Origin of the sequence: Pseudomonas helleri, assembly GCF_001043025.1 — a bacterium.
Taxonomy (GTDB): Bacteria; Pseudomonadota; Gammaproteobacteria; order Pseudomonadales; family Pseudomonadaceae; genus Aquipseudomonas; species Aquipseudomonas helleri.
Genome location: NZ_JYLD01000007.1, coordinates 170,047 through 227,065 on the forward strand (window position 1 = coordinate 170,047; position 57,019 = coordinate 227,065).

The 57,019-nt window shown below is 59.1% G+C and carries 51 protein-coding genes (1 of these 51 cut by a window edge); 22 read left to right on the forward strand and 29 right to left on the reverse strand.

Annotated elements, in window-relative coordinates; genetic code table 11:
• Positions 1–110: the final stretch of a hypothetical protein gene (locus TU84_RS13340; protein WP_048369637.1), read on the forward strand. Its footprint begins 112 nt before the window's first position; only the last 110 of its 222 coding nucleotides appear in the window; the start codon falls outside the window, past its left edge; the stop codon is at positions 108–110.
• A gap of 111 nt (positions 111–221) precedes the next feature.
• Here TU84_RS13340 and TU84_RS13345 read toward each other — a convergent pair whose 3' ends face one another.
• From TU84_RS13345 to TU84_RS13375, 7 genes are all read right to left on the reverse strand, one after another.
• A complete protein-coding gene (locus tag TU84_RS13345) occupies positions 222–1,316 on the reverse strand; it encodes a DUF1513 domain-containing protein (protein WP_048369640.1) in 1,095 nt (364 codons plus the stop codon).
• 14 nt (positions 1,317–1,330) lie between these two features.
• Positions 1,331–2,395, reverse strand: a complete 1,065-nt coding sequence (locus TU84_RS13350; RefSeq protein ID WP_048369642.1) for an imelysin family protein — start codon at positions 2,393–2,395, stop codon at positions 1,331–1,333.
• 26 nt (positions 2,396–2,421) lie between these two features.
• A complete protein-coding gene (locus TU84_RS13355) occupies positions 2,422–3,843 on the reverse strand; it encodes a di-heme oxidoreductase family protein (protein ID WP_048369644.1) in 1,422 nt (473 codons plus the stop codon).
• 970 nt (positions 3,844–4,813) lie between these two features.
• Positions 4,814–6,160: an imelysin family protein gene (locus TU84_RS13360; protein ID WP_048369646.1), complete on the reverse strand. Its 1,347-nt coding sequence runs from the start codon at positions 6,158–6,160 to the stop codon at positions 4,814–4,816.
• A gap of 174 nt (positions 6,161–6,334) precedes the next feature.
• The gene (locus TU84_RS13365) at positions 6,335–8,386 is read right to left on the reverse strand and encodes a putative bifunctional diguanylate cyclase/phosphodiesterase (protein ID WP_048369648.1); all 2,052 of its coding nucleotides are present in this window, start codon (positions 8,384–8,386) and stop codon (positions 6,335–6,337) included.
• Between the two features lie 244 nt (positions 8,387–8,630).
• Positions 8,631–9,227: a superoxide dismutase gene (locus tag TU84_RS13370; protein WP_048369650.1), complete on the reverse strand. Its 597-nt coding sequence runs from the start codon at positions 9,225–9,227 to the stop codon at positions 8,631–8,633.
• Positions 9,228–9,441: 214 nt separating this feature from the next.
• Positions 9,442–10,044: a LysE/ArgO family amino acid transporter gene (locus TU84_RS13375; RefSeq protein WP_048369652.1), complete on the reverse strand. Its 603-nt coding sequence runs from the start codon at positions 10,042–10,044 to the stop codon at positions 9,442–9,444.
• Between the two features lie 109 nt (positions 10,045–10,153).
• On the opposite strand from TU84_RS13375, the gene TU84_RS13380 reads away from it, so the two are divergent.
• The 3 genes from TU84_RS13380 to TU84_RS13390 all read left to right on the forward strand — a co-directional run bounded on the left by TU84_RS13380 (position 10,154) and on the right by TU84_RS13390 (position 12,999).
• Complete coding sequence (locus TU84_RS13380; protein ID WP_048369653.1) at positions 10,154–11,047, forward strand: LysR family transcriptional regulator ArgP; 894 nt, start codon at positions 10,154–10,156, stop codon at positions 11,045–11,047.
• Between the two features lie 52 nt (positions 11,048–11,099).
• Positions 11,100–12,095 carry an NAD-dependent epimerase/dehydratase family protein gene (locus tag TU84_RS13385; RefSeq protein WP_048369655.1) on the forward strand — a complete coding sequence of 332 codons (996 nt, stop codon included), beginning with the start codon at positions 11,100–11,102 and terminating at the stop codon, positions 12,093–12,095.
• A gap of 82 nt (positions 12,096–12,177) precedes the next feature.
• Positions 12,178–12,999, forward strand: coding sequence for a hypothetical protein (locus TU84_RS13390; RefSeq protein WP_048369657.1), 822 nt, complete (start codon positions 12,178–12,180; stop codon positions 12,997–12,999).
• Between the two features lie 90 nt (positions 13,000–13,089).
• On the opposite strand, the gene TU84_RS13395 is transcribed toward TU84_RS13390, so the two are convergent.
• Positions 13,090–14,607: an MDR family MFS transporter gene (locus TU84_RS13395; protein WP_048369659.1), complete on the reverse strand. Its 1,518-nt coding sequence runs from the start codon at positions 14,605–14,607 to the stop codon at positions 13,090–13,092.
• 61 nt (positions 14,608–14,668) lie between these two features.
• Entirely contained in the window at positions 14,669–15,853 is a 1,185-nt protein-coding gene (pobA, locus tag TU84_RS13400; RefSeq protein ID WP_048369661.1) for a 4-hydroxybenzoate 3-monooxygenase, read from the reverse strand.
• 284 nt (positions 15,854–16,137) lie between these two features.
• Here pobA and TU84_RS13405 point away from each other — a divergent pair, with 284 nt between their 5' ends.
• On the forward strand, positions 16,138–17,022 hold the full coding sequence (locus tag TU84_RS13405; protein WP_048369663.1) for a helix-turn-helix domain-containing protein: 885 nt from the start codon (positions 16,138–16,140) through the stop codon (positions 17,020–17,022).
• A gap of 12 nt (positions 17,023–17,034) precedes the next feature.
• Here the strand turns inward: TU84_RS13405 and TU84_RS26060 are convergent, their stop codons facing one another.
• Both TU84_RS26060 and TU84_RS13410 read right to left on the reverse strand, forming a co-directional pair.
• Positions 17,035–17,199 carry a hypothetical protein gene (locus TU84_RS26060; protein WP_153391866.1) on the reverse strand — a complete coding sequence of 55 codons (165 nt, stop codon included), beginning with the start codon at positions 17,197–17,199 and terminating at the stop codon, positions 17,035–17,037.
• A 99-nt stretch (positions 17,200–17,298) separates the two neighbouring features.
• On the reverse strand, positions 17,299–18,204 hold the full coding sequence (locus tag TU84_RS13410; RefSeq protein WP_048369664.1) for a LysR family transcriptional regulator: 906 nt from the start codon (positions 18,202–18,204) through the stop codon (positions 17,299–17,301).
• A gap of 105 nt (positions 18,205–18,309) precedes the next feature.
• Between TU84_RS13410 and TU84_RS13415 the strand changes: the two genes are divergently transcribed.
• Both TU84_RS13415 and TU84_RS13420 read left to right on the forward strand, forming a co-directional pair.
• On the forward strand, positions 18,310–19,194 hold the full coding sequence (locus TU84_RS13415; RefSeq protein ID WP_048369666.1) for an MBL fold metallo-hydrolase: 885 nt from the start codon (positions 18,310–18,312) through the stop codon (positions 19,192–19,194).
• Between the two features lie 43 nt (positions 19,195–19,237).
• Positions 19,238–19,855: an NAD(P)-dependent oxidoreductase gene (locus TU84_RS13420; protein ID WP_048369669.1), complete on the forward strand. Its 618-nt coding sequence runs from the start codon at positions 19,238–19,240 to the stop codon at positions 19,853–19,855.
• 106 nt (positions 19,856–19,961) lie between these two features.
• On the opposite strand, the gene TU84_RS13425 is transcribed toward TU84_RS13420, so the two are convergent.
• Entirely contained in the window at positions 19,962–20,846 is an 885-nt protein-coding gene (locus TU84_RS13425) for a LysR substrate-binding domain-containing protein (RefSeq protein ID WP_048369875.1), read from the reverse strand.
• A gap of 115 nt (positions 20,847–20,961) precedes the next feature.
• On the opposite strand from TU84_RS13425, the gene TU84_RS13430 reads away from it, so the two are divergent.
• Entirely contained in the window at positions 20,962–22,599 is a 1,638-nt protein-coding gene (locus TU84_RS13430) for a 5-guanidino-2-oxopentanoate decarboxylase (RefSeq protein ID WP_048369671.1), read from the forward strand.
• On the opposite strand, the gene TU84_RS13435 is transcribed toward TU84_RS13430, so the two are convergent.
• A complete protein-coding gene (locus TU84_RS13435) occupies positions 22,594–23,523 on the reverse strand; it encodes an AraC family transcriptional regulator (RefSeq protein WP_048369673.1) in 930 nt (309 codons plus the stop codon). The two genes, TU84_RS13430 and TU84_RS13435, sit on opposite strands and share 6 nt — an antisense overlap.
• A gap of 319 nt (positions 23,524–23,842) precedes the next feature.
• Between TU84_RS13435 and TU84_RS13440 the strand changes: the two genes are divergently transcribed.
• Positions 23,843–24,172 carry a putative quinol monooxygenase gene (locus tag TU84_RS13440; protein ID WP_048369675.1) on the forward strand — a complete coding sequence of 110 codons (330 nt, stop codon included), beginning with the start codon at positions 23,843–23,845 and terminating at the stop codon, positions 24,170–24,172.
• Between the two features lie 42 nt (positions 24,173–24,214).
• Positions 24,215–24,457 (forward strand): hypothetical protein, encoded by a 243-nt coding sequence (locus TU84_RS13445; protein ID WP_048369677.1) that lies wholly within the window; start codon positions 24,215–24,217, stop codon positions 24,455–24,457.
• Here the strand turns inward: TU84_RS13445 and TU84_RS13450 are convergent, their stop codons facing one another.
• The 5 genes from TU84_RS13450 to TU84_RS13470 all read right to left on the reverse strand — a co-directional run bounded on the left by TU84_RS13450 (position 24,458) and on the right by TU84_RS13470 (position 30,919).
• Positions 24,458–25,078: a flavin reductase family protein gene (locus TU84_RS13450; RefSeq protein WP_048369679.1), complete on the reverse strand. Its 621-nt coding sequence runs from the start codon at positions 25,076–25,078 to the stop codon at positions 24,458–24,460.
• 127 nt (positions 25,079–25,205) lie between these two features.
• On the reverse strand, positions 25,206–25,502 hold the full coding sequence (locus TU84_RS13455; RefSeq protein WP_048369681.1) for a hypothetical protein: 297 nt from the start codon (positions 25,500–25,502) through the stop codon (positions 25,206–25,208).
• A 353-nt stretch (positions 25,503–25,855) separates the two neighbouring features.
• Positions 25,856–27,178 carry an MFS transporter gene (locus TU84_RS13460; protein WP_048369682.1) on the reverse strand — a complete coding sequence of 441 codons (1,323 nt, stop codon included), beginning with the start codon at positions 27,176–27,178 and terminating at the stop codon, positions 25,856–25,858.
• 648 nt (positions 27,179–27,826) lie between these two features.
• Positions 27,827–29,161 (reverse strand): sigma-54-dependent transcriptional regulator, encoded by a 1,335-nt coding sequence (locus TU84_RS13465; RefSeq protein WP_048369684.1) that lies wholly within the window; start codon positions 29,159–29,161, stop codon positions 27,827–27,829.
• A 3-nt stretch (positions 29,162–29,164) separates the two neighbouring features.
• Positions 29,165–30,919, reverse strand: a complete 1,755-nt coding sequence (locus TU84_RS13470; protein WP_048369685.1) for a sensor histidine kinase — start codon at positions 30,917–30,919, stop codon at positions 29,165–29,167.
• 130 nt (positions 30,920–31,049) lie between these two features.
• Between TU84_RS13470 and TU84_RS25580 the strand changes: the two genes are divergently transcribed.
• The 4 genes from TU84_RS25580 (at position 31,050) to TU84_RS13490 (ending at position 39,495) form a co-directional block, all read left to right on the forward strand.
• Complete coding sequence (locus TU84_RS25580) at positions 31,050–32,081, forward strand: RHS repeat-associated core domain-containing protein (RefSeq protein ID WP_082148719.1); 1,032 nt, start codon at positions 31,050–31,052, stop codon at positions 32,079–32,081.
• Between the two features lie 337 nt (positions 32,082–32,418).
• On the forward strand, positions 32,419–32,682 hold the full coding sequence (locus tag TU84_RS13480) for a hypothetical protein (RefSeq protein WP_048369687.1): 264 nt from the start codon (positions 32,419–32,421) through the stop codon (positions 32,680–32,682).
• Between the two features lie 153 nt (positions 32,683–32,835).
• Complete coding sequence (locus tag TU84_RS13485; RefSeq protein WP_048369689.1) at positions 32,836–37,509, forward strand: DUF6543 domain-containing protein; 4,674 nt, start codon at positions 32,836–32,838, stop codon at positions 37,507–37,509.
• Positions 37,510–37,596: 87 nt separating this feature from the next.
• Positions 37,597–39,495 carry an NEL-type E3 ubiquitin ligase domain-containing protein gene (locus TU84_RS13490; RefSeq protein WP_048369691.1) on the forward strand — a complete coding sequence of 633 codons (1,899 nt, stop codon included), beginning with the start codon at positions 37,597–37,599 and terminating at the stop codon, positions 39,493–39,495.
• On the opposite strand, the gene TU84_RS13495 is transcribed toward TU84_RS13490, so the two are convergent.
• Positions 39,496–40,233, reverse strand: a complete 738-nt coding sequence (locus TU84_RS13495; RefSeq protein WP_048369878.1) for a 4'-phosphopantetheinyl transferase family protein — start codon at positions 40,231–40,233, stop codon at positions 39,496–39,498.
• A 146-nt stretch (positions 40,234–40,379) separates the two neighbouring features.
• Between TU84_RS13495 and TU84_RS13500 the strand changes: the two genes are divergently transcribed.
• The 3 genes from TU84_RS13500 (at position 40,380) to TU84_RS13510 (ending at position 44,141) form a co-directional block, all read left to right on the forward strand.
• A complete protein-coding gene (locus TU84_RS13500) occupies positions 40,380–41,057 on the forward strand; it encodes a response regulator (RefSeq protein ID WP_048369693.1) in 678 nt (225 codons plus the stop codon).
• The gene (locus TU84_RS13505) at positions 41,054–42,400 is read left to right on the forward strand and encodes an ATP-binding protein (RefSeq protein ID WP_048369695.1); all 1,347 of its coding nucleotides are present in this window, start codon (positions 41,054–41,056) and stop codon (positions 42,398–42,400) included. Before TU84_RS13500 ends, TU84_RS13505 begins: the two co-directional genes overlap by 4 nt.
• 403 nt (positions 42,401–42,803) lie before the next feature.
• Positions 42,804–44,141, forward strand: a complete 1,338-nt coding sequence (locus tag TU84_RS13510; RefSeq protein WP_048369880.1) for a dicarboxylate/amino acid:cation symporter — start codon at positions 42,804–42,806, stop codon at positions 44,139–44,141.
• Positions 44,142–44,189: 48 nt separating this feature from the next.
• Here TU84_RS13510 and TU84_RS13515 read toward each other — a convergent pair whose 3' ends face one another.
• Positions 44,190–44,684, reverse strand: a complete 495-nt coding sequence (locus TU84_RS13515) for a SprT family zinc-dependent metalloprotease (protein ID WP_048369696.1) — start codon at positions 44,682–44,684, stop codon at positions 44,190–44,192.
• 152 nt (positions 44,685–44,836) lie between these two features.
• The gene (locus TU84_RS13520; RefSeq protein WP_048369698.1) at positions 44,837–45,439 is read right to left on the reverse strand and encodes a Yip1 family protein; all 603 of its coding nucleotides are present in this window, start codon (positions 45,437–45,439) and stop codon (positions 44,837–44,839) included.
• 265 nt (positions 45,440–45,704) lie between these two features.
• On the opposite strand from TU84_RS13520, the gene ttcA reads away from it, so the two are divergent.
• The 4 genes from ttcA to TU84_RS13540 all read left to right on the forward strand — a co-directional run bounded on the left by ttcA (position 45,705) and on the right by TU84_RS13540 (position 48,757).
• A complete protein-coding gene (gene ttcA, locus TU84_RS13525) occupies positions 45,705–46,529 on the forward strand; it encodes a tRNA 2-thiocytidine(32) synthetase TtcA (RefSeq protein WP_048369700.1) in 825 nt (274 codons plus the stop codon).
• Positions 46,530–46,584: 55 nt separating this feature from the next.
• The gene (locus TU84_RS13530) at positions 46,585–47,256 is read left to right on the forward strand and encodes a DNA-3-methyladenine glycosylase I (RefSeq protein WP_048369703.1); all 672 of its coding nucleotides are present in this window, start codon (positions 46,585–46,587) and stop codon (positions 47,254–47,256) included.
• A gap of 97 nt (positions 47,257–47,353) precedes the next feature.
• Entirely contained in the window at positions 47,354–48,319 is a 966-nt protein-coding gene (locus TU84_RS13535) for a threo-3-hydroxy-L-aspartate ammonia-lyase (RefSeq protein WP_048369705.1), read from the forward strand.
• 30 nt (positions 48,320–48,349) lie between these two features.
• Entirely contained in the window at positions 48,350–48,757 is a 408-nt protein-coding gene (locus TU84_RS13540) for a RidA family protein (RefSeq protein ID WP_048369706.1), read from the forward strand.
• Here TU84_RS13540 and TU84_RS13545 read toward each other — a convergent pair.
• From TU84_RS13545 to arsC, 4 genes are all read right to left on the reverse strand, one after another.
• The gene (locus tag TU84_RS13545) at positions 48,710–49,336 is read right to left on the reverse strand and encodes a helix-turn-helix transcriptional regulator (RefSeq protein WP_048369882.1); all 627 of its coding nucleotides are present in this window, start codon (positions 49,334–49,336) and stop codon (positions 48,710–48,712) included. The genes TU84_RS13540 and TU84_RS13545 overlap by 48 nt on opposite strands.
• Positions 49,337–49,579: 243 nt before the next feature.
• Positions 49,580–49,987 carry a DUF2069 domain-containing protein gene (locus TU84_RS13550; protein ID WP_048369707.1) on the reverse strand — a complete coding sequence of 136 codons (408 nt, stop codon included), beginning with the start codon at positions 49,985–49,987 and terminating at the stop codon, positions 49,580–49,582.
• Positions 49,980–50,585: an NAD(P)H:quinone oxidoreductase gene (gene wrbA / locus TU84_RS13555; RefSeq protein WP_048369709.1), complete on the reverse strand. Its 606-nt coding sequence runs from the start codon at positions 50,583–50,585 to the stop codon at positions 49,980–49,982. The genes TU84_RS13550 and wrbA overlap by 8 nt, the downstream gene beginning before the upstream one ends.
• Complete coding sequence (arsC, locus tag TU84_RS13560; protein WP_048369711.1) at positions 50,582–50,935, reverse strand: arsenate reductase (glutaredoxin); 354 nt, start codon at positions 50,933–50,935, stop codon at positions 50,582–50,584. The genes wrbA and arsC overlap by 4 nt, the downstream gene beginning before the upstream one ends.
• 124 nt (positions 50,936–51,059) lie before the next feature.
• Between arsC and TU84_RS13565 the strand changes: the two genes are divergently transcribed.
• Positions 51,060–51,521, forward strand: a complete 462-nt coding sequence (locus tag TU84_RS13565) for a TlpA family protein disulfide reductase (RefSeq protein ID WP_048369713.1) — start codon at positions 51,060–51,062, stop codon at positions 51,519–51,521.
• Positions 51,522–52,220: 699 nt separating this feature from the next.
• Here TU84_RS13565 and TU84_RS13570 read toward each other — a convergent pair.
• From TU84_RS13570 to TU84_RS13585, 4 genes are read right to left on the reverse strand one after another with little or no spacing between them, the layout of a single operon-like run.
• Positions 52,221–52,625 carry an META domain-containing protein gene (locus TU84_RS13570; protein WP_048369715.1) on the reverse strand — a complete coding sequence of 135 codons (405 nt, stop codon included), beginning with the start codon at positions 52,623–52,625 and terminating at the stop codon, positions 52,221–52,223.
• The gene (locus tag TU84_RS13575) at positions 52,622–53,059 is read right to left on the reverse strand and encodes a hypothetical protein (protein WP_048369716.1); all 438 of its coding nucleotides are present in this window, start codon (positions 53,057–53,059) and stop codon (positions 52,622–52,624) included. Before TU84_RS13575 ends, TU84_RS13570 begins: the two co-directional genes overlap by 4 nt.
• Before the next feature lie 27 nt (positions 53,060–53,086).
• A complete protein-coding gene (locus tag TU84_RS13580; protein ID WP_048369718.1) occupies positions 53,087–54,076 on the reverse strand; it encodes a 2-hydroxyacid dehydrogenase in 990 nt (329 codons plus the stop codon).
• Positions 54,077–54,115: 39 nt separating this feature from the next.
• A complete protein-coding gene (locus TU84_RS13585; protein ID WP_048369885.1) occupies positions 54,116–56,881 on the reverse strand; it encodes a response regulator in 2,766 nt (921 codons plus the stop codon).
• Between the last annotated feature and the right edge of the window lie 138 nt (positions 56,882–57,019).

Sequence of the window (57,019 nt, forward strand, 5' to 3'; positions counted from 1 at the left end):
TCGACGCGCAATGCCCGATCCCGCGCGTGGCCAAAGTCGCGATAGACGCCAAGCCCGATCACGACCTGTTGCTGTTTATGTATGGAATGAAGCAGGGAATGAGGCCGTAATAAACAAGCCGTAGTCGCTGCCGAAGGCTGCGATGAGGTCCGCAGGGCCTTCAACAACTGGAGGCGCTGCGCGCCTCATCGCAGCCTTCGGCAGCGGCTACAAATATTGCTCTACACAACGTGTAGATGATTATCCCAAAGCCCCGACGGCAGCTCCAAAGGCTTGGCCATCAGCTCGCTTTTACGGCAATCGTAAAAGCGGCAGCGGCCTTGCCCTGACGTCACCACAAACCCGTCTTGCACGGCACCGACGCCCGCACAGTCCGGCAGGGGTGCATCCAGGCGCAACGCGCCGCTGTCCAGGTCCCAGACAAAAAACCGGTTACCCCGCGGCGCCGTCAAGGCCACCAGGCGCAACTCACTGTGTACCGCCACGCTGGCCGTGTAATGGCCCATGGCACGCAATTGCGGCTCCGCCACCGGGAACGGCTGAAAAGGCTGGCCGGGGCGCTTGATGGCCAACAACTCGGACAATTCGTGGGCGTCGCCCATAAACTGCTGACACGCGACGACGGTGCCGTCTGTGGCAATGCCCAGATGACGCACGCTGTTCATCTGCTGGCTCAGGGTTTCTTTGCTCAGCAACGTACCGTCACGCTGCATCAGTACCAGGCTGGGCTCCATCGCATTGAGGTTCATCTCAACCCGGCTTTCAGCTTCGGTACGAATGCCACCGTTGGCCACCACCAGGGTTTCACCATCAGGCATCCACGACACTTGGTGCGGACCCACGCCGTGGGTCGGGATTTCGCCGCTGTGCACCAGGCGCTCGCCTTCAAAGCGGTAAACCCCCAACAGACCGCGCCCCGGATCGCTGGTGTCATTCTCGGTGGTGTACAACCACTCGCCGTCTTTATGGATCACCGCGTGACCATAAAAATGGCGATTGGGCAGCGAGGTGATGGTTTGCAGCAATTGCCCGTCCTTGAGGCTGATCAGGTAACTCTCAGTCCCTGGGCGGCGTGCCACAAACAAGGCAATCGGCAACGTCGGGTGGTTGATGATGTCATGGCAGCGCTGGTTGACCCGGGTGCTGAACACCTGGGTGCCATCCAGGCGATAGCCCACGGCAAAGTGATTGCCGTCGACATCGTCACGGGCACTCAAGAGCAGCGGGCTGCGGCCTTGTTTGGACAGCGACCAGCCACCCAGGGTAATGGCACTCAGCAGTAAACCGCCGAGCTTGAGAGCTTGCCTGCGCATCATCGAACCATCCTTCATCAATCGCCGTCGTTGGCGTTAAAGCCCAGTTGAATGCCCAGCGCCTTGGCCAGTTCGCCTTCGTGCAGACGGTGCACGACGTTGAGGCTGTCGTAGATGGCATTCAGTTGCTCGCGGCCAGCTTCATCAGCCAGCAGCTCATTGAGGGAGCGCTGATTGTCGTTGAACAGCTTGAGGGATGTCGCGTAAGCAGCGTCGATCTTGTCAGCCAACGGCTTTTGTTCAGCAGGCAACAGGCCGCGCAAGCCTTTGTTGTCGACCCCGGCCCACACGGTTTGCGCCGCAGCGAGGCTGGCCGCAAGGCTTTGCAGGGACGCCTGGCTGCGCCATGCGTCGGCTTGCAACGGTTGCGGGATGCCTTTGCTCTGACGACCCATCGGTGTGCCGAGCTTCTTTTTCAGGGTGTCGAGTGCTGTTACCTGTACACGCAGCAGATCGGCGATGGCCTCGTGAGAATCGGCGTAGCGCTGGTTCGGGAACTTGGTCATTTGCGCCAACATGCCGTCAGTGCTATTCCAGCTTGCCAGGATCTCTTCGGCCAGTTGCTTCTGACGCTCGCCAATGGCGGTCAGCAGCGGGCAGTAACGGGTTTTCTGCGCGCTGTCAGCCAGGTCGATATTGCTGTCGAACAAAATGTACTCATAGGCCGACAGGCCTTGCACGACAACGCTGGACTTGGCCAGCGCGGCGGCATCGATCTGTGGTTGAGCCACCACCAGTTGCTCAACCTGACGGCCGACCAGGTTCTTTTTGTCTGGCCAGAACTGCACTTGCCACGAGCGATTGCCTTCAGCCAGTGGGCCAATCAGCAACGGTTGCAGTTCAGCCCAGGCTTTTTGTGCGTGCAGGAAGTCGGCGCGAGCAGTTTCAAGCGTCTCTTTACCTTCGCAGTAAGCCAGTGCGCTGATCGCCAGTTGGCGGTCGGCCTCAACCCAGCGGCTGTAGGTCGGCAGAATCACCTGCTTGGCGATAGCTGCCGAAGTGACGGCTTGCTGATCTTGCGGCGAGCAGGCTGCCAAAGCGATAGCGGCCAGGCTGGTGAACAAAAGTTTGGGTCTGAACATGTCGGGGTCCCCGATCTTATAAGGCGTTAAAGAGAATTCAGGAACGCCAGCAACGCAGCGCGCTGCTCGGCATTAAATTGCAACACCTGCTGCTTGGCCGGTTCGGCCTCACCGCCGTGCCACAGCACGGCTTCGAGCAGGTTGCGTGCACGACCATCGTGCAAAAACTGAGTGTGCCCGCTCACGGTCTTGGTCAAACCAATGCCCCACAGTGGCGGTGTGCGCCAATCGCTGCCCGAGGCGGCGAACTCGGTGCGGTTATCGGCAAGGCCCGGCCCCATGTTGTGCAGCAGCAAATCGCTGTACGGGTAAATGACCTGATTGGCCAGCTCTGGTTCGGCGGCGTTGGCCGAGGTGGTGAATTTTGGCGTATGGCACGACACGCAACCGGCCTGATAGAACAGGTTTTTACCGGCCAGCACCTGCGGCGAATCGACATCACGGCGCGCAGGCACGGCGAGGTTGCGGGTGTAAAACTCGACGAGACGCAGAATGTTGTCACTGACCTCGGGTTCGCCATCCGGGCCATTGCCGTTGGGCGCTGCCAGGCAGTCGGTTTGCGCGGGGGTGCAATCATCAAACGGTCTCAGGCTGGTGGTGAGCCCCATATCACCAGAAAAGGCGTGAACATTTTGTTGATTGAGGTTCGGTTGCCCTGCTTTCCAGCCAAAACGGCCTAAAACCGTCTTTTGCTGAGCGTCATCCCACACCCGGTTAGGCCGCCCGTTAATGCCCGCGTCATTTTTGTTGGCCGCAGCATTGGCCAGAATCGCTTCTTCGGGGATAGCTTCAAGCAGCCCCAGGCCAATCATCGGCGGGGCAATGCGCGCCGAGAAGCGCGTGTCGGGATGCATGGGCCCGTAGCCTAACTGAGTGATCTGCAGCAAGGGCTTGCGCAACTGGACTTCGGTGCCGTCCTTGAAGCGTACAGGCACGGCTTCATAGTCCACCCGCACCTTGCCTTCCGGGGCGACACCGGGCACCGCCATGTCTTGCAACTGGCCACCGTACACCGGCTCGGGGACGATGCCGGTTTGCTCGATCAGCTTGGCGTATGTGGGCTCATTGGGGATCGACAGACGCACCAGCATCGACACCGCATTCTTGGCATCAGGTGCTGGCGGATGCCCACGGCCGTCGCGGATATGGCAGTTTTGGCAGGCATTGGTATTAAACAGCGGGCCTAGCCCGTCACGAGCCGTGGTGGTGGAAGGTGCAATCACCCACGGGCTGCGGAAAAAACTGTTGCCGACGCTGAAATCCAGCCGTTGAGTGGGCGACAGATTCGCAGATGGCATCGAAAAGGCATTGCGATCGGTTTTAAACACCGTCGTGCCCCCTCCAGAGCGGGCTTCGCCGGGCTCGGGTTGAGTAAAGCGCGGCGCCTCATCACAGCCAGCCAGCCCCAAGGCCAGCAGCAAAGACAGGCGCAGAGGCAACGAAGGCATCAAACGTCCAGACCAGTGAGCAAAATCGAGGGGCGAAAGTTTATCAGGGAAGGTGAATTGAAATAAGAGGAATTAGCGTTTGGTTGAATCGATCAGGATCAGAGCCTACAGGCTCAGTAATGCAGCAGGTATTTCCCACCTGATAATCAGATACAAGCGATATACGTCTTTTTTCGCAAAGTTCATGCTGGTTAAAAACGGAGCGAACATGAAAATACTTATGGTCTTAGTCACAGTGATGGCCGTTTCTGCGTGCACAAACAGCCGGCTATCTCCTAAAACCTACAGCCCAGAACTTGCTTATAAATGCCAGACAGACCCCTATGGTTCTTATTGTCTGCAACCCCCGGCCGCGATAAAGAACTGACAATACTCTGTTCGACTTTCCCACTGTAGGAGCGAGCTTGTCTCGCGATCTTTTAAACATCAAAAGATCGCAGCCTTCGTGCCTCGACAGCTCCTACGAAAGCAGGTTGCGCTGTTTTTGATTTGGTTGTTGATCTTGATCTTAGAGGCCCCGTTAAACCACGCTGGCCGAACGCAGGTTTTGCGCAGTGGGTAACCCGGCAGGACGCCGGGTTAGCCGCGACACGGCCAAGGATGGCCGATCGCGGCGGGCCCACGGAGCAATGCCTGTGGTGAGGGCATGCCGAGCCTCAGCGAGGCACCGAGGGGTTGGGGCAAAAGCGTTTTGGTTACTTTGCCGCTTTTGCAAAGTGACGCGGCGTAAGGCCGGAACCCTAAGTGGCCGTTGCCGCAGCAATGGATATGTACCCAAGAATGCCGAGATGGATGGTTTCACGGCTGCACGCAGCCGATCGCAGCCTTCGTACCTCGTCAGCGACTACAGTACCCTGTTTGCTGCGCGACAGCGCGGCATCGAAGGCGAGGCCCCTCCTACCGTTTGAACGGCGCACAAAAAAGGCGACCCGAAGGTCGCCTTTTGCGTCTCTCACTCACACATCGCCCATCAGAACTCGTGGTCAGCGTTGTCCGGGTTCAGGTCGCTGATGCCCAGCTTGCCTGCGGCTTGTTCGATAGCGGCGGTCTGTTTGACCAGGGCTGCGATGGCATCACGTACCACCTGGTTGCCCGCTTCGTTGCCCGCAGCGATCAACTGGTCGTAGTGCTCGCCCTTATTGGCGAGGTCTACCATGACCTGGATCTTGGCTTCGGTGTCAGCCAGGTCGGATTTCAGGGTGGCGTCTGTGACCGGGTCAACGACGACGACCAGCGACGACAGGCTTGGGCCGGTCATTTTGCTGCCGTCAGCACGTACGTACTCACCCAGGTACACGTTACGAATGCCTTTGGCGTCGTAGAAGTGCGAGTTGTGGGTGTTGTCGCTGAAGCAGTCTTGCTCGTCTTCAGGGGAGTTGGCTTCCAGCGACACTTTCATGCGCTCACCGGCCAGTTCGCCCAACGACAGGCTGCCCATGCCAAACAGCATTTTGCGCAGGCCGTTTTGCGCAGGCTCAGCTTCGAGCGAGGCGCGGTAGTTGTCAGGCACGTTTGGCGCCCAGTTGCCGACCATTTCAGTCAGGTCGTTGACCAGCAACTGGGTCACGGCTTTCAGGTAGGCACGACGACGATCGTTGTGGCCGCCGGTTGCGCCTTCGCCTTCCAGGTAGTCCGAAGCAGGGCGGTCGCCCGCGCCCGGGCCGGTGCCGTTCAGGTCCTGGCCCCACAGCAGGAATTCAATGGCGTGGTAGCCGGTGGCGACGTTGGCTTCGGAACCGCCCAGCTCATTGAGGCTGGCCAGGGTTTCCGGGGTGATTTCAGTCACGTCGATCTTGTCTTCGCCCACCTGGATCTGGGTGTTGGCGATGATGTTGGCGTTTGCCCCGGGGTTGCCCAGTGCGCCGCTGTAGGTGGCGTCAACGTAGTCGATCAGGCCTTCGTCCAGCGGCCAGGCGTTCACTTGGCCTTCCCAGTCATCAATGATGGTGTTGCCAAAGCGGAACACTTCGCTTTGCAGGTAAGGGACGCGCGCTGCAATCCAGGCCTCACGTGCGGCCTTCAGGGTGTCGGCATTGGGCTTGGCCAAAAACGCGTCGATGGCGGTTTGCAGGGTTTTGGCGGTGGACTCGGCGTCGCTGTACACGGCATGCACCATGTCGGCGTAATGCGCGACAACGGCTTTGGCTGCGGCGTCGTTAACTTGCGCGCCCGAAGCATCAGTGGCTGGCGTAGCAGGAGTGGTCGCTGCGGCTGGCGTAGGTGCTGTGGCTGTTTTTTCTTTGTCTTTGTCGCCGCAACCGGCGAGTGAAATAGCAATGGCCAGCAGACTGGCGGTAGCCAGGGGCAAACGAATCATGGGCGAACATCCTGCTTCGAGTGGTGGGACAAGCATGCGACGGCACGCAAAACGTGCGACATGATGCGAAAGATATGCATTTTGTGTAAAGGGTTACGCCTGTAAATATTTCCTATTTACTTCTGCACCAAGCCTTGGTTGATGTGGCCTTGGTCAAAATCTTGAAACATAAAATTACATATTAAGGGTGTTGTTGCGCTGCGCCTGCTTCAGATAAGCGCCCAATTCCCGCGCTCCCAAGGGCTTGCTGTACAAATACCCCTGGCCTTCGTGGCAGCCTTCACTGATCACATAGGTTTCCTGTTCGAGGGTTTCGACGCCCTCGGCAATCACCTGCATGCCCAGACTTTTACCCAACTGGATGATGGCCCGCACGATAGTGGCGTCGTCGTCATCGTCAATCAGGTCCTGAACAAAGCTCTTGTCGATCTTGATTTTGTCCAGCGGCAGGCTTTTCAGATAACTCAGCGATGAGTACCCGGTGCCGAAGTCATCAATGGCAATCAGCGCGCCCGAGCGACGTAAGCTCAGCAAGTGCTGGGCGGCGGTGCTGATGTCTTCCATCAGGCTGGTCTCGGTCACTTCCAGCTCCAGGCTGCCGGGCGGCAAGCGGTACATCTGCAACAGGTTGTTGACCACCCGAGGCAACTCGGCGTGGTGCAACTGCACGGTCGACAGATTGACCGCCATGCGCAAGTCGGTGAACCCCTGATCGTGCCAGTCGCGCAGTTGGCAGCAGGCTTGATCCAGTGCCCACTCGCCAATGTCGATGATGCTGGCGTTGGCTTCTGCCAAAGGGATAAACAGGTCTGGCGGGATCATGCCGTGCTCGGGGTGCTGCCAGCGCAACAAGGCTTCGACGCCCACCACCCGATGATCGCTGTAGCGAATCTGCGGTTGGTAGACCAGGTACAACTGGTTGCGCAGCAGGGCGTCGCGCAGGTCTTTTTCCAGCTCGCGGCGGCGGCGCATTTCGCGGTCCACGCTGGCGATATAAAACTGATAGCGGTTGCGCGAGCGGCTTTTGGCCAGGGTCATGGTTTGTTCGGCTTTTTGCAGCAACTGCTCGGAGGTGTCGCCATCTTCCGGGTACAACGTGATGCCGATGGTGGCGCGCAAGCGGATATTTTGCTGATCGACGCTGAACGTCGTCTCCAGGTCATCCAAAATGCCCTGCGCCAGTTCGGCGGCCTCATAAGGCTGCTCGATGTGGGCCTGGACCAGCGCAAACTGGTCGCCGCCCAGACGCGCCAGTGCGCCCAGGCTACCGCTGTGCGCCCGCAAACGATCGGTGAGGGCTTGCAGCAACTGGTCGCCCGTCTGATAGCCAAATTGCTCGTTAATGCCTTTGAAATCATCCAGCCCCACACACAGCACGGCCACGCGGCGCTGGGAGCGGCCTGAATCAATCAGGATCTTGCTCAATTGGGTCTGCAGTTGCTGACGATTCGGCAGCCCGGTCAAAAAGTCGTATTGGGCCATGCGCAGCAAGGAGCTTTCGGCTTCCAGGCGTAAATGCGCATTGCGCTCTATGGAGGCCAGCAACTGATTGGCGGTGTTGACCCACACCCCGAGTTCGTTGGATTCATGCCCCTTGAGCTGCGGGATCAAATGCTCGCTGGGGTGGTCAGGGTTGATGCTGGTCAGGTGCTGGATCATTTTCGACAAGGGTTTGGTCAGCAGCCAGTGATAAATCAGGTACAGCACCAGGCTCATCAGCAGCGCCCGCAACACGCCCGACAGCAACAGCACACCGGCGTTGGTCAAAAAGCCCTGGCCGTAAGTGGCCGTGTCTAGAGTAATGCTCAAGTCGCCGTAATATTCTCTGTCGGGGCCACTGCCCACCAGCGGCGTGTTGAACGAGCGTTCCTGGCCCAGGATAAAGTCGGTCAGCCAGCGGCTTGAGGTTTGCTGCAAGGGCCGGGTTTTTTCCGCGAGCACGGTTTCATTCGGGTGCCCGATAGATGCCTTGTGCAGTGCGTCGTCCTTAAACAGCCCCTCAATGACCTGCATCGCCATTTCCCGGTCCAGGCTGTACAGCGCTTGGGTGGACGGGTCGCGAAACATATTGAGGATCTGCTTGGCGTCATCGTCGACCGCCTGGCGGGTGAGGTAGGCATCGAAGACAATTTGCGCGCAGCCCAATACTCCTCCCACAACCAATGCTGAGAGCAATACGATCCGGAGTAATTTGATCGACAAGCTGTTCTTGAATTCCAGCTTCAAAGGGTTATTCCTTGTGTCTTGCCGATAATGGTGTGGTCATGGGCGCAGGTAATCGTTCATTTTTCGAGGGCATTATCCAGTGGTTTGAGGGCTGGCCAATGTGTCGGTTCATGGTGTGCTGAACTTGAGCCGTCGAATAAAAAAAACATGCCGTTGATAGTAGTCTGAAGCGCGATTGCCACGCACTTTTGCTGAGGCCAAAAAAAACCCGGCAATGCCGGGTTTTTTTAACGTTCAGTCAGTTTCAGGCAGTGAAGGTTTTGCCTTCGAACTGCTCTGCAACGAACTTCCAGTTAACGATGTTCCAGAACGCCTCAACATACTTCGGACGTACGTTGCGGTAGTCGATGTAGTAAGCGTGTTCCCAAACGTCGCAGGTCAGCAGCGGGGTGTCGCCGCTGGTCAGCGGGTTGCCGGCGCCGATGGTGCTGGCCAGGGCCAGGGAACCGTCAGCCTTCTTCACCAGCCAGCCCCAGCCGGAGCCGAAAGTGCCGATGGAGGTTTTGCTGAATTCTTCTTTGAACTTCTCGAACGAACCGAACGCAGCGTTGATGGCATCAGCCAGCGCGCCGGTAGGCTCGCCGCCGCCGTTTGGCGACAGGCAGTTCCAGTAGAACGTGTGGTTCCACACTTGAGCGGCGTTGTTGAAGATACCGCCCGAAGAGGTTTTAACGATCTCTTCCAGGGTTTTGCCTTCGAACTCGGTGCCTGGCACCAGGTTGTTCAGGTTCACGACGTAGGTGTTGTGGTGCTTGTCGTGGTGATACTCCAGGGTTTCCTTGGAGATGTGCGGCTGCAAGGCATCATGTGCGTACGGTAGCGGCGGCAATTCGAAAGCCATGTTGATTCTCCTAATCAGGTCAGTTGCGATGAGCGCAAGGCCGATCACGGGCGGCCAAACACGCGCCGGGGAGTTTGTACTCTTTGCGGCGCAAGCGCTGGATCATAGCACCGGGGTTGGCGCATAACCACGCGACAACTGTGTGGAATAGACGTTTCAACGAGATTGATTGAAAAACTCGATGTTTTTTCAGGCCCCCCGTTTAACCCGCGGGTTACCCGGCAACGATCAACTGCACCGCCACCGCGTACATCATCGCCGCCACCAGCAGGTCCAGCAGGCGCCAGGTGCCGGGGCGGGCCAGCCATGGTGCGAGCCATGCGGCGCCCAGGGCCAGGGTGAAGAACCACAGCAGCGACGCACTGGCCGCGCCCACCACGTAGGCGCCGGGTACGCTTTGCTGAGCGCCAAGCGAGCCAATCAGCAGCACCGTATCGAGGTAAACGTGCGGGTTGAGCAAGGTGACCGCCAGTGCACTGAGCATCACCGCCCTGAGCGAACGCGCGGTCTGGCCGGCCGATTGTTCAAGGCTTGAGGCCGAGAACGCCCGGCGCAGCGCCTGGGTGCCGTACCAGAGCAAGAACAACGCGCCGCCCCAGCGCGCCACACCCAGTAAAATCGGGCTTTGCGCCAGAATCGTCGCCAGCCCGAACACCCCGGCTGCTACCAGCAATGCGTCACAAATCACACAAAAAGCCGCGACCGGCAGGTGGTGTTCACGGCGCAAGCTTTGTGCAAGCACGAAAGCGTTTTGGGTGCCGATGGCCATAATCAGGCCGAACGCGACCAACAGGCCATTAAGGTAGCTTTGCCACATAAGAAATACTCGCCGAACTGCATCACAAGAGAGGGTTACTGCTGGCTATTGTCCGGGCCTTGGTTGTATAAGAAAAACCAATATTGCTGATCGCCCATTAGGAAAACTGATGTTCGACTATAAATTACTCTCAGCGTTGGCTGCCGTGGTAGAACAGGCCGGTTTTGAGCGTGCGGCGCAGGTGCTTGGGCTGTCACAATCGGCGATTTCCCAGCGCATCAAACTGCTTGAAGCGCGCATCGGGCAGCCGGTGCTGGTGCGTGCCACGCCGCCGAGCCCGACGGACATCGGCAGGCGCTTGCTCAACCATGTGCAACAAGTGCGTTTGCTGGAGCGTGACCTGCAACGTGTGGTCCCGGCGCTGGACGATGAAGGTTTGCCCGAGCGGCTGCGGATTGCCTTGAATGCCGACAGCCTGGCCACGTGGTGGGCTCAGGCGGTGGGCGATTTCTGCGCCGAGAATCAGCTCTTGCTGGATTTGGTCGTCGAAGACCAGACCGTCGGCTTGAAACGCATGCGCGCCGGTGAAGTGGCCGCGTGTCTGTGCGCCAGTGAACGCCCGGTGGCGGGCGCGCGCAGTGTGTTGCTGGGCGCCATGCGTTATCGCGCGATGGCCAGCCCGGCCTTTATTGCGCGGCATTTTCCCCTGGGGGTGAAGGCTGCGCAATTGCCTAAAACGCCTGCGCTGGTGTTTGGCCCGGATGATTTTTTGCAACATCGGTACTTGGCGGCACTGGGCGTGGACGGCGGATTCGAGCACCATCTGTGCCCCTCATCAGAAGGCTTTATCCGCTTGACGGAGGCCGGACTGGGCTGGGGGCTGATCCCCGAGCAGCAAGTGCGCGAGCAACTGGCCAGCGGAGCATTGGTAGAGCTTTTGCCAGATAAACCGATCGACGTGCCACTGTACTGGCATCATTGGCGCAATGGTGGACAACTGCTGGAAGCGCTGACGGCCCATTTAACCCGCTCAGCATCACGCTGGTTAGTGCCTTTGGCCTGATAACCGACGTTTAAACAGTAGGCAACAAGACTTACAGCATTTGGAGCAATTGATGAAGATTCTGGTCACCGGCGCAAGCGGCTTTATTGGCGGACGCTTTGCGCGTTTTGCCTTGGAGCAGGGCTTTGACGTGCGGGTCAGCGGGCGTCGGGCCGAAGGTGTCGAACACCTGGTGCGGCGCGGGGCTGAATTTATCCAGGGTGATTTGACCGATGGCTTGCTGGTGCGTGACCTGTGCGTCGATGTCGATGTGGTGGTGCATTGCGCAGGGCATGTCGGCACTTGGGGGCGCTATCAGGACTTCTTCCGCGACAACGTGCTGGTGACTGAGAACGTGGTTGAGGCGTGCTTGAAACAACGGGTGCGACGCCTGGTACACCTGTCATCGGCCGCGCTGTACTTTGACGGTCATTCGCATCTGGGGCTGACCGAAGAAGACGTCCCGCGGCGGTTCAAGCATCCTTATGCCGAAACCAGGTTCATGGCCGAGCAAAAGGTCTTTGGCGCACAGGAATTCGGCCTCGAAGTGATTGCCCTGCGTCCGCGCCATGTCACCGGCGCCGGGGACATGAACCTGTTCACGCGCTTGTTGGCGCAGCAGCGCAAAAATCGCCTGGCAATCATTGGAAATGGTTTGAACAAAGTCGATTTCACCAGCATGCAAAACCTCAACGACGCGTTGATGAGCAGCGTTCTGGTGAGCGGGTCGGCCTTGGGCAAGGCCTACAACATCAGCAATGGCACCCCGATACCGTACTGGGATGTGGTCAATTACGTGATGCGCCAGATGCACGTGCCGCCCGTGACCCGTTATCGGGGCCCCGGCATGGCTTATAGTGTCGGCGCGCTCAGCGAAGCGGCTTGCAAACTGTGGCCGGGGCAACCGGCGCCGACGCTCACACGTTTGGGCGTGCAGGAGATGAGCAAAGACTTTACCCTCGACATCAGCCGGGCTCGCCACTACCTCGACTACGATCCAAAAGTCAGCCTGTGGACCGCGCTGGACGAGTTTTGCGGCTGGTGGAAAATAAGCAGCGGCAAGCTCTAAGCGCCAAGCTGCAAGTTTGAAGTCGCATGCTTTAAGCTTGCGGCTTGAAGCCTGCCGCTTTTAGCTTTTTTAGGACTTTTAAATGCGTAACGACTCACGTGACCACTTCGACAATGTACCGACCCTGCGGGCAGATGCAGACGACCATGATGATCTGGCGTCGATGGGTGGCGCACGTGAGCGCGGCGCGGGCCATGCGCGCAATGCCCAGGTGATTAAGGTCAAGGGGCCGAGTACCGGGCCTTTGTGGGCGTTGATCCTGGCCGTGTTGCTGGCGTTTGGCGGGCTGGCCTGGTGGAGCTTCCAGCAGATCACCTTGATGGAGCAGCAACTGGTTGCCACCCAGGAAAGCTTTGCCCGGATCAGCGAAGAAGCGGCGGGGCGCTTACAGGCCATTTCCGGCAAGGTGGTGGCCAGCGAATCAAGCATCAACAACGGCAGCGAAGCCCTGAAGTTGCAGATCAAACAGCTCGAAGACCAACTGGCTGAGCAGGCCAAGCACCAGCAAGGCCTGGTGGCGGGGCAGATGGGCGATCTGGATCAGCGTTTTGAGCAAATCAACGCCGCGATGCTACTGCAGGTCAACGCCCAGAAAGCCTCCCAGACCCAACTTGAGACCGACCTCAAGGCCATGGGCACCGAACTGGCGGCGTTGAAAGCGACCGTGGCGCAACAGGCGGGTGACGTGACGGCCTTGAAAAAACAGGGCAACCCGAGCGATGCCGTGCGAAGCCTGGAGCAGGACATGATCGTGCTCAAGAGCCAGCTGGAAAACCGCCCGGCGGCTTCCCAAGGCCCCAACACCGCCGAGTTTGACGTGTTCCGGGCGCAAGTGACGCGCAACATCACCACCTTGAAAAGCCAGATCCAGAACCTGCAAAAACAAATCAGCGCCCGGCCATAACCAAAAACCCCTGTAGGAGCGAGCTTGCCTCGCGATCTTTTAAAGATCAAAAGATCGCGAGGCAAGCTCGCTCCTACGCGGGTTGTACCGTTACTGCGCCTTATCCCCGCGCCCGCGCAATACCTGATTCGGCATCACGATCGCCGCACACAAGCCCAGCAGTGAGATGGCAGCGCTGACCAGCAGCAAGTGGCGGAAGGTCATCAGCAATTCACTGCGCAAGCTGGCCAGTGCCGGGCCTTGCACGGCATTAAGGCCGTCCAGCAGCACATTCCCCGAACTGCCTTCACCCAGCAGCGGCTGGCCGCCAGCAGGCGCCAATAGCGAATCATGCAGCAGGGCCAGCAACAAGGCCGACATCAGCGCCACACCCACCGCGCCGCCCAGTGAGCGAAACAGGTTGGTGGTACTGGTGGCGACACCAATGTCATGTTGCTGCACCGAGTTTTGTGCGCCCACCAGCGACGTGGGGAACTGCAACCCGGCGGCGATCCCGCTCAGCAGCATAAACACGCCGCTCAACAGCTCGGCGCTCGGGGCGCTGAAGGCCATGCCGGCAATGGAGCACGGCATCAAAATCGCGCCGCTGAGGATCATCGGTTTGTAATAGCCGGTCACCGAGGTCATGCGCCCGGCAAAGTAGGCGCCCATCGGCAGGCCCATGGCCAGCGGCAGCAAGTGCAGGGCGGCACTGTCTGCGCCCGCGCCGGTGATGCTCTGATAGCGCAGCGGCAGCAGTACGATCAGCGAAATGGCCTGGAAGCTGGTGAAGAAAATCGTGCACCAGCACAACACCGCGTTGCGATTGGCGAACAAGTGCATGGGCAGCAACGGTTCCGGGGTGCGTCGCTCGTGCCACACAAACAGCACCAGTGCGACCACCGCCGCCACCAGCAGGCCCAGCACTTGATCGTCACGCCAGCTGTGGCCCTGGCCGATAAAGGTAATGCCCAGCAGCAGTGACGTGAGGCCGACAATCATCAGCACCGTGCCCAGGTAATCAATATTCGGCTTGCGCTGCGGCACCGGCAGCCCGACCAGCGTGCGATACGCGATCAGCCACGACACCAGCCCCAGCGGCAAATTGATCAAAAATACCCAACGCCACGACAAGTACTCGGTCATGTAGCCGCCCAGCACCGGCCCGGCGACGCTCGCCACCGCGTACATGCTGCTGAAATAGCCTTGATAGCGACCGCGCTCGCGGGGCGGGATGATGTCGCCAATGATCGCCTGGCTCACCGAAATCATGCCGCCGGCGCCAATCCCCTGGATGATCCGCGCCAGCACCAACTGCTCCATGTTTTGCGCGAGCCCGCAAAACAGCGAAGCCACGGTGAACAGGCCCATGCCAAACAGCATCAGGCGCCTGCGCCCGTACAAGTCACCGAGCTTGCCGTAAATCGGCACGGCCACGGTCATGGCCACCATGTAGCCGGAAATCACCCAGGCCAGCTGGCTGACATCTTTAAACTGCGCGGAAATGGCGGGGATCGACACGGCGACGATGGTTTGATCCAGCGCCCCCAGGAAAATCGCCAGCATCAGCGCTACGAGAATGCTGCGAATGGCGGGTTTAGCGTGTGGAGGCTGGTTGAGACTGGTCACGATGTACACCTGCGGGCATCAAACGTGTGGCGGGATGCCCGCGATTGTACTCGATAGGTTGCTATTCGATAGCTTCATAAGGAAGGCCAACGTAATTTTCTGCAATGGTGGTGCGCCCGGCCTCGGAATCGACGAAATACGCCAGCTCGCTGTCGGTGATGCGCTGGCTGAAATCATCACTGTCAGCAAAGCGATGGAGCATCGAGGTCATCCACCACGAAAAGCGTTCGGCCTTCCAGATACGCCGCAAACACACCTCGGAGTAGCGCTCCAGCAAGTCGGTGCGGCCCTCGGCATAGACCTTGAGCAGAATGTTGAACAGCGTGCTGACATCGCTGGCCGCCAGGTTCAAGCCCTTGGCGCCGGTCGGCGGCACGATGTGCGCGGCGTCACCGACCAAAAACAGGCGCCCGAACTGCATGGGCTCGACCACAAAACTGCGCAGCGGCGCGATGCTTTTTTCGATGGACGGCCCGGTTACCAGGCGGTCGGCCAACGGCGCGGGCAGGCGGGTTTTCAATTCGTCCCAAAAACGTTGGTCCGACCAGTCCTCAACCTTTTCTTCGGCGGGCACCTGCAAGTAATAGCGGCTGCGGGTGGCTGAGCGCTGGCTGCACAAGGCAAACCCGCGCTCATGCTTGGCGTACACCAGTTCATCGTTGACCGGCGGCGTATCGGCCAGCACCCCCAGCCAGCCGAATGGGTACACGCGTTCAAAGATGCTCAGCACATCAGCGGGAATTGACTGACGGGCAACGCCGTGAAAACCATCGCAGCCGGCGATGTAATCGCAGTCCAGGCGCCAGGTTTCGCCGTCTTTTTCGAAGGTGACATAGGGCGCATCGGTTTTCATGCCGTGGGGCTGCACGTTGCTGGCGTTGTACAGGGTCTGCGCGCCAGCGGCTTCGCGGGCGACCATCAGGTCACGGGTGACTTCGGTCTGGCCGTAGACCATCACGCTCTTGCCGCCGGTCAGGCCCTTGAGGTCAATGTGCACCTGGCGGCCTTCCAGCGCCAGCTCGAAGCCGTCATGCACCAGACCTTCAGCGTCCATGCGCTGGCTGACCCCGGCCTGGCGCAGCAGGTCGACCATGCCTTGTTCCAGCACACCGGCACGGATCCGCCCGAGCACGTAGGCGCCGCTCTGGCGTTCGAGAATGACGTTATCAATCCCGGCATTGTGCAGCAACTGGCCGAGCAGCAACCCCGATGGCCCGGCACCGATAATAGCGACTTGAGTTCTCATTGTTGTTCTCTCTCGCAAGCCTCGACCGTGAATGCATGAGCCTCGCTTGGCTACGAACCTCACCGTAGGAGCTGCCGAAGGCTGCGATCTTTTGATCTTGAAAGATCGCAGCCTTCGGCAGCTCCTACGATGGGCTATGCGAAACAGGTCGAAGTGATTTTTATAATGTGCCTGTATTTTTCGCTTGCGAGCGTGGCAAATGAAGGTGATAACGACGTCATTGCCGGTACTTTTCGCTAATCGGTGCGATTATCGCCCCTGTGCTTAATCATCAGGTTCAGCCCATGACATCCCCCGCCATCCCGGTGTTCAAACTTTACGGCGAGCAGCAAGACTGGCTCAGCCCGGACTTGCTGCACTGCGAAACCATTTCGTTGCGCAGCCGCATTCATGATTGGGAGATCCGCACCCATCGGCATGCCGATTTGTGCCAATTGCTCTATGTGCACAAGGGCCGGGCGCGGGTTGAAGTCGAAGGTCAGTACCATGAGCTGAGCGAGTCGTCGGTGCAGGTGATCCCGCCGTTATGCGTGCACGGCTTTCAATTTTCACCGGACGTCGAAGGGTTTGTGCTGACGCTGGCCGCGCCGCTGGTGACACAGTTGCAGGCCCAGTTGGGCGGGTCGATGAGCGCCTTGCAGCGCGTTGCCAGTTACCCCGCAGGCAAGGATCGGCATTACCTGAACAGCCTGTTCGGTGCGCTGCACAGCGAATATGTCAGTGCCAGAGCGGCCCGCGACATGTTGCTGCAATCATTGATCAGTGTGCTGTTGGTGTGGGTCACGCGCCAGGTCATCCAGCGGCGTGAAGCCCGGCAAGCGCCGTCGCGCGGGCGCGAGTACCTGAACCTCTTCACGCAACAGGTCGAAGACCTGTATCAGCAGCAACCCAGTGTTGAAGACCTGGCGCATCGGGTCGGGATTTCAGTGGCGCACCTGAACAGCATTTGCCGTGAACTGGCGGGGCAATCGGCCTTGCAGATCATTCACCAGCGCCTGCTATTGGAGGCCAAGCGTCATTTGATCTACACACCCATGACCATCAGCGAGGTGGCTGATCAATTGGGTTTTGCTGACCCGGCGTATTTTGGGCGGTTTTTCCGCCGCCTCACCGGGACATCGCCCAGTGCCTATCGAACGGACCGGGCTGACAGCATCAGCCCGGCCTGAGGCTATGCGTCATTACAGCGCGGTAAACACCGACGCGCAGTGCCCGGCAAAGCAGCTGGCGGTCATTGCGGCTGAGAGCCGCGTTTGCTCAGCGCGATAGCACGCGCCAGCAAACAATACAGCGGCAGCAAACACGATCAGTACGGTCAAGCATCTGGTTTTTGTTTTAGTGGTCATGGCTATTCTCTCTCCACGTATTCACGGAGTCAGACCTAGACTTCACACTATTAAGGCTAGCTCAGCCCCTTGCGCTTGCCATGCCCATTGGCCGAACGGTCACAGACCTTTGTCCCACGCGGGTTCTTCGGTAAAGCGCTCGCTGAGGAAGTCGAGCATGCTGCGCAGCGTGGCGGGCATGTGCTTGCGCGAGGCGTACACGGCATAAATGTTCATCTGCAAGGGCTCAGCGTCTGGCAGCAGTCGTACCAGTTCACCGCTGCGGATATGGCACCCCGCCAAGTAGCTGGGCAGCAGCGAAACCCCACCACCCGCCAGGGTGACGCGCAGCAGCGTGCTGGCTTCGTTGGCGCTGATATTGCCTTGAACCGGTACCGACAGCGCTTCGCCTTGCACCGTGAAATGCCACAGGCTCTTGCCGTAGTACGCATGGCTCAGGCAGTTGTGCAGGCTCAGATCATCGACCTGCTGCGGTGCCGGATGCTCGCGCAAATAGGCGGGCGAGGCGCACAGTACGGAACGGCACACGGTCAGCTTGCGTGCGATCAGACTCGGGTCCAGCTCGGTGCTGGTGCGAATCGCCAGATCAATGCGCTCATCCACCAGGTTCACCGTGCGGTCGAGCATTTGCAGGTCAATGTTGACCTCGGGGTAGCGGTGCACGTACTCGGTCATCGCACAGGCCAATTGCGCTTGGCCGAACGAGGTGCTGACGCTGATGCGCAGCAACCCGCGTGGCGCCGCATCGGGCACGCTGACAGCGGCTTGCAGGTCATCTGCCAGTTCCAGCAATTGCCGGCAGCGGGGCAGGGTTTCGTTGCCGGCGGCGGTCAGGCTCAGCTTGCGCGTGGTGCGGTGCATCAAGCGCGCCCCGACCCACTCTTCAAGTTCGGCCAAATACCGTGACACCACCGGGCGTGACAGGTCCAGATGGTCGGCCGCCGCCGACTGGCTGCCCAAGTCGACCACCGTGACAAATACCCGCATTGCAATAAGACGGTCCATGATCTGCCCGATTAGTGAAACAAACTATGTCGCAGCATCGCATTTTTTGTCGTCAATTGTGCGTCTAAGCTCTGTCCATCGCCGACCCTTAATGCAGGAAGCTCCATGAACCTATTGTCGACTGTGCGCCGTGTTTGCCTGAGTGCCGTTATCCTCGGCTTCGCTGCCCATGCCGCCGCCGCGCCGGCGCCCCTGACCCTTGAGGTTTACAACCCCGGGGCTGCGGCGATTTTTCCGGTGTCTTCGGTGCTGGTCAGTGGCCAGAAAGACGCGATTTTGGTGGATGCGCAGTTTTCCAAAGCGCAGGCCCAACAGGTGGTCGATAAAATTCGCGCCAGCGGCAAGCACCTGACCACCATCTATATCAGCCACGGCGACCCCGATTATTACTTTGGCCTTGAAACCCTGACCCAGGCATTCCCCGACGCCAAGGTGCTGGCCTCGGCCCCGACGGTGGCCCACATCGAGCAAACCAAAGACGCCAAGCTGGCGTTCTGGGGCCCACAAATGGGCGCTGATGTGCCCGGCAAACTGATCGTGCCCCAGGTGATCAAGGGCAACACCCTGGCGCTGGAAGGGCACGAACTGGACATCGTCGGCCTCACCGGGCGTCAGCCCGAGCGCACGTTTGTCTGGATCCCGTCGCTCAAAGCCGTGGTCGGTGGGGTGGTCGTGGCTGACAACCTGCACGTGTGGATGGCCGACACTCAGACCCCGCAGTCGCACCGCCAATGGTTGTCGACCCTCAAACGTATCGCCAGCCTGCAACCGGACATCGTGGTGCCGGGGCACTACCTGGGGGACAACGACCATTCATTGAAATCGGTCAACTTCACCCGTGACTACATCAAGGCCTTTGACGAAGAAACCCTCAAGGCCAAGAACTCGGACGAGTTGATCGCGGCCATGAAAAAGCGCTACCCGGATCTGGGCGAAACGTCTTCGCTGGAACTGAGCGCCAAAGTGGCGAAAGGCGAAATGAAGTGGTGAATCAACGTTTGACCTTATGCACCCCATCCAACTGGAGAACATCATGAGCAAGATCGCAATTATCGGCGCAACCGGTCGCGCTGGCAGCCAACTGCTGGAAGAAGCACTGCGTCGTGGGCACCAGGTAACCGCCATTGCCCGTCACGCCTCGGCAAAAATTGGGCAGCGCGCTGGCGTTGTGGCCAAGGACGTCGACGTCAACGATGCCCAGGCGCTGCAAGCGGCTGTGGCCGGGCATGACGTGGTGCTGAGCGCTGCGCACTTCTCGACGCTCACGCCACAAGCCATCATCGAGCCGGTGAAAAAGGCCGGGGTTAAACGCCTGCTGGTGGTGGGTGGCGCGGGTTCGCTGTTGCTGCCGGACGACAGCAAAGTCATCGACAGCAAGGGCTTCCCGGAAGAATACAAGGCAGAAGCCTCGGCGGGCGGCGTGTACCTGGACACCTTGCGCAACGAACACGACCTGGACTGGACCTTCCTGTCCCCGTCGGCTGAATTTGTAGAAGGCGAGCGCACCGGCCATTACCGCGTTGGCAAAGACCACTTGCTGGTCAGTGCCGAAGGCAGAAGCTGGATCACCTTCGCTGACTACGCCATCGCCCTGCTGGACGAAGTAGAACAGCCCAAGCACTCGCGCCAGCGCTTCACGGTCGGTTACTAACGTAAAAGATCGCGAGACAAGCTCGCTCCTACAGGAGGCACCAGCCGAATCTTTGTAGGAGCGAGCTCGCCTCGCGATCTTTTGATCTTTAAAAGACCGTGAGCTCCTACGCAGGGGTGGTGGCTTGTGCTACCAGCCAGTCCATCAATTCGCGCAAGGGCGCTGACGGTTCCTGGCTGGGGGAGCTCACCAGCATGTAGGCCGCGCCGGTGCGCACGGTCAGGTCAAATGGCATTGCCAGCCGTCCCTCTTTCAAATCTTCGCCAATCAATGAGCAATCGCCCATCGCGACGCCGTTGCCTTGGGCGGCCACGGTCATGGCCAAATCCAGGGTGTCGAAGTATTGGCTCTGGCGGATGGCCGATGCCTCAACGCCCGCCACGCTGAGCCACTGAGCCCAGTCCCGCTGGTCTCGGCTGGGGTGCAAAAAGGTATGCTGCTCAAGGTCGCGCAAGCTGTTGATGGCATCAGGGCCTTGCAGCAGGTGCGGCGCGCAGACGGGCGTGAGTAGTTCGTCGAACAAATGTTGGCCCACCCGCTTGGGCCCCGGCAGCGGGCTGTAGACCACCGCCGCATCGAAGGTTTCACGGCGAAAATCGATGCCGTGGTGCACGCTGCTGGTCAGCTCGACCGGTACGTCAGGGCGCAGTTTTTGCCACGCCATCAATTTGGGCAGCAACCAGCGCAGCATGCAGGTCGGGGCTTTGATTTGCAGCGGCGTGCGGCGGATGCTGGCGTGCTCGACCGCTTCGCCGATCAAGTCAAACACCTGCTCAATGCGCGGGTAAAGCGCCTGGCCCTGCTCAGTCAGGCTCAGGCCACGCGCCTGACGATGAAACAACGCATACCCCAAATGTTCCTCAAGCCCGGCGATTTGCCGGCTCACCGCGCCCTGGGTGATGTGCAGCTGTTCACCGGCGCGGGTGAAATTGCAGCATTGGGCCGTGATCAGAAAGGTGTGCAAGGCAGGCAGCGGCGGGAGACGTTTCATGTTGAGCTCAGCCATGAATTCAGGACATGGCTAGTATGAGCAGGTTTGCGTTGTGTCCGCCACACGCGCCCGCTTCAATGGCTCATTACTTGAGAACAACAAGAGGGCAGTATCCATGGCGACGTGCGGCGAAGTATTGGTCAAGTTGCTGGAAGCGTATGGGGTTGAGCAGGTGTTTGGCATCCCCGGCGTGCACACCGTCGAGTTGTATCGCGGGCTGGCCAGTTCGCCGATCAACCACGTCACCCCGCGTCATGAGCAGGGCGCAGGCTTTATGGCCGACGGCTATGCGCGCACCAGCGGCAAGCCGGGGGTGTGTTTCATCATCACCGGGCCGGGCATGACCAACATCACCACAGCGATGGGCCAGGCCTACGCCGACTCGATCCCGATGCTGGTGATCTCCAGCGTGCAATCGCGCAGCCAGTTGGGTGGCGGGCGTGGCAAGTTGCACGAATTGCCGAACCAAAGCGCATTGGTGGCAGGCGTTGCCGCGTTTTCCCACACCCTGATGTCGGCAGCCGAGTTACCCGGCGTGCTGGCCCGTGCTTTTGCGCTGTTTCAGGCCGGTCGTCCACGGCCGGTGCACATTGAGATCCCGCTCGACGTGCTGGTAGAAAATGCCGACGCCTTGCTCGACAGCCAACCCGTCAGCATCGCGCGCCCTGGGGCGGCCCCGGCGGCAGTGGAACAGATGAGCCAGCGCCTGATCGAGGCCAAACGCCCGCTGATCCTGGCCGGTGGCGGGGCGATCGACGCCGCGCCCGCGCTGCTGCAATTGGCCGAGCGGTTGGGTGCGCCGGTGGCGCTGACGATTAACGCCAAGGGCATGCTGCCAGCCTCTCACCCGTTGTTGATCGGCTCCACGCAAACGCTGGTGGCCACCCGGGCATTGGTGGCTGAGGCCGACGTGGTGCTGGCGATTGGCACCGAACTGGCCGAAACCGATTACGACGTGACCTTTGCCGGAGGCTTTGAGATCCCCGGTGCCTTGTTGCGCATTGATATCGACCCGGATCAAACCGTACGCAATTACCCGCCAGCACTGGCTTTGGTGGCCGATGCGCAACTGGCTGCCGAAGCTTTGCTGGCGCGTATCAGCGCGCAAGCATTGCCCGAGCGCGAGGCGGATTGGGGGGCCGCACGGGCTGCGCGTTTGAACACTGAATTGGCGGCTGTTTGGGATGAGCCGACCCGTGCCCAAACGCATTTTTTGCAGACCGTATTTGATGTGCTGCCCAATGCTGTGTGCGTGGGTGATTCGACCCAGCCGGTGTACACCGGCAACCTCACGTTCAACCCCGATCAGCCTCGGCGCTGGTTTAACTCATCGACGGGTTACGGCACCCTCGGCTATGCCTTGCCAGCCGCCATCGGCGCCTGGCTGGGGCGCACTGCCAACGGCCAGCAGCCTGGCCCGGTGGTCTGCCTGATCGGTGATGGCGGTTTGCAGTTCACCTTGCCAGAACTGGCCAGCGCCGTTGAAGCGCGCACGCCAATCATCGTCTTGTTGTGGAACAACCAGGGCTACGGCGAGATTAAAAAGTACATGCTCAACCGCGACATCGAACCAGTGGGCGTCGACATCTACACCCCGGACCTGGTCGGCGCCGCCAAAGCGCTGGGTTGCACGGCCTTGGCGGTTGAGGGCGAGGCGCAATTGCGCGCCGCGCTGGTCAGCGCCGCTGAGCGCCAAGGGCCGACCGTGATTGAAGTCGACGAGCACCTCTGGCAGCAGGCGTTGGCCTTATAAACTTCTGCGCAGGCGCGCCAGATCCCGTGCGGGCGGCGCGCCGAACTGGCGGCTGTATTCGCGGCTGAATTGCGAGGCGCTTTCATAGCCCACGCGATACCCGGCCGCCGAGGCGTCCAGCCCTTCACTGAGCATCAGCCGCCGCGCTTCGTTGAGGCGCAGTTGCTTTTGATACTGCAACGGGCTCATGGCGGTCATCGCCTTGAAGCGGTGATGCAGCGTCGACACACTCAAATTGGCCTCACGGGCCAGGCTGTCGATGCGCAACGGTTGCTCGAAATGATCATTGAGCCAGGAAATCGCACGGCTGACGCGGTGGGTCTGGCTGTTCTCGCTGGCAATTTCGTACAAACGGTAGCCCTGCGGGCTGCGCAGCAAGCGGTACAAAATCTCACGGCGAATCAGGGGCGCCAGCATGGCGATGTCTTTCGGCGTGTCGAGCAGCCGCGTCAGGCGCAGCAAGGCATCAAGCATCGGCGGGTCGAGGGGTTCAACGTACAGCCCGCACCCGGCGGGGCGTGAGGGCACACCCATGGGGCCCGCTTCGCTGAGCAAGGTGGTGATTTCTACCGGGTCAATGTCCAGGCGCAAGGCCAGAATGGGTTTTTCGGCAGAGACTTCCAGCACGCGACCACTGATGGGCATCGACACCGACACCACCAGGTAATTGAGCGGATCATAGGCGAAGTACTCATCCCCCAGACGCACCTCTTTATTGCCCTGAGCCATCACGCACAGTGCAGGTTTTGGCAGGCTGGGTGAAAAGTCGCTGGGCAGGCTGTAACGCGACACGAACAGCGCCTTGATGCGGGTCTCAAACGAGCCGTCTTGCTGGGTGTGCCGGGTTATCAGGTCGGCCAGTTCCACGCGCTGTTTTTCAAGCGCGCTGTCGAGCGCAGGTCGCGGTGTTTCTGGCACAGACATGGGAGGCATCCTCGATCAAGCAGTTGAAGGCCCACAGCTTAAGTTTGTGCAAGGCGCAGGGGTAGCCAATTTCTGCTGCAGACTTGCCTGATCCTGCCAGCGCTGACGAATAGAGGCTGATTTGGCCCGCTACAGCGCGGCCCTATTGCTCGAAATTCCGATCGGCGGCCCGGCGCGCGCAAGTGCACAGCGGGGCGGAGTAAGCGGTGGTTTTGCAGAATCGTGCAAGTCTGGGGCAGGAATCGACTAACGGCGCTTGAGCACCGGCCCTTAAGCTTTGAACCTTCCCCTCACGCCACTTTCCTTTGTGGAGGCCTCCATGCCCCAGTCCTATGCCGTCAGTCACATGACTCTGGTCCGCGCGCGCGCAGGGTGTTCGGCCCAGGTTCATGCGTGCTTGAAACAACTGATCGAACCGACGTTGAAAACACCGGGTTGCCTGCACTTTGCCTTGCAGCACTGTGACAGTGACCCGTTGTTGTGGCATGTCGCGGGCTATTGGCAAGATCAATGTGCAATGCAGGCGTACTTCAACTCACCGTTGATGGACGTGTTCAGCACGTTGCTCAACCAGAACGTGGTCGACAGTCTGGATTTTCAGACCTTCAACGAACAGGCCTCGGCGCAGATGCGCAAGCGCGCCAGTTAAACGGGTAGAATGGCGCTTTTTTCACTGGCCGGAATGTGAAACATGGCGCGTAAAGAGTTCAAGCATTTTGAAGCGGTATCAGCGGTTGTCCCGGTTGAACTGGGGGTTGCGGGTGCCTACCACGTGGCCATTGCCGTCAAGGCCTTGTACGAAGGTGGGGCACCGCGCTTTCACACGCTGTTGACCGATCAGGTATTCAAGACCGCCACGGCCGCAGATGCCGCCGCAGAGCAGCAACTTGAACACCTCAAAGACGTCACCGAAGACGGCGAGCTGGTCTGGTAATTATTTAGGGCGGTGCATTCTGAACAAGGCTTCAGGGCCCAACTGGAAATAATCCGCCGGGCCGCCGCCACGCAAAATAGGCTCAGCGGCTGCTGTGTCGTAAATGCCGTCCTTGAGCAAGTGCTTGGCGATGTGCACCGCCACCACTTCACCCAGAATCAACCAACTCGGCACCAACTCTTTGTCGGCTCGTTGCAGCTGAATGATCTGCGTCACCTTGCATTCAAACGACACGGGCGTTTCAGCCACCCGCGGCACGCTCACCACGCGTGAGGCCACGGTCGTCAACCCAGCCAACGCAAACTCATCGACCTCTGGCCCGACCGGCGCGCAGCTTTGGTTCATCGCCTCGGCCAACGGGCGCGTGGCCAGGTTCCAGACAAACTCACCGGTTTGCTCAATGTTATTGAGGCTGTCTTTGCGGCCCACGCTGCAAAAACCAATGATCGGCGGGATGTAATTGAAGGCGTTAAAAAAGCTGTACGGCGCCAGGTTCAACTGACCTTGGGCGTCTTGCGACGATATCCAGCCAATCGGGCGCGGCCCGACAATGGCGTTGAACGGATCATGGGGCAATCCATGGCCCTTGGATGGTTCGTAGAAATGAATATCGTCATGCATGGCAGGCATCCGCAAACAGCTGAGATAGAGGGGCCATAGTCTGCTAGCCATTTGCCCCGAAGACAATCGCAAGCCCCAAAAATGACTAAGCCCGGCCGAAGCCGGGCTGTGGGGTCACCCGCAGGTGTTAGCTGAAGCGGGCACCTTGGGTGCGGTCATAACCATCTTCGGCAAAGGTCGCTGAGCGAGTGTTGTCAAAGCCGTCTTCTGCCAGAGTGGCCGAGTGAGTGCGGTCGTAGCCGTCTTCAGCAAAGCTCGAAGAGTGGGTGCGGTCGTAACCGTCGGCAGCAAAGGTGGCAGAGCGGGTGTTGCTGTAGCCATCTTCAGCAAAAGTTGCCGACTGAGTGCGGTCAAAGCCATCCGCGGCGAAGGTGTTGAAAGCCAGAACCGAGAGGGCAGCGGCGAGGATAAATTGGGTTTTCATGATAGTGCTCCTTGTTGCAGTAATCGGGTTGGTGTCGCTATGGGTTTAAGACTACGCCGATTATTTTGATTAAAAATCGCAAAAAATTGCCTTAAGTAATCAGTTAATTCGATATATAGCGCCGCGCGAAAACAAGGTAGAGGGCTGCTCTACATTCCGTTCAGGCGTTATGTCGGGCAGTGGTCTTTGAGGTTTCGCTGAGATTGATAGTGGGCTAACAAAATTAACTGACTATTAATTCAAGAAAATCGAATCAGCGGTGTTGCGGGGGGAGGGGGAAGGGAGGCAATCCAGGCCCTGCAAGAACCCGTCATCGGGCTCCTGCAGGCCAGGACATCACGCTAAGGCAAGGCTTAGTCGGTGGTGATGCGCGAGTGAGTGCGCGTGTCTTTCATGGTCGCGTACACCAGCAGCGAGCAGGCGATGCACGCTGTCACGTACCAGTAGTAGCCGGTTTCCATGCCTGCGCTCTTGAACCACAGCGCGATGTATTCAGCGGTACCGCCGAAGATCGACACCGTCAGTGCGTATGGCAGGCCAACACCCAGTGCGCGGATTTCAGTCGGGAACAACTCGGCCTTTACCACGGCGTTGATCGAGGTGTAACCGCTGACGATGATCAGGGCGGCCATGATCAGGAAGAACGCGCCCCACCAGGTGGTGATGGTGTGCAGGGTGGTCAGGATCGGCACCGTGAACAGGGTACCCAGCACGCCGAAGGCAATCAGGATCGGGCGACGGCCGATCTTGTCAGACAGCCCGCCCACCAGCGGCTGGATGCACATGAACAAGAACAGCGTGGCGGCTGAAATCGTGGTGGAGTCCGAGATGCTCATCCCGACCGTGTTCACCAGGTATTTCTGCATGTACGTGGTGTAGGTGTAAAACGCCAGTGTCCCGCCCATGGTCAGGCCAACCACGGTCAGCAGCTCTTTGGGGTGGCGCATCAGCGTGCGCATCGCGCTTTCTTTTTTCTCGACCTTGACCTTCTTGAACGACTCGGTCTCTTGCATGCCGCGACGCAACCACAGCGCGACCACGGCGCACAAGGCACCGATCACAAACGGAATACGCCAGCCCCAGCTGTACAGCTGCTCTTCAGTCAGGGTTTGTTGCAGGATGATCAACACGCCCAGCGCGATGAGCTGGCCCGAGATCAGGGTCACGTACTGGAAGCTGGAGAAGAAGCCACGACGCTCCTTGGTGGCCATTTCACTGAGGTAAGTGGCCGAGGTGCCGTATTCGCCACCCACCGACAAACCTTGCAGCAAACGGGCGAACACCAGCAATACCGGGGCCCAGACGCCAATGGTCTCGTAGCCAGGGGACAGGGCGATGACCAGCGAGCCGAAACACATCAGCAAGACCGACGCCATGAGGGCGGCTTTACGGCCTTTACGGTCTGCGTACAGACCCATCAGCCAGCCACCGATAGGGCGCATCAAAAAGCCCACGGCGAAAATCGCGGCGGTGTTGAGCAATTGAGCGGTGGTGTCGCCTTTGGGGAAAAAGGCCTTGGCGAAGTACAGCGAGAACGCGGCGTACACGTACCAGTCGTACCATTCGACCATGTTGCCGACCGAGCCACTGAAAATGGACTTGATGCGGCTGGAGGTGGTTTTGGCTTGGGGTGCTGCAGACGCAGACCCGGCAGGCAGGGTGCTTGAGTTATCCATTGAATGGATCCTTGTTTTCTTGGTTTTGTTATAGCGCGGCAAAACGCGAGCTTGCGGGGGCTATAGCAGAACTTGTGCCAAGGCTTGAATGCCCGGTTTACAAGGGTTTCAAACAAGGAATGAGCGGGAATCCGCTGGTTGGTGATTATGCGTAAGCGGAAATCCGCCTACAGATCACAAATCTGTAGGAGGGGCCGCCCCGCCTTCGACGCCGCGCTGTCGCGCAGCAAACAGGCCGCCGAGTATCTTCAGCATCCCCCAATCGGTTCCCTCTCCTTCGGGAGAGGGCTAGGGTGAGGGGGCTCTTGACTTGAGTACATATCCGTTGCTGCGGCAACGGCCACTTAGGGTTCCGGCCTTACGCCGCGTCACTTTGCAAAAGCGGCAAAGTAACCAAAACGCTTTTGCCCCTACCCCTCGGTGCCTCGCTTTGGCTCGGCATGCCCTCACCACAGGCCTTGCTCCGTGGGCCCGCCGCGATCGGCCATCCATGGCCGTGTCGCGGCTAACCCGGCGTCCTGCCGGGTTACCCACTGCGCAAAACCTGCGTTCGGCCAGCGTGGTTTAATGGGGCCTTTTAGATCAAGATCAAAAGCAAGATCTAGATCAAAAGATCGCGAGCAAGCTCGCTCCTACAAATGAATTGTTTTATTCAGCATTCAAAAACGCTTCGCGCACCAAGCCATGGCGCTGCATCTTTTCATTCAGGGTGCGGCGGGGCAGTTGCAGTTCGTTGAGCACGGCCTTGATATCGCCTTTGTGGCGCGTCAACGCCGCCCGCAAGCATTGCGCTTCAAAGGCTTCTTGCTGCGCGACCAGCGATTGGCTTGCGTCAATGTCATCGAACTGCGGCTCGCCCAGCCCCAGCACGTGCCGCTCGGCGGTGTTCGCCAGTTCGCGCACATTGCCCGGCCAGTGGTGGCTGAGCAAGTGCGCCAGATGCGGCCCGGTCACGGGCGGGGCGCTGCGCCCCAGCCGTTCTGCGGCCTGGCGGGCGAACGCCTCATACAACAGGGCAATGTCTTCGCGGCGATCACGCAACGGCGCCAGTCGCAGTTCGGCCACGGTCAGGCGATAGGCCAGGTCTTCACGAAAACGCCCGGCCCGCGCTTCGTCGAGCAAGTCCGGTTTGGTGGCGGCCACTACGCGCAAATCCACAGGGATGCTCTGGTTGGAGCCCAAACGCTCCAATTTTTGCTCCTGCAACACCCGCAGCAATTTGGCTTGCTGGGCCAGGGGCATGCTCTCTATCTCATCGAGAAACAACGTGCCGCCGTCGGCGTATTCCAGCTTGCCGATACGTTTGCCCTGGGCGCCGGTGAAGGCACCGTTTTCATGGCCAAACAGCTCGGCCTCAAACAGTTGCTCAGGGATGGCCGCACAGTTCAACGCCACAAAGGGTTTGTCTGCACGCGGGCCAAAGTCATGCAGGCAGCGGGCGACCAGTTCTTTGCCGCTGCCGGTTTCGCCACGGATCAGCACGTTGACCGGCAATGGCGCCAAATCAATGATCTGTCGGCGCAAGGTCTGCACGCTGCGTGACACGCCGAGCAAGCGCCCGTCAATCTGTTCGCGCAGGTCGGCCTGTTCATGCAGGCGGCGGTTTTCCAGGACCAGTTGGCGCTTTTCCAGGGCCCGGCGCAGGCTGCTGAGCAGCGCTTCGGGGCTGAAGGGTTTTTCCAGAAAGTCGTAGGCGCCATCGCGCATGGCCTCGACGGCCATCGGCACGTCGCCATGCCCGGTCAGCAGAATCACCGGCAGGTCCGGGTCCAGTTGCTGCAACTGGCTGAGCAGGGCGAGGCCTCCCATGCCGGGCATGCGCACATCACTGACCACCACCCCGGCAAAGTGCGGCGGCAGCTGGCGCAGGCAGTCTTCGGCGCAACTGAACAGCTGCACCGCAAACCCGCTCAGGCTTAGCCATTGCTCCACGGCACTGCGAATACTGGCCTCATCATCGACCACGATCACTGAATTGAGCATGCTTCAAGAGTCCTGTGCGATCGGCAGCGTCAGCGTAAACAGCGCGCCCTCGCCCTGGTTGCTGGCGGTCAGACGGCCGCCGAGTTCGTGAACAATGGCGTAAGACACCGCCAGCCCGAGCCCCAGTCCGTCGCCCACCGGCTTGGTAGTGAAAAACGGATCGAAGATTTTACCCAAATGCTCTTCGCGAATCCCGCCGCCACTGTCGCTGACGGTCAAGTGCCAGACCTGCTGATCCGCCTCGATACGGATTTCTAAACGTTTGTTCGGTGCATCGCGCAGGGCATCCAGTGCGTTGCGCAGCACGTTGATCAGCACTTGCTCCAGGCGAATCGCGTCACCGCGCACCCAGGCCGGGCGCGTGAGGTCCACGTGCAGGTCAATGGCTTGCTCCTGCAAACGCGGCTCCAGCAGGTGTAAGGCATGGTCGACGACGGTCGCCAGATCAAGCTTTTCACGCAGGCCGCTGGGGCTTTGCCGGGCGTAGGTCTTAAGGTGCCCGGTGAGCGCGGCCATGCGCGTGAGCATGTTGTCCAGTGGCGCCAGGGCCTGGTAAGCCTCGTCGATGCGGCCGTGATCGAGCAACAGGCGCAAGGTCGCCAACTGCATGCGCTGGGCAGTGAGCGGCTGGTTGATTTCATGGGCGAGCGCGGCAGACATCTGGCCCAGCGCCGCGAGCTTGGCCGATTGCACCAGGCCGTCCTGGGCGGTGCGCAAGTCGCGGGTGCGGTCTTCGACCAGTTGCTCAAGCTCGGCCCGGTTGCGCTGGCGTAACCGCGACAGGCGCCAGCGCTGCAGCAAAAACAGCCCCAAAAACACCACAGTCAGCCACAGGCCAACCCCGGCGAGGGCGGCATTGCGGCGGTCTTCGGCTGAGATGTCCGGGCGCCGCAGTAAATGCAGGGTCCAGCCTTCGGCGCTGAGCGCCAGCGACTCCCACAGATAGTCTTGCGAGCCGTCCGGGCCTTCGGTGCGGGTCAGGAAGCTGTTGTCGTCAAAGCTGCGCAAGGTGCGGGTGTTCAGCGGCGTTAGCGGCTGTTTGTGGTACTGGCGGGTGACGGTGATTTCGCTGCGGTCCTGATCAGACAACGGCCGCAAATGACGATAGCGCCAGCCCGGCTGGTTGGCGATAAAGACAATGCCCTTAGCATCGCTCACCAGCAAAATGTCGTTGCCATGGCTCCATTCGCGCTCCAGCTCCGGGAACTCCAGCTTGACCACCATCGCGCCCAAAAACTTACCCTGGGCATCGTGAATGGCGCTGGATAAAAAGTAACCGGGGATACCGCTGGTCACGCCTACGGCATAAAAGCTACCGGTACCTTCGACCAGGGTTTGCTTGAAATAGGGGCGAAACGCGTAATTGTGGCCGACATAACTGTTGGCGGTGTTCCAGTTACTGGCCGCCACGGCCAGCCCGGTATGGTCCATGAGCTCAAGGGTCGAGGACTTCGCCGCGCCGTTAATGCGCTCCAGCTTGCGGTTGAGTGCGCATTGCAGCTCGGGCGTCATCGGGCCACTAAAGGCCGTGATCAATTCGGTGTCCAGCGCCAGCACAGCGGGCAGGGCGCGGTAGCGTTCAATCAAGGTATGCAAAGAATTGGCATACAGGTTTAACTGCTCGGGCCCGCGCCTGGCGCTTTCTTCCAGCGCATGGCGCTCGGCCTGATGCATCGCCCAGCCGCCAGCCAGAGCGGCGCCGATCACAATCAGCAGGGTATACAGGGCCAGACGCAGGTGGCGAGCAGTCGCAGGCATAAGGGGCAGGGGCATGAATGGGGGGCGCAAACCATAGCATGGCGGCGATCTACCTAGCAGTTCTGCCAGTAGGCAAACACTGAAATTGTTTGAATGCTCAGGGCTCACTCTTAAGTTTGAGGTCAGTCTGATGCCATCCTCCCAAAATAGAGATCTATACCGTTATATTTATGACCCTTTGGATCGGTTATCGAGTTGTGGTAATGCGCCAACGGTAATGGCTCAGCGTTTTCATAACATCAATCGATTATCTACGTTAGTTCAGGGGGCGCTGAAAGAGAGCGTTTTTCAGACTAAAGATTATTTGTTAGCTCACCAGCGTTCTTACTTGACGGATGACACCGTTTTGCTGGTGACAGATAGAGGGCGCACTGTCTTAAATCCGTCATATGTTAGGTCTGATAAAAGCGTGGCTTATTGCCCTTACGGCTATAGAGCATCCGCTGGTGGTAAATATGTGTTACTTGGTTTTAATGGCGAATGCGCTGATCCTGTGACCGGTCATTATCTTTTGGGTAATGGTCATCGAGCCTTTAATCCAGTGTTGATGCGTTTCAATAGTCCAGACAATCTCAGCCCGTTTAGGGAGGGCGGAATAAATGCCTATGGATACTGCGGGGGAGACCCGATTAATCGCACTGATGAAGATGGGCATGCTTGGCGTTTCTGGGGGGCACTTAGAAAAAGGTGGAGCGCAGTGTTTAAGACCACAGAGCCTTTACCTACTCATCGCTCACTGAATTCTTCGGAAGGGACGCAAGTGTGGCGAGCTGCGAGTGAGAATTACGATCGGCTAGGTGCAAAACGCAAGATCTTAAAAAATAAAGCTAAAGATGAGAGTCTATTTTTAAAGCAAAGAAATAAAGCATCTTCGGCGTCTAAAGCCTTACTGCCGGAATGGAAAGAAGCTAGAAAAAACGTAATGTTGACTGTGAATACTGAGTCACCCTTCATGACAGGGCCTGCAGTGGTCTCTTCTAGTAAATCGTTATACAAAGTTGGATTTAATGATGTTGTGAGCGTTCAGGCATTTTATTCTCGTGAATATATAGGGGCGGGGCTGGATGGGAAGCTGATAACGGTCGCAGAAGAGTCTATTAGTGTTCGGCGATTTGAATCGAACTTGTCTGAGGTGAAAGAAAAAATCCGCCAATTTGAATGATTTTTTAGTCATGGCTTAGAGTGTTTTGATGGGTGGGGATTTTACACCTGCTAATACTTCAACTCACACCTTGCCTCACTCAACCGTGAAGCCTATAGTCCCCCGGTCGCCCACATGGCGACCGGGTTTGGCGACTCGTAGACAATGTGCGAAAGCTCTTTGCTGATTGCAGGAGTATTCGTGTGCGCATCATGCTGTTATGGCAGCTGTGCGTGGGAGATCTTCGGGTCTGCCGGTTCATTTGTCTCGGTTCGCCAACCTGCGTACAGCTGCCACCTGATCGTTTGGCGACGATCAGGTGGTGGTCTTTCCTTACCGACAAATGAGGCTACATCCTATGAGCACTACTATTCCCATGACCGCCATCGACTGCCTGATCCCGTGCATGTTGATCGACACCCAAACCCCACCCGATGTGATTCACGCCAACGCCGCTGCGCGGATTCTGGCCGTCACCCACTTGCTTGAAAGCGTGAGCCGCCTTGAGGGCTTTAACGCGGACAGCGTCGACCTTAAACACATCACTGAGGCTGCGGCGCTGTTGTTGCGCGATGGCTGCGATTTGATGGACGCACTGGGGCGCCGCTTGCAGGCGCAATGATCCCCGACCCCATGTATTGATCGCTGTCACAGACTGCGACTTTTGACGCTCACGCAGGTTCAAAAGATCGCAGCCGTGGGCCGTTATCTATGTAGTGCATGTCCCGAAGGTGGGGTTGCTACGTTGGCGCATTCCTCCAACGGAGTCATATCCATGACCAGTCGATCACCCGCGGTTCGCCAACGCGCACCGTTGCTCCTGTCCAGTACCCAGTGGGCGCAGAAAGAAGCCCTTGCTTATGTGTCGGCCATTTATGAAGAGCAATTCGCTTCACTGACGCTCGAACAGAAAAAGCGCTACCCCGAACTGTTCAAGCGCTGTGAGCAGTCGCTAAAGAACCTGGATCAGGAACTCAAGCGTCTAAAAGATACGTTCAAGACCACTCATCTGGCACAGCTCAAAAGCGAGCTAAAAACACTTCTGGGGGTGGATATCGACCCCGAAAAGGCGCGAATTTATACGCGCTACCGTGAAGAGGTGGAGGAGGACTTTATTGAGTATCTCGCGCGACTGAGGGGCGATAAAAGTGCCACTCAGGCACCCACGTTCAGGCCCACGCCTTCACGTACGCCGCGCGCGCTGGATGAGTCAAAATTTAAAGAGCACCTTAAATCGGTGTCCCTCTGGGATGCCGCGTGCGAGAACTTCAGCTACCGAACCGACTCGTTACTGCTCAAGCCTTTTAGCTATGAACAAGCCAGCTTTATTGACTACAACAGTGACTTGCCGGGGCACCCGGCGGGGCCGTTTATTGCCATTGTGCGCTCGCTGGATCTCGGCACTCAATTAAAGGCCGTCCTGGATGCAGCTGTCGGCCCTGGCGGGTCTTTGTACCAACGCGCCGAGGAGGTGGTGAGTAGCTGTTTTGAGTTCGAGTTGCTGGAGGCTTTGCGAACCCCGCGCCAGTCAAAACTGTTTAAAGATGAGCATGACAAGCTGGCCTCGATGTTCAAGGGTGAAACGCCAGCGCACATCTGGCCTGTTTCAATGAGCACGACCAAGAAGGAACTTAGTCTCAACCCTTTGCAGTTAGCCAGAAGCGCTGACACGTCTCTGTTGTTTGGCGATGAAGACAGCTTCGATTATGTAAAGGATGTCGATATACCTCTGCCGCCGTTTAGCAGCAGCAGGGAAAATGAGATGGACCCCCCGCTGTTTATGATCAAGCTCGAAGGCGAGTGGGGCGTTTACAGTTATTTCCCGCAGCGCCTGGGAGGTGCGCTGCGTTGGCACAAAGATGTGCCCGACGCGTTTTCCCACTTTCTTAACCAGATCAAATATGACTATCGCAAAGGGCAATTGGGCTGGTTTACCCAACAGCTGTCGTTGAAAGACTTGGGCTTTTTCAGCAAGTTGCTGAGTAAAGAAGCCAAGCCCAAAGGGCTGACATGGCTGGCGGGTGTTTTGTATGACAGTTTCACGAGTGTTTTCCCCGAGGCCGATCTGGACAGCCTGCGCCTGTTTGTTGAAATGAGGCTGTCCGACTCGCCGGGCATTGTGCCCTTCATTACCCATCGTCACCTGCACCGTTACCGCGCTAACTTGAGCCAGTTGGCCACCCGTAAGTCCGTACGCGACTGGCAAGCGTTCAAAGATGCGCTGAGTGATATCGCCAATGAGGTGCTCGGTATGCTGACCACGCCTGTGCCGGGGGGCGTGCAGGGGCTCAACAAGATCATGCAGGTCGCAGTGTTCGGCTCGCTGAGCTATAGCGTTGTGCAGGGGGTGATGCAGGCTGTTAAAGGCGAGTCCACGACCTTTGCCAGTGCGATGGCCGATACCGCAGACCTGCTGATCAACGCCCGGTTGATCGGGGTGGCCAGCCGGGTACACCGCCAACGCATGAGCACGCTTTGGAATACCCTTGGCCAGCCACGCAAGGTCACCCGTGCGGACGGTACGGCCGAGCTGTGGAGCCCGCAGTTAACGGCTTACCCGCACCTGGCGGCGCTCGATAACCTGACACCCAACAGCGAAGGCCTGTATGAGCGTGATGGCAAGGTCTACGCCAAGGTGCAGGAGGGCGATCAGACGGTGGCGGTTGAAGTCACTTACGACCCGAAGGCCCAACATTACGCGTTGAAAGCAGACAACGCACAAGCCTTCACGCCTGCCGTGAAATACGACCCCGTGCACCAGGTGTGGCACCTGGCGCTGGACGATGTTCAAGCACTGGGCGACGCACAGCTGTTGCAGCGCATGTTGCCCGGTAACACGCCTGACGCGGCTCAAGGGCAGATTGAGCGGCTGCTGGACATTACCGGCACCCCCCGCGAGCAGTTGCTCAACGTCTGGCAAGGCGAGCTGGTCTCTGGCCCGTTGGCCGATGGTGTTCGCCGTTTGCACGCAGACCAGTTGATCGACAGGATCATCAACGAGCTGCCGTTGCGCGGGGAAATGCCGGCCAACGCGGACAGCGCCGTGTTGGCCCTGTTGACCCAGTTGCCTGACTGGCCGGCCGATACCGTGCTCGATGTGTTCAACCAGCAGGGCCAGTTGGTCGAGACGTATGGCCAGGACCCGCAGGCCGGAACCTTTCAGAGCCACGTTGAACTCAAGCGTCTGGATCATGGCACGTATGTCGCCAGGCACGATGCCACCCAGGGCAGCGCCCAAGTGGAGCAGATGTTCAGCTTGATTCTGGATCAACTGTCGGCCGAGTCCCCCCTTGGGCGTAATGGCAATCCCGATATCAGCAAAACCGGCCGAATTGCCTCGGTGCGTGAGCAAATCGCTAACCTGGCTCGTGACGACAAAACCTTGCTGTTCCAAGCCTTCACCGTGCTGGAAGGGCACAAGCGCAGTGATCCGGTGGCCAGTTCAGACCCGGCCAAACAGTATTTGCCGTTGGTCTGCCCCCCGCTGTCGGAGTCGACCACAGCGTTGTTGGCCAAGTTACACGAGCTCAACCCGTCGTTGTCGATTGAGAGCCTGGAGACGTTGCTGGAGGCTCATCCGTTCAATACCTACGCTGTGACACGGGCGCTGGAGCATAACGCCCAGCCTTTGGCGTTTGACTACGCCTCCGAGCGCTTAAAGACAAAACTGCGGACCGATCTGGCGCTGGACACTATTTATCACCGTCGTGCCTTTAACTCTGATGGCGATCTGTGGGTGCGTGAGTTTGCCCGCGGCGTATTGCACGACAAGCTGGGTCGCCAGTTGGTGGTTGTGGAAGCAACCCGTACGCCACAATTACCAGCCCCGATTGCCACTGGGCCAGATGACACCACCGTGGTGCTGACCCACCAGGGGCATGGGGTGTATCAGGCCACTAATTTGCACACTGGCGAGTTGGTAACGTACTCCCAGACCCCTGACAGTTTTTTCTTGGCGCTCAGTCAGTTTTTGAGCCATGAAGAGCGTCAAACACTGGGTGGGGCTGGCGCCAGCATCGACGGCCTGCGCCAGACCTTGGGTGATGCCATGCGTGCCAATCGCCAGGCCAATGGTGAGGTGAACCTGTGGGACACCACCACGGCCCAGTATGAACGCGACGTACCACTGTCGTTTCAACAGCCCCCGGGTGAGTTGGGGCTCTATGACGTCCAGGGCAAGGCCTATGTGGCCTTGTACGGCGCGGCTTACCAGGTTGAGTTTGACCGCGTCATTCACAAGTGGCGTATGGTGCATCCCGATAAGCCCGGTGTGAATACCCCCATTCTGGAACACAACTACAAGGGCGCCTGGCGTCAGCAAACCGAGCGGCCGCAACAGTGGGACGGGCTGAAGTTATTGCGTCGCTTGCGTGCCCAGCGGTCCACTTTCAGCGATGAGGTGGGGCGCCAGATCATGACCGTGAGCCACACGGATGAAGGGGTATTGCGCCGTGTGCATATCAATAACCTCGCGCCGCCACCTTTGCTGATGGACACCTGGAAGCGTTTCAAGATTGAGGATGACATCAATGACTTTGTTAACAACATGCAGGCCCATCACACGCTGTCCAAGGCGAGCGGTGATTTTCAACTGTTGCTGATTCAAAGTCTGCCGGGCTGGCCCCGTAACATAGTCCTGCAAATAACCGATGCCCAAGGCGCGGTCATGAAGGAATACGGTGCTGATCTGGACAGCGCCTTGCCGCGCATCCGCATGTCCATTGAAGCCTCGCGCAATGGGCGGTTCCTGCGCACCTTGCTGATGAACCTGAATGAGGCCGACACCCGTGCGTTGTTGGGGGAGTACAACCCGATCATTGAGAACCGGATGCTGGCCCTGGCAAAGAAAATCGCCGCCCACGCGTTAAAGCGTGAAGCCAACCTGTTCAGGTCGATCTACGAGAACCAGGAGCACAGTGCAGATCCGCACGTGCAGCTTGTGCAAAAGCAGCACCCGCATTTACCCAAAAGCGTTATCGAACACGTGGTTCTGCATGTCTCACGACATGAGCGCATCCATTACCTGGATAAAGGGCTGGTGCCGCCACGTGTCACCGAGCAGCTGCAATGGACGGCCAAAGAAGTCAGGCTGGCCCGCGCCTACGAGGGCTTGTACCTTAACGCCACGGCGACGCCGGACAGCGAAAAATTCACGCTGCACCTGTTGAAGTCGCTACCGGGGTGGCCGGGTGACGTGAGCATTGAAGTGCGTGACGCCAGTATCACCGGCAAAGTGCTTGACCGTATTGGCGCCGAAGATGCTCCGGCGACGCGGGTGTTGGTCCTGCGCGATGGCCGTTACCGTGCCTGGTCACGCGAAGGCCAACCGGTAAACCCGGAGTCTGTGAATGGCAATAATTTGCTGTCGTCGATTCTGCATGCGCTGCAACCCACTGAACGGGCAGCAATGGGTGTCAAGGATGTCAGTGACACGCACAGCCTGAACTAAAAGATTCAGGCATTGGCTGTCGCACATCGGGCCAATCTACGTGCGCTGTTAGGTCTGGAGCCGCCCGCACCGCCTCGTAAACCCCCGATGAATGTTGATCGTGAGTTTACGGTTTACCCATTAACGGTAACGCTGGATAACGCCACTCATCCCTTGTCGTTGATCCGCGAGGCGCGGGACCTGTACCCGAGCATGGACTATGGAGAGACGATCGACTTCCTCGATACGTTAGGCGCAACGCCAGCCGAGCGCGAGGCGGCACTTGTCCAAAGGCGTGCTCAATTTCAAATGCTGCAAGGCGAGCTCAGTGTCTGGGAACAAATCCAGCTGTATCCCTACGGCACGAGCCACATGGGGGTAGCGGCTCCTGGCCACCGTGCGCAGGCGAGGGCGAGGATCGAGAGTGCCTGGCGCCGCGAAAGCGACCTCTCTGTGATGGAAGATACGGGTGACATCGTAGGCTTTGAGCTCGATTTGTCTGGCCTGGATATCGGCGACCTTCCTGCGATAAGCGGTGATTTCAGCCACGTTGGCGCATTGCAGATGGAGGGGATGAACTTGCGCAGTGGTTCGAACGAGTTTCTCGCCAGTTTTACCCAGTTACGCCTGTTGGACATGTCCAATAATCGTATTGAGCATATGCCTGCCGCGATTGCTGAAATGCCTCTGTTGATGTCACTTGAGCTGATGGACAACCGCATCACTCTCACGCCAGAGACGGCACAGCAACTGGCGAATCTTTCGAATTTGCGGGCACTGAGCCTGAGTGGCAACCCCTTGGGCATCAGCCCGGACGTCAGTCAGATGCTTGATTTGCACAGTCTGGACCTGAGCAATACGGGTATTAGCCAGTGGCCCAATGGTTTATGGGCGCTGCCTCATATCGAGTGGGCGAACCTGAGAGACAATGTAATGACGACCATCCCTGACGCTGTGTTTGAGCCGCAATGGACGGTTGGGGCTAACCGGTCGACGTCCATTTCCGGGAATCCGCTGGATGCTCCAACGCGTAATCGTCTTATTGCTTATTGGGCCCAAGGCCACAGTGATTTTGGCTACGGGCCGACGATTGCGCACAGCTTTAATCAGCTTTCCCTTAACGCTCAAGTACAGAGGGCGGCGAATGATGTTTCACCGTGGTTGCCAAGTGACGCCAGCCCGGCTCAAACCGCAGCCAGAACGCAGCAATGGCAATTGCTGCAAGGCGCGGGAGACAACGTCACAGACTTTTTCCAGACCCTTGCGTTGTTCGCACATGACCGCCGCAAGATGAGTGAGCAGGTGTGGGCAAACCTGACAAACCGTGTATGGACACTGATTGATCAAATGCTGGCCAATACCGCGCTGCGCGAAACCTTGTTGAACAGGATTTTCCGTGAAGAGCGAAGCTGTGGGGATGGGGCCATGGTGCTTCTGGAAAACATGGAAGTTGAAGTGCTGGTTCATGAAGCGCTAAACCGTGCGGGCGATGCACAGCGCGAAGCAGAGTTATTCAACCTGGCCAAGCGCTTGTTCCGGTTAAGGCAAGTTGACCTGCTGTCAGAAGCCGAAGTGGCCAGGCGGGTGGCGGCGGGGGGCAATCCTGATGCCGCGGAAGTGATCCTGTTCTACCGTGTTGAGTTGGCGCAGTCCCTTGATTTACCGACCCAGGCGAGGACGATGTTGTATGCGCCGACTGCAGGTGTCACCCCTGCGCAGATTGCAGCAGCGCGCGCGAGTATTTTGGCGCTGGATGGCAGCCCGACGTTTATGCACGCCATTACGCATGAAAAATTTTGGCGAACTTTTCTGCTGAACAACTATGCCGATCGTTTTGCAACCATCGAGGCCGAGTATCAGCGCGACTACACCAAACTCTCTGAAGAAAGCGGTCTGTCCGATGAGGCGCAGTTGCAAAGGGGGAGTGAGCTGACGCTGGTCAGAGATCAGCAGGTGAACCTGCTGATTGAGGAACTGACGCTAAACGTCTACAAGCCCGCGACCTGATCACCGTGCCGCGCTGGCTTTAATCGCGACGGCGCTCAATAGTTGCTCATCCATCAAGGCAAATTGCCCTTCAAGCTCTTTGTCTTGATGCCACTCATCAGACAAATCCGTGAGCAGCCGCAAGCGCACCTGGCCGTCTTTTGACCAGCTCAGCACTTCGGCGTGCTCAAAGTAAAAGCGCTTGTGCACCAGCGGGTACAAGGCCTTGAACAGGCTTTCTTTGATCGAAAACGTCAGCGTGACGACCAGCGCCTGGTCCTCAACCGGGCCTGCGGCCATGCGTTGCAGCTCATCTGGAGTGAGGATTTCTTTGGCCAAACGTTGAGCGCGATCAAGGCTGAGCCTGTTTTCGAGGTCGATGCCCAACCCCAGCCAGTCACTTTTTAACGCCACCAGTGCCGCCGCACGGCCCTGGCTGTGGGTGATGGCGCCACTGATGTGCCGGGGCCACACGGGGGCGCGGTCTTCACCGATGGCCGGTGTTGCCCGGGTGCCGTCCAGGTGCAGCACCGCATCGCGGGCACACAGACGGCCGGCCAGAAATTCGGCTTGGCGTTTTGCCACTGATCGTTGAATACTCGCAGGCAGGTGCAGGCCGCTGCGGCTAAAGTCGTCCGGGGTCAGTTGCGCCGGGTCGAACGCGGTGCTGCGCCATACGCTACCGGGCAGCGCAATGGGCAAGGGCCAGTCGCAACCAAGCGGCGTGCAACAGGCTGGCAAGTCTGAAGATCTATTCATGGCGTGCATTCTGCTGGCCTTGTGCTGGCGGTGCAATTGTTCAGAGTGTGTTCAGGGCTTACGCCTTATTCTGTAAAGGCTAGGCTGGTAAATGTATAGGTGGTGGACTCACGTCCTTAGTGACGCGACAGGCTTGGGAGAGCGCGATGAAATTGCTGGTGGTTGAAGATGAGGCGCTGTTGCGCCATCACTTGCAAACCCGTCTGACTGAAAGTGGCCATGTGGTCGAGGCGGTGGCCAATGCCGATGAGGCGTTGTACCAGACCGAGCAGTTCAATCACGATCTGGCGATGATTGATTTGGGTTTGCCGGGCATGGGCGGGCTGGAATTGATTCGTCAGTTGCGGGCGCGGGGCAAGACTTTCCCGATCCTGATCCTCACCGCGCGGGGTAACTGGCAAGACAAAGTCGAAGGGCTGGCGGCCGGTGCCGACGACTACGTGGTCAAGCCGTTCCAGTTCGAAGAGCTGGAAGCCCGTCTCAATGCGTTGTTGCGTCGCTCCAGCGGTTTCACCCAGTCGACCATCGTCGCGGGTGGGCTGGTGCTCGACATCAATCGCAAACAAGCGGTGCTGGACGACAAGCCTCTGCCACTGACCGCCTACGAATACCGGATTCTGGAATACCTGATGCGCCATCATCAGCAAGTGGTGGCCAAGGACCGACTGATGGAACAGCTGTACCCGGATGACGAGGAACGTGATCCGAATGTGATCGAGGTGCTGGTCGGGCGCCTGCGTCGCAAGCTTGAGGGGGAAAGCGGCTTTAAGCCAATCGACACGGTACGCGGCTTGGGGTACCTGTTTACTGAGCGCTGTCGTTGATTCGTTCACTACGCGTTCGGTTGATGCTGGCGGCCACCTTGTTGGCCGTCCTTTTTATGCTCGCACTGCTGCCGGCCATGCAAGGCGCGTTTAGTCTTGCCCTCAAAGATGCCATCGAGCAGCGCCTGGCCTCGGATGTCACGACGTTGATTTCGGCGGCGAAGGTTGAAAAAAACCACCTCAAAATGCCGACCTTGCTGCCGGATGAGGAACTCAACCTGCCGGACAGCCGCTTGCTGGGCTACATCTATGACCGCGACGGTCGCCTGGTGTGGCGTTCGCGAGCCACGCAAGAAGAAAACATCAATTACAAGCCCCGTTACGACGGGCGCGGTAATGAGTTTGCAAGCATCCGGGAAGACAGCGGCGAAGAATTCTTTGTCTACGACGTTGAGGTGAAATCGCTGGGGGGGCGAACGGCCGCGTTCAGCTTTGTGGCGTTGCAACCCATGCGTGAATACAACCTGACACTCGCCGGACTGCGCGAAAACCTCTACCTGGGGTTTGGCGCGGCGCTATTTGTCCTGCTGGCGTTGTTGTGGATCGGTCTGACGTGGGGGTTACAGGCATTGCGGCGCTTAAGTCAGGAACTGGATGAAATCGAAACCGGCGAACGCGAGAGCTTGAGCGAGCAGCACCCTCGCGAATTGCTGCGTTTAACCGGCTCGCTGAACCGTTTGCTGCAAAGCGAACGTGAGCAGCGCTCGCGCTACCGTGATTCTCTGGATGACCTGGCCCACAGCCTGAAAACGCCGCTGGCGGTGTTGCAGGGCGTGAGTGAAAGCATGGCGCAACGCCCCACCGAGCGTGAACAGGCCAAAGTGCTGCAAACCCAGATTGAACGCATGAACCAGCAGATCAGCTATCAATTGCAGCGGGCCAGCTTGCGTAAAAGTGGTCTGGTGCGCCATCAGGTTGAGCTGCTGCCGGTGGTTGAAAGCCTGTGCAACACGCTGGACAAGGTCTATCGCGACAAGCAGGTCAAGGTCAGCTACGACATTGCCCCGCTCAGCCATGTGCCGATCGAACAGAACGCCTTGTTGGAGTTGCTCGGCAACCTGCTGGAAAACGCCTACCGCCTGTGCCTGCGGCAAGTGCGGGTCAGCCTGCACCGAAATGCCCTGGGCATTGAAGTGTGCGTAGAGGATGACGGGCCGGGCGTGCCCCCCGACCAGCGCGCGCGTATCTTGCAGCGTGGCGAACGGCTGGACCGACAGCATCCGGGGCAGGGCATCGGGTTGGCGGTGGTTAAAGACATCATCGAAAGCTACGACGCCCAACTGACCCTGGACGACTCACCGCTGGGTGGCGCTGCGTTCCGGATTCGCTTCTCGACGGTATAACCCGCTACCTGCTCTTCGTAGGAGCTGCCGCAGGCTGCGATCTTTTGATCTTTAACATCAACAGATCGCAGCCTGCGGCAGCTCCTACGCAAAAAGATCAGGGTCGCTTCGAATTTATCAGGCGGGTATCCGCCATTTCGCCTGCCGAAAACCCGCCAAAGGGCGGAAATCCGCCAAGTATTGTCCTACAAAACATATCGCCATTTTCCTACAAGTGCCGGTGCTATGGGCAATTGCACCGGTTTTGTGCAAATTGGCCCGTGGCTTGCAAAGAGTGTTGCGAGAGTTGCCGATAGAGCAGCTTGAAACAACAAATCCCTCCAAGTACAGGAGGGTTCGCGCTTTAGGTATCAGCCGTCCCTGGATGGAAGACGACGGTGTGATGCACTTGAGGAACTTTGCAATGACGACTCGTCAGCCACTGTACAAATCTCTGTATGTGCAAGTAATCGCAGCGATTGCTATCGGTATCTTGCTGGGCCATTACTACCCTGAAACCGGTGTTGCGCTTAAACCGTTGGGCGATGGCTTTATCAAACTGATCAAGATGGTTATCGCACCCATTATTTTCTGTACGGTGGTGAGCGGTATCGCCGGCATGCAGAGCATGAAGTCGGTTGGCAAGACCGGTGGTTATGCGTTGCTGTACTTCGAAATTGTCTCGACCCTGGCCCTGATCATTGGTCTGGTGGTGGTTAACGTGGTGCAGCCAGGTGCTGGCATGCACATCGACGTGTCCACGCTGGACGCCTCTAAAGTCGCGGCTTACGTGACAGCAGGCGCCGATCAAAGCATCGTTGGCTTCATCCTCAACGTGATCCCGTCGACCATCGTCGGTGCGTTTGCCAACGGCGACATCCTGCAAGTGCTGATGTTCTCGGTACTGTTCGGTTTTGCCCTGCACCGCCTGGGTGCCTACGGTAAGCCGGTACTGGACTTCATCGACCGCTTCGCTCATGTCATGTTCAACATCATCAACATGATCATGAAGCTGGCGCCGCTGGGTGCATTGGGCGCCATGGCGTTCACCATCGGTGCTTACGGTGTGGGCTCGCTGGTTCAGCTGGGTCAACTGATGATCTGCTTCTACGTGACCTGCGTACTGTTCGTACTGCTGGTGCTGGGCAGCATCGCCCGTGCTCACGGCTTCAGCGTCGTCAAGCTGATCCGCTACATCCGTGAAGAACTGCTGATCGTACTGGGTACGTCTTCGTCGGAATCGGCACTGCCACGCATGCTGGTGAAAATGGAGCGTCTGGGTGCGAAGAAGTCGGTAGTGGGTCTGGTGATCCCGACCGGTTACTCGTTCAACCTCGACGGTACCTCGATCTACCTGACCATGGCGGCCGTGTTTATTGCTCAGGCCACTGACACCCACATGGACATCACCCACCAGATCACCCTGTTGCTGGTGCTGTTGCTGTCGTCCAAAGGGGCGGCGGGTGTCACCGGTAGCGGCTTTATCGTACTGGCGGCGACCTTGTCGGCTGTAGGCCACTTGCCGGTGGCTGGCCTGGCGCTGATTCTGGGTATCGACCGCTTCATGTCCGAAGCCCGCGCCCTGACCAACCTGATCGGTAACGCCGTAGCGACTCTGGTTGTGGCCAAGTGGGTTAAAGAGCTGGACGTCGACGTGATGCAGCGCGAGCTGGCGTCGGGCGGCAGCCCGCTGGACAACACCCTGCCAGAAGACGACCAACTGGTTGCTGAAGGCCAGATGCCGTCGCAAGTCATGAAGTAACGTTAAGCGCCTGAAAAACCCATCTTCGGATGGGTTTTTTTATGGGCGTTATTCGACCCGGGCCTCGCCACTGAACACCAGTGTCTGGCGGCAACGGCGGCACAGATAGCGCCGGCCTTGCTTGACCAGGTTATGACGCTGGGCGCTGAAGGGGAAATCGCTGTCGGGGCATGGGCAGCGGTAAATGTAGCGCGTTGCGGTGCGTCGCTTGATCGCGTATGTGTGGCAGCGGTTAGGCGGCAACTCGTAAACCCCGCGCATGATCAACTGCCATTCCTCGCCATGGGGCGCGATACGGTCGCCAAACAATTGGTGGGCTATCAGGTGCGCCACTTCGTGGGGCACGGTTTGCTTGAGAAAGTCTTCGCTGTTTTCGCGGTACAACTGCGGATTGAAGCGCAGCAGGTTCTCGTGCAGGTGGGCAACTCCGGCCTTTTGGCCGCGCAGCTTGAAGCTGACTACAGGGCGCTTGAAAGGCCGCTTAAAAAACACTTCGGCCTGTTTGAAACAGTCTTCGACGCGGGTGTTGAGTAACTCGGGCATGCGGTTCGGGTCTCCAGAGGCGGCGATTATGCCGCATGCGGAAAAGGTTCCGAAGCGCTGGGCGCTGAATGGTCTGCCCCGATCATTGTAGGAGCGAGCTTGTCTCGCGATCTTTTGATCTTCAAAAGATCGCGAGCACCTTTAAAGCTGGCTCAAGAGATATACGTCGGCCCAATCCCCAGCCCCCAAACAATCACGCTGAACGCGATAATCGCCACCAACACCACCAAGCCCACGGCCAGGATCGAGCTTGAAAACAAAAAGCCTTCATCCGGGTCGATGTTCATCACGGTCGGTACGCCCACGAACAGCAGGAACACCGTGTAGCAAATGGCCGCCGTGCCCACCAACAATGCCAGCCACATCTGCGGGTACAGCGCCGCGAGCCCGGCAATAAACAAGGGCGTTGCCGTATAAGTGGCAAACGCCACACAACGGGCCATGCTCGGCACGGCATCGTAGGTGCGGGCCATCCAGTGGATAAAACTCGCCATGACGCCAACGCCCACCAACATCGCCAGGTAAGACAAGGCGCTCATCCACAGCGCGCTGTCGAGGGTGAGCATGACCGGCGGATTACCGCCGATCTTCCAGCCCACCTGAGTGGTGCCGATAAACGCGCAAACCACCGGGATCGCCGCCAGGATCAAGGTGTGGGTGAGGTAGATGCGGCTGACGCTTTTTTCGGCGTCGACACGGATCTCGCGCCACTCTTGATCAGGGTGGGTAAAGAGACCTAGAACGTGATGGATCATGGCGCTCACTCCTGTTTCAAACGCATCGTCCTTGGTAGGGTTTCCCGCGGCCGCGCACGGGCACACACGCCTCTGGTGTGCAGGTGCAGGGCCTGAATTGAGTATAGAAACCCTTGTACTGGACCGCCCTAGTCCTTTAGCGCTAATCACTTTGTTAGGTCCAGGCTTATCGCGATGTGGTCTAAGTGGGGGCGGGGGTTCGTGTGCGCGGTTTTTTTAAGTAAAATGCCCGGCTTTTGGTCTTAACTCGCGGAATTGAAGCGCTATGGGCACTCTCTCGGTCTCTCAACTTAAACTCCAGAAACGCCTGCGCCGATTGACCGGTGAGGCGGTGGCTGACTTCAACATGATTGAAGACGGCGACAAGGTGATGGTGTGCCTGTCGGGCGGTAAAGACAGTTACACGCTGCTGGATGTGCTGCTTCACCTGCAAAAGGTCGCGCCGATCCAGTTCTCGATCGTGGCCGTGAACATGGACCAGAAACAGCCGGGCTTCCCGGAAGAGGTGCTGCCGGCGTACCTCAAGTCGCTGGGCGTTGAGTACCACATCGTCGAAAAAGACACCTACTCGGTGGTCAAAGAGCTGGTCCCGGAAGGCAAGACCACCTGTTCGCTGTGCTCGCGCCTGCGCCGGGGCACCTTGTACACCTTCGCCGACGAAATCGGCGCGACCAAAATGGCCTTGGGTCATCACCGTGATGACATCGTCGAGACGTTCTTCCTCAACATGTTCTTCAACGGCACGCTCAAGGCGATGCCGCCCAAGTTGCGCTCCGACGACGGGCGTAACGTGGTGATTCGCCCGTTGGCGTACTGCAACGAGAAGGACATTCAGGCGTACTCGGATTTGCAGCAGTTCCCGATTATTCCGTGCAACCTCTGCGGCTCGCAGGAAAACCTGCAACGCCAGGTGGTCAAAGACATGCTGCAAGAGTGGGAACGCAAGAACCCGGGCCGCACCGAAAGCATTTTCCGCAGCCTGCAACACGTGAACCCGTCGCAACTGGCAGACCGCAACCTGTTTGATTTTGCCAGCCTGAAGATCGACGAAACCGCGACCCCGCGTTTCGTTAATCTGTTGAACCTCTAAGCCCGCAAACGGCTCTGAACCCCATGTGACACCCCACTGACCCAGAGGAGAGGGCATGCGCGACTACAAATGGCTGCACGAATATTGTTTGAACCGTTTTGGTTCGTCCGCCGCGCTGGAAGCCGAGTTGCCCGTTCCTCGCACGCCTGCGCAACTGCGCAAGATCCCGGACGACCGTTACCTGTCGACCCTGGCACTGCGGGTGTTTCGTGCCGGTCTCAAACACAGCGTGGTGGACGCCAAATGGCCGGTGTTTGAAGAAGTGTTCTTCGGCTTTGACCCGGAAAAAGTCGTGCTGATGGGCGCTGAGCACCTGGAGCGGTTGATGCAGGACGCGCGGATCATTCGCCACTTGGGCAAGCTCAAGAGCGTGCCGCGCAATGCTCAGTTGATCCTCGACATTGCCCACGAACACGGCAGTTTCGGCGCGTTTATCGCCGATTGGCCGGTGACCGACATTGTCGGCTTGTGGAAGTACCTGGCCAAGCACGGTAACCAACTGGGCGGCCTGTCGGCGCCACGCTTCTTGCGCATGGTCGGCAAAGACACCTTTGTGCCGAGCTATGACGTTGTGGCGGCGCTCAACGCACAAAAGCTGGTAGACAAAGTACCGACCAGTCTGCGCGACCTGGCGATTGTGCAAGATGCTTTCAACCAGTGGCACGCTGAAAGCGGTCGGCCGATGTGCCAGTTGTCGCAGATGCTGGCGTTTACCGTGAATCACTGACCATGGGGTAGTGATAGACGGTTTGTCAGGTTGTTTACGGTTTGTCTGATTATGGATAATATGTCTGGGTCTGCTCACTCGTCGAGGACCTGTTGCCATGCCAATCACTCTGCCCACCTATCAAGCGGTCATCGACGCGTCGAAGCGGCTCGAAGGGGTCGCCAACGTGACGCCGGTTCTAACCTCGCGCACGCTTGATAACGACATCGGCGCGCAGGTGTTTTTCAAATGCGAAAACTACCAGCGCACCGGCTCTTTCAAGTTCAGGGGCGCGTACAACTCGCTAGCTCAATTCACTGACGCTCAGCGCCAGGGCGGCGTGGTTGCGTTCTCTTCGGGCAATCACGCTCAAGGCATCGCGCTGGCAGCGTCGTTGCTGAAGATCCCGGCGATCATTGTCATGCCCACGGATGCCCCCGTCGCCAAGGTGGCGGCAACCAAGGGCTACGGTGCCGAGGTGATTTTCTACGACCGTTACACCCAGGACCGCGAAGCGATCGGCAAGGCGCTGGCCGCTGAGCGCGGCATGACGTTGATCCCGTCCTACGATCACCCGGACGTATTGGCCGGGCAGGGCACGGCGGCCAAGGAACTGTTCGACAGTGTCGGCCCGCTGGACGCGCTGTTTGTCGGCCTGGGCGGTGGCGGCATGCTCTCGGGCACCACGCTGTCGACCCGCGCGCTGTCACCCGATTGCACCCTCATCGGGGTTGAGCCGCAGGCCGGTAATGACGGCCAGCAGTCGTTCAATTCAGGGGTGATTGTTCACATTGATACCCCCGACACCCTCGCCGATGGTGCGCAAACCCAGCACCTGGGGCAGTACACGTTCCCGATTATCCTCAACGGTGTTAACCGGATCGTCACGGTGACCGATGAAGAGCTGGTCTGGGCCATGAAGTTCTTTGCTGAGCGCATGAAGATGGTGGTCGAACCCACCGGCTGCCTGGGGCTGGCGGCCGTCAGAAAATACAAGGCTGAGCTTCAGGGCCAGCGTGTCGGCGTGATGATTACGGGCGGCAATATCGACATCGAGAAACTCGGCACACTTCTGCAGTCCTGAACCCCCAACGCTCTCTCACGCAGGTGATCCATGAACATCATAAGCACTGATGCGGCGTCGCCCCCGGCTGGCCATTATTCGCAAGCCATAAGCCACCAAGGCACGCTGTATATCTCGGGGCAACTGCCGGTTAGCCCCTCTGGCGCTCACAACCTCGACGCGTCGTTTGCTGAGCAGGCACAGATTGCGCTGAATAACCTGCTGGCCATTCTCAAGGCGGCGGGCGGCGAGCCGAGTGATTTGCTCAAAGTGACGGTTTACGTTGCTGGTGTGCAGCACTGGCCGGCCTTTGATCAGGTTTACGCCGAGCTGTTGGGCAGCCATCGCCCGGCACGTGCCGTGGTGCCGGTGCCCGAGTTGCATCATGGTTACTTGGTTGAAATTGAGGCGTTAGCGCGTGTCGCTGTACACGGTAGCGCGGGACACGCCGAGGTGTGACGCCACGGTCTCCATGGCTTTTCTGATGTCCAGCAGGCCCGCGTCTTTCAGCTCTTGTAGCAGCACTCTGCGGTCAGCCGCCTTGAGGGTGCGGGGCGTGGTGGCCAGGCGTGCAGCAAACTGATCAATCCGTGCCCGGATGGTCTCTGCGCCGCTGGGCTCAAGGGTTTCGTGCGGGCGCTCGCCGTGAAAGGCGCCGAACTGCTCGAGCATGCCTTGCAGCCCTTTGAACAGGGTCAGGTCGATGTTCATGCACAGCGCGGCCACGTAATGCCCCGAAGAATCCTTGATGCCGATCGAGGTGCTCTTGACCTGGCGACCGTCTTTGAACTGATTGGGGTAGTTGGCAATCACCTGCGGGTAGGCTGGGTCGGCAATGCGCGCCAGCCCCAGCTCAGTCGCCGGGTCCCCGACGGCCCTGCCGGACAGGTTGTTGTGAATGGCCAGAATGGCGTGCTCGGGGTCGCGCAAATCATGCAAAACCACCTCGCAAAAGGGGCTGAACGTTTGGCTCAAGCCTTCTGCGATGTGCTCCATCTGACTGATGAGCGCCAGTTGCTCGGGGGTAGTGCGCTTCATGTTGAAGATTTCCAGCGTCAATAAACGGTTTCAATGAGGGGACGATAACAGCCTAGGCGCGGCTTTTCTCCGGGCCTTTGGATTTGAATGACTCATTCAGGAACGACGCCAGCGCCTGGACTTTGCGCGACCTGTTTTTACGCGGCGGGATAAGCATCAAAATCGGCGCGGGGTCGAACGCCCAGTCGCTCTGAGGCGCTGGATGAACGCGGCGAGGCCCGCCAATGGCCCCGCCGTTTACGCTTACTCACCCGCCAGGCGGCGATCCAGTTGGTAGCGCCAGCGCACAAACAGCAGCGCACTGACGAACACCGCCACGCTGGCGGCGATTTCCAGCAGGCCGAACAGTTGCCGGTTCGGATCGAATGCCGCCAGCGCGCCCTTGAGCAGGTACAAGTTCACCACGTAGCAGGTGAACGAGTGCCCGCGCGGGCTGCCCTTGAGCATGCCGGGCACGAGGATCAGCAGCGGCACCAGCTCAATCAGCAAGATCACCCAGGGCCGTGCGCCGTGCAGGTTGGCGAACACCAGGTAATACACGCACAACAAGCCGATCAGGCCGAAAAAGCACGCCAGGCTCACGCCGCGCATCAACCGCACGCGGGGCGTGAGCCACTCAATCGGCGGCAACACCTTGGGCTTTTTAGCCACGCGGGCTCTCCAGCTTCTGGGCGGTAGCCGCCAAGCGCAGCCCCAGCGCCCGGCACAGGGCTATTTCGTGTTCATCCAGCTTGCGTTTGCCGTCGGCTCCGGCGTGATGGCTTGGGCCGTACGGCGTGCCGCCTCCGGTGGTGTTGAGCAGCGCCGACTCGCTGTAAGGCAGGCCGGTGATCAGCATGCCGTGGTGCAGCAACGGCATGATCATCGACAGCAGGGTGGTTTCCTGGCCGCCGTGCAGGCTGGCGGTGGAGGTGAACACGCCTGCGGGTTTGCCCACCAGTGCGCCGGTCAGCCACAGGTTGCTGGTGCCGTCCAGAAAGTACTTGAGTGGCGCGGCCATGTTGCCGAAGCGGGTCGGGCTGCCCAGCGCCAGGCCTGAGCAGTTTTTCAGGTCATCGAGGCTGGCGTACAGCGCGCCGTCCTCAGGAATGCTCGGGGCCACGGCTTCGCACTCGGCGGAGATCGCCGGTACGGTGCGCAGGCGCGCTTCAATGCCGCCTTGCTCAATGCCGCGAGCAATGTGCCGGGCCATTTCGGCGGTGGCGCCGTGGCGGCTGTAAAACAGCACCAGGATATAAGGCGCACTCATGGCAGGATCTCCAGAACCTTTTCTGGTGGTCGACCAATGACAGCTTTGTCACCGGCGACCAGAATCGGCCGTTCGATGAGCTTGGGGTGGGCCGCCATTGCCGCGATCAGTTGCTCGTCGCTGAGGCTGGTGTCGGCCAGGTTCAAGGCTTTGTATTCGTCTTCGCCTGAGCGCAGCAATTGGCGTGCGCTGAGGCCCAGTTTGCCAAGCAGGCTGCGCAGTTGCGTGGCCTCCAGCGGGGTATCAAGGTAGCGCACCACGGTCGGTGCCAGGCCACGGGCTTCGAGAATTTCGAGCGCAGCGCGTGATTTAGAGCAGCGCGGATTGTGATAAAGCGTCAGATCAGTCATGAGCGGGTCGCTTCTTGCGTAAGGTGGCGGGTATTCTACCCGCCTCACAGGCGTGTCTGAACCGTGTGCGGTCATTGGTCGCCTGTTAATGTCTTTTGTTGGCTTAAATGAGAAGGAACAGCACATGTTCAAGCGACTGTTGGCGGCCACTGCCGTCGCCGCTACGTTATTGCTCGCCGGGTGCGGGAATGATTACGGGGTCGATCAACATGGAGAGAAGGTCGCGTCCGAACGTCTGGACAAGCAATGGAAAGTGATCAACTACTGGGCCGAATGGTGCGGGCCGTGCCGCGTTGAAATCCCCGAGCTGAACGCGCTGGAAGGCCAGTTGCAGGGGCAATCGGTGGGTTTATTCGGGGTTAACTTTGACGGTTTGCAGGGCAAGGAACTGAACGATGCCAGCACCGCGCTGGGCATCACCTTTACCGTATTGGCCCAAGACCCGGCCGACACCTTTGACCTGCCGCGCAGTGAAGCCTTGCCGGTCACCTACATCATCGATGACAAGGGCAAGGTCCGCGCCCAGTTGCTGGGCGAACAAACCGCGGCGGGGATCCTGGCCAAGCTCAAGGAATTGAAGGGCTAGGCCATGCGTACGCAATAAAACTGTAGGGGCGAGCTTGCCTCGCGATCTTTTGATCTTGGCGGTTGAGAGGGTTTTGCGGGTGCTACGCGCCCGGACGTAGCCTCGCAAAGCTCGTCAACTGCTACGGGGGATATGCGCGCGATCTTTCGACGCAGCCTTCGTGCCTCGTCAGCGACTACAAGCGCACGCGATCAAACTGTAGGAGCGAGCTTGCCTCGCGATCTTTTGATCTTGATTGTTGAGAGGGCTTTGCGGGTGCTGCGCGCCCGAACGTAGCCTCGCAAAGCTCGTCAACTGCTACGAGGGGTATGCGCGCGATCTTTCGACGCAGCCTTCGTGCCTCGTCAGCGACTACAGGCGCACGCGATCCAACTGTAGGAGCGAGCTTGCCTCGCGATCTTTTGATCTTGGGGATTGAGAGGGTTTTGCGGGTGCTACGCGCCCGGACGTAGCCTCGCAAAGCTCGTCAACTGCTACGAGGGATATGCGCGCGATCTTTCGACGCAGCCTTCGTGCCTCGTCAGCGACTACAGGCGCACGCAATAAAACTGTAGGAGCGAGCTTGCCTCGCGATCTTTTGATCTTGGCGGTTGCGGGTGCTACGCGCCCGGACGTAGCCTCGCAAAGCTCGTCAACTGCTACAGCTGCCGCAGGCTGCGATCTTTTGATGTTGAAGGTTAAAAGATCGCAGCCTGCGGGTCAGCTTTCTTCAGGCCACAGCCGTAACGGCAGGCCTTCAGCCGGCCAGAAACGTACTTGCTCAATCGGCGAGATGTCCCAGCGTTCGACTGTCTGCAAGGCCTTGAAGAACCGTTGCTCTTGCTCCATCAACGCCGGGGCGCAGGCTTTGCGGGTGCTGCCGACCGGGCCAAAGCTCAGCTTGTCACCGTCCAGGGTGTATGGCGCAAACCAGTGGTTACAACCGCCATTGCCATAGGCGCGGCCACCTTCGTCGAAGGTTACGGTCAGGTGGCTGTAGTCCATCAACGGACGCTCACCAATCCATTCCACCACGTAAGCATGGTTGCGCTGCAATTGCGCGGAGTGCCCTGCGCAGCCCACCAGGCTGGCGCCCAGCATGGCCAGCAGGAACCCGCGTTTCATAGCGCAGCCTTTTGGCATTGCGGGCACAGGTGCTTGCTGCCTTCAGTGCTCCAGCCCAGTTCGGCAATCCGTGCGCTGGCCGCAGGCTTTTGGGCCTTGGTGCCCAGTTTGGCATCGACCGCGAACTCGAATTTCAGTTCTTTGGCGCAGCCGTCACAGTTGACTTGCCATTCATGAATCGCCAGCTCACCGAATACCGGGCCGTTGGCCACGGCCACCCACTGACCGCGCGGGTTGATCAGGTGACGCACTTTTTCGACGTTCAGGCGCATGGACAAGTCCTTGCTGCCTTTGAGGGTCACGATCAGCACGTCGCCGTGCTGAATGGAGCCGCCGTTGCCGGTGACTTGATAACGACCCGGCATCAATGCGCGGCATTCAATCAAGGTGTGCTGCGGGCTAAGCAGGTTGTAGCGGAAATCGTGTTCGACCATGGGTCCTCCAAATAGGCCGCTATGCTATCAACCTTCGACCAGGTTTTGTGGGGCGCCTTCACGCCACGTGGCGATATTGTCTAGCGTGGTACTGGCAATCGCGCTCAGGGCCTCGCGGGTCAGAAAGGCCTGGTGCGCGGTGATGATCACATTCGGGAAGGTCAGCAGGCGCGCCAGCACGTCGTCTTGCAAGGGCAGGTCGGAGCGGTCTTCGAAGAACAACTGGGCTTCTTCTTCGTACACGTCCAGGCCCAAATAGCCCAATTGGCCGCTTTTCAGCGCTTCGATCAGGGCTGGCGTATCAACCAGCGCACCGCGCCCGGTGTTGATCAGCATGGCGCCATGTTGCAGGGTGGCCAGTGACTCGCGGTTGATCAGGTGCTTGTTATCGGCAGTCAGCGGGCAATGCAGGCTGATGATGTGCGAACTGGCGAGCAACTGCGCGAGGCTCACGTATTCGGCGCCCAGTACCACCAGTTCGGCATTGGGGTAGGGGTCAAAGCACTGCAGCTTGCAGCCAAAACCGGCCATGATTTTGCCGAAGGTGGCGCCGATCTGCCCGGTGCCGACGATACCGACAGTTTTGCCCACCAGATCAAAACCGGTCAGGCCGTGCAGGGTGAAGTCGCCTTCGCGGGTGCGGTTGTAGGCGCGGTGCAGGCGACGGTTAAGCGCCAGAATCAACGCCACGGCGTGTTCCGCCACCGCGTGTGGCGAGTACGCTGGCACCCGTACCACATTCAGCCCCAGGCGTTTGGCCGCCGCCAGGTCAACATGGTTGTAACCGGCGGAGCGCAGGGCGATCAGGCGCGTGCCTCCAGCTGCCAGTTGCTCAAGCACCGGGGCGCTCAAGTCGTCATTGATAAACGGGCAAACCACTTCGTAGCCATGGGCCAGCGCGGCGGTGTCGAAGCTCAGGCGCGCCGGTTGAAAGTGTAGTTCAAGGTCGCCGGGCTGTGTGGCGGCGGTAAAACTGTCCTGATCGTAGGTCTGGCTGCTGAAAAGAATCGTGCGCATCAGTGCTTCCTTGGCAATGGGTGATACCGCAAACAGGGGTTACGCCGAGCTGCGCGCTTCTTGCGCCAGACGCAAAATTGCCTGGTCGAGTTCTTCGAGAGCAGCGTCGGCGGCCGGGCTTTCTTGCTTGAGCAGGGTTTCGCTGCGCTGACAGGCGCCGCGCAATTGCGGCACGCCGCAGTAACGGGTCGCGCCATGCAAGCGGTGTACGCGCTCGATCAAGGCCACGGCGTCGTTGTCTTCGCGGGCCTGAAGGATGGCCAGGCGGTCGGTTTCCAACGACGCCAGCAACATCGACAGCATGTCGGCGGCCAGATCGGCCTTGCCCGCCGCCAGGCGCAAGCCTTCTTCGGCATCGAGCACCGCCAGTTTGTTGGCTTGGCGTACGGGCTCCTGGGGGCCGTCGCTGCCTTGATTGCGCAAGGCCAGGCCGGTCCACTTCAGCACCACTTGCGCCAGTTGGCGTTCGCTGATGGGTTTGGTCAGGTAATCGTCCATGCCGCTTTGCAGCAAGGCGCGCTTCTCGTTGGCCATCGCATGGGCGGTCAGCGCGACAATCGGCACCGGCGTCGATTGGCGCTGTTGCTCCCACTGGCGCAGCACCTCGGTGGTTTCGCGGCCATCCATGCCGGGCATTTGTACGTCCATCAGGACCAGATCGAAGTCTTCGGCCTTGAACGCATCGACGGCGGCGTAACCGCTGTCAACGGCCGTGACCTTGGCGCCCATGTCTTCGAGCAGGGTTTGTACCAGCAGCAGGTTGGCGGGGTTGTCATCCACGCACAAAATTCGCGGCGCCCGGCTGGCCAGTATCTCGCCGGGCTCGTGACGGGTTTGCTGCGGGTTGATGAGTTCGATCAGCGAGCGACGCAATTTGCGCGTGCAGGTCGGCTTGGCCTGGAGCTGGTTGTGGGGGTTGGGCACGGCGGTATTGAACAGCGCCAGCTCCGTGGTCGGGCACAACACCATGACCTTGCAGCCCAGGTGCTCAAGGTCCCAGATGTGCTGGTTGAGGCGCTCGGGCGGGATGTCATGGGCCGTCACACCCAGCACGGCCAGCTCAATCGGGTTTTCGGTTTGGTGGGCAGTGGTCACGCCGTTGGTGAGGTTGTCCAGGGTCAGGTACGGGGTCACGCTCAAGCCGCAATCTTCAAGCTGGTGGAGCATGGCCTGACGGGCCAGGTCGTGTTTTTCCAGCAAGGCCACGCGATGGCCGAGCAACGGCGCAACGGGCAGGTCTTCAATATCATCATGGGCTTTGGGCAGGTTGACGCTGATCCAGAACACCGAGCCTTCACCCGGCTGGCTTTCGACGCCAATTTCGCCGCCCATTTGCTCCACCAGACGCTTGGAAATCACCAGGCCCAAACCGGTCCCGCCGGTTTGGCGCGACAGTGAATTGTCTGCCTGACTGAAGGCCTGGAACAGCGCCCGCACATCTTGATTGGTCAGGCCGATGCCGGTGTCTTGCACGCTGATGCGCAGTTGCACGCCGCCGCTGGTTTTGTTGTCGTCGTCATCTTCAAGCATGGCCCGCACGGCAATCGTGCCTTCGCGGGTGAACTTGATCGCGTTGTTGACCAGATTGGTGAGGATCTGCTTGAGCCGTAGCGGGTCACCTACCAACGACAGCGGCGTGTCGCGGTACACCAGGCTGACCAGCTCCAGGCCTTTTTCGTGGGCCGAGGGGGCGAGCATGGTCAGGGTGTCCTGGAGCAAATCGCGCAGGTTGAACGGGGTGCTGTCGAGCACCAGCTTGCCGGCTTCGATTTTCGAGAAGTCGAGAATCTCGTTAATGATGCCGAGCAGGTTGTCGGCCGACTTTTCGATGGTGTGCAGGTAATCGAACTGGCGAGGGGTGAGTTCGCTTTTTTGCAGCAGGTGGGTGAAGCCCAGGATGCCATTGAGCGGCGTACGGATTTCGTGGCTCATGTTGGCCAAAAATTCTGACTTGATGCGGCTGGCTTCAAGGGCTTCCTTGCGCGCCAGATCGAGTTCCAGGTTCTGGATTTCGATGGTTTCGAGGTTTTGGCGTACGTCTTCGGTGGCTTGGTCGACGCTGTGTTGCAGCTCTTCCTGCGCGTTCTGCAAGGTTTCGGCCATGCGATTGATGCCCGAGGCCAGCTCATTCAGCTCCTGGCTGCCCAGTTCTGGCAGGCGGGTCTGCAACTGGCCGTCCTTGAGTTGGGACACGGCTTGCTTGATTTGGTCCAGCGGTGAATTGATCGTGCGGCTCATGCGCAAGGCCAGCAGGGTGGTCAGCACCAGACCGGTGGCGATCAACAGCAGGCTGGCGAACAGGCTGCGGTAGCCGCGCAACAGCATGTTGTGGTGCGACAGTTCCAGTTCGACCCAGCCCAGCAAACGGTGGGCTTCATTGGGGATGACGTCGCCCGCCAGATTGCGATGGCGGCCGAATACCGGGAGCAAATAGCGCGTGGCATCGCTGTCGGTGCGTTGCAGCAATTGCGAGCTGTTGCCCATCGGCGCCTGATTGAGCATGGTCGGCCCGGCGTGGGCCAGCGGCTCGTGATTGGCGCTCAAAAACGCCACGGCGCGCACGTCTTGCTGGTCAAGGGACTCGCTGGCGATACGTTGTAGCAGGGCCGTGTCGTGGCGACCCATGGCGGGCGCTACCAGCGGTGCGAGTTGCTCGGCGATCATTTCACCGCGTTGCAGCAACTGCGATTCCAGTTCCGATTGCTGCAGCCACGTGAAGTAGCTCCCCAGCACGACCGCCATCAAGGTGACGGGCAGCAAGGTCAGCAGCAATACGCGGCCTTTTATCCCGAGGTTTTTCAGCACACCACTCTCCAGCCCGGCATTGATCAATGCATCCTTATGACGTTCGTTATAGATCAGCTCGCAGTGTAGCCATTTGATACGTGGCAAATCTTTGTAAATTTACCTCCAGTGCGAACAGCGCCCACATAACGGCAATGC

Excerpts from the sequence above, each read along its gene's own strand:
- TU84_RS13390 (WP_048369657.1), top strand. The coding sequence starts at position 12,178 with ATGCGTAACGACTCACGTGACCACTTCGACAATGTACCGACCCTGCGG.
- TU84_RS13460 (WP_048369682.1), bottom strand. The coding sequence starts at position 27,178 with ATGGATAACTCAAGCACCCTGCCTGCCGGGTCTGCGTCTGCAGCACCC.
- TU84_RS13530 (WP_048369703.1), top strand. The coding sequence starts at position 46,585 with ATGCGCGACTACAAATGGCTGCACGAATATTGTTTGAACCGTTTTGGT.
- TU84_RS13520 (WP_048369698.1), bottom strand. The coding sequence starts at position 45,439 with ATGATCCATCACGTTCTAGGTCTCTTTACCCACCCTGATCAAGAGTGG.
- TU84_RS13445 (WP_048369677.1), top strand. The coding sequence starts at position 24,215 with ATGGCGCGTAAAGAGTTCAAGCATTTTGAAGCGGTATCAGCGGTTGTC.
- TU84_RS13440 (WP_048369675.1), top strand. The coding sequence starts at position 23,843 with ATGCCCCAGTCCTATGCCGTCAGTCACATGACTCTGGTCCGCGCGCGC.
- TU84_RS13485 (WP_048369689.1), top strand. The coding sequence starts at position 32,836 with ATGACCAGTCGATCACCCGCGGTTCGCCAACGCGCACCGTTGCTCCTG.
- TU84_RS13490 (WP_048369691.1), top strand. The coding sequence starts at position 37,597 with ATGAATGTTGATCGTGAGTTTACGGTTTACCCATTAACGGTAACGCTG.
- TU84_RS13565 (WP_048369713.1), top strand. The coding sequence starts at position 51,060 with ATGTTCAAGCGACTGTTGGCGGCCACTGCCGTCGCCGCTACGTTATTG.
- TU84_RS13415 (WP_048369666.1), top strand. The coding sequence starts at position 18,310 with ATGAACCTATTGTCGACTGTGCGCCGTGTTTGCCTGAGTGCCGTTATC.
- TU84_RS25580 (WP_082148719.1), top strand. The coding sequence starts at position 31,050 with ATGCCATCCTCCCAAAATAGAGATCTATACCGTTATATTTATGACCCT.
- TU84_RS13425 (WP_048369875.1), bottom strand. The coding sequence starts at position 20,846 with ATGAAACGTCTCCCGCCGCTGCCTGCCTTGCACACCTTTCTGATCACG.
- TU84_RS13515 (WP_048369696.1), bottom strand. The coding sequence starts at position 44,684 with ATGCCCGAGTTACTCAACACCCGCGTCGAAGACTGTTTCAAACAGGCC.
- pobA (WP_048369661.1), bottom strand. The coding sequence starts at position 15,853 with ATGAGAACTCAAGTCGCTATTATCGGTGCCGGGCCATCGGGGTTGCTG.
- arsC (WP_048369711.1), bottom strand. The coding sequence starts at position 50,935 with ATGACTGATCTGACGCTTTATCACAATCCGCGCTGCTCTAAATCACGC.
- TU84_RS13380 (WP_048369653.1), top strand. The coding sequence starts at position 10,154 with ATGTTCGACTATAAATTACTCTCAGCGTTGGCTGCCGTGGTAGAACAG.
- TU84_RS13370 (WP_048369650.1), bottom strand. The coding sequence starts at position 9,227 with ATGGCTTTCGAATTGCCGCCGCTACCGTACGCACATGATGCCTTGCAG.
- TU84_RS13465 (WP_048369684.1), bottom strand. The coding sequence starts at position 29,161 with ATGCTCAATTCAGTGATCGTGGTCGATGATGAGGCCAGTATTCGCAGT.
- TU84_RS13345 (WP_048369640.1), bottom strand. The coding sequence starts at position 1,316 with ATGATGCGCAGGCAAGCTCTCAAGCTCGGCGGTTTACTGCTGAGTGCC.
- TU84_RS13575 (WP_048369716.1), bottom strand. The coding sequence starts at position 53,059 with ATGGTCGAACACGATTTCCGCTACAACCTGCTTAGCCCGCAGCACACC.
- TU84_RS13535 (WP_048369705.1), top strand. The coding sequence starts at position 47,354 with ATGCCAATCACTCTGCCCACCTATCAAGCGGTCATCGACGCGTCGAAG.
- wrbA (WP_048369709.1), bottom strand. The coding sequence starts at position 50,585 with ATGAGTGCGCCTTATATCCTGGTGCTGTTTTACAGCCGCCACGGCGCC.
- TU84_RS13360 (WP_048369646.1), bottom strand. The coding sequence starts at position 6,160 with ATGATTCGTTTGCCCCTGGCTACCGCCAGTCTGCTGGCCATTGCTATT.
- TU84_RS13435 (WP_048369673.1), bottom strand. The coding sequence starts at position 23,523 with ATGTCTGTGCCAGAAACACCGCGACCTGCGCTCGACAGCGCGCTTGAA.
- TU84_RS13405 (WP_048369663.1), top strand. The coding sequence starts at position 16,138 with ATGACATCCCCCGCCATCCCGGTGTTCAAACTTTACGGCGAGCAGCAA.
- TU84_RS13545 (WP_048369882.1), bottom strand. The coding sequence starts at position 49,336 with ATGAAGCGCACTACCCCCGAGCAACTGGCGCTCATCAGTCAGATGGAG.
- TU84_RS13470 (WP_048369685.1), bottom strand. The coding sequence starts at position 30,919 with ATGCCTGCGACTGCTCGCCACCTGCGTCTGGCCCTGTATACCCTGCTG.
- TU84_RS13540 (WP_048369706.1), top strand. The coding sequence starts at position 48,350 with ATGAACATCATAAGCACTGATGCGGCGTCGCCCCCGGCTGGCCATTAT.
- TU84_RS13355 (WP_048369644.1), bottom strand. The coding sequence starts at position 3,843 with ATGCCTTCGTTGCCTCTGCGCCTGTCTTTGCTGCTGGCCTTGGGGCTG.
- TU84_RS13500 (WP_048369693.1), top strand. The coding sequence starts at position 40,380 with ATGAAATTGCTGGTGGTTGAAGATGAGGCGCTGTTGCGCCATCACTTG.
- TU84_RS13410 (WP_048369664.1), bottom strand. The coding sequence starts at position 18,204 with ATGGACCGTCTTATTGCAATGCGGGTATTTGTCACGGTGGTCGACTTG.
- TU84_RS13495 (WP_048369878.1), bottom strand. The coding sequence starts at position 40,233 with ATGAATAGATCTTCAGACTTGCCAGCCTGTTGCACGCCGCTTGGTTGC.
- TU84_RS13455 (WP_048369681.1), bottom strand. The coding sequence starts at position 25,502 with ATGAAAACCCAATTTATCCTCGCCGCTGCCCTCTCGGTTCTGGCTTTC.
- ttcA (WP_048369700.1), top strand. The coding sequence starts at position 45,705 with ATGGGCACTCTCTCGGTCTCTCAACTTAAACTCCAGAAACGCCTGCGC.
- TU84_RS26060 (WP_153391866.1), bottom strand. The coding sequence starts at position 17,199 with ATGACCACTAAAACAAAAACCAGATGCTTGACCGTACTGATCGTGTTT.
- TU84_RS13570 (WP_048369715.1), bottom strand. The coding sequence starts at position 52,625 with ATGAAACGCGGGTTCCTGCTGGCCATGCTGGGCGCCAGCCTGGTGGGC.
- TU84_RS13450 (WP_048369679.1), bottom strand. The coding sequence starts at position 25,078 with ATGCATGACGATATTCATTTCTACGAACCATCCAAGGGCCATGGATTG.
- TU84_RS13420 (WP_048369669.1), top strand. The coding sequence starts at position 19,238 with ATGAGCAAGATCGCAATTATCGGCGCAACCGGTCGCGCTGGCAGCCAA.
- TU84_RS13350 (WP_048369642.1), bottom strand. The coding sequence starts at position 2,395 with ATGTTCAGACCCAAACTTTTGTTCACCAGCCTGGCCGCTATCGCTTTG.
- TU84_RS13580 (WP_048369718.1), bottom strand. The coding sequence starts at position 54,076 with ATGCGCACGATTCTTTTCAGCAGCCAGACCTACGATCAGGACAGTTTT.
- TU84_RS13385 (WP_048369655.1), top strand. The coding sequence starts at position 11,100 with ATGAAGATTCTGGTCACCGGCGCAAGCGGCTTTATTGGCGGACGCTTT.
- TU84_RS13375 (WP_048369652.1), bottom strand. The coding sequence starts at position 10,044 with ATGTGGCAAAGCTACCTTAATGGCCTGTTGGTCGCGTTCGGCCTGATT.
- TU84_RS13480 (WP_048369687.1), top strand. The coding sequence starts at position 32,419 with ATGAGCACTACTATTCCCATGACCGCCATCGACTGCCTGATCCCGTGC.
- TU84_RS13430 (WP_048369671.1), top strand. The coding sequence starts at position 20,962 with ATGGCGACGTGCGGCGAAGTATTGGTCAAGTTGCTGGAAGCGTATGGG.
- TU84_RS13510 (WP_048369880.1), top strand. The coding sequence starts at position 42,804 with ATGACGACTCGTCAGCCACTGTACAAATCTCTGTATGTGCAAGTAATC.